Here is a 56,649-nt window from a genome sequence, read left to right on the forward strand (position 1 = left end):
AAAATAAAATTTTCTGTTGACAAACTTCATTAGCAAGATTTTTATAACATTAAATTTATTTAAGAAAGGAGCTACATATCATGTTAGAATCACAAAGCGCATTAACAGTAGAATTACGACGCCACCACCAAAATGATGGCCTATTTTGTAATCCTAAATTATGGTGTGCGGCGATTTTTGTTAAATAATTAATTAAACGATTATTAAGTGAAGACTCACGTCCCTAATTGGGATGAGGGTCTTTTTTTATTAAAAAAGAAAGAGTAAAGATTATGAAAGCATGAAGTTAGTCAGTTCCGCAAGTTTAAATGTTGGTGCAGCTTTAAGTGTAGCTGCTTGTGGTCAAAATAATAAGAGTGCAACTAAGAGCGCCAAGAAGTTCCCAGAACAACCCCCACAAAAAAAAGGGCGGGACTTTGTCCTATGCTATTGAAACTGATACTCCTTTTAAAGGGATTTTTGATAGTCAGTTATCAGTTGATCAAGTGGATTCAGACGTAATGCAATTTGGTAATGAGGCTTTGTTCGATACTGATAATCAATATAAGATTACTAATAAAGGCCCAGCTACTTTTAAATTAGACAAGAAAGCCAAGACAGTAACAATTACTGTTAAGAAAGGAGTTAAATGGTTGCTAAGGAATTGGAATATCCATATGAAATGACCGCTAATAAGGCTACTAACAGTCTACGGTACTCGGATCCTTTAGCTAATATCGTAGGAATGAAAGCCTATCATAATGGCAAAGCTAAAACTATTTCAGGCATAACTTATCCTGATGGTGAAAATGGTAGAACTATTGTCATTCACTTCTTAGCAATGAAGCCAGGGATGTTGCAATCTTGTAATGACTATTTTATTGAAACGGCAGCTCCATATCATCATTTAAAGGATGTACCTTTCAGTAAATTAGTTTCATCAGATCAAATCAGAAAAGATCCATTATTCTTTGGACCATATAAAGTTAGCAAAGTTGTCAGAGGTCAGTCAGTAACTTGGGTTCCCAATAAATATTATTGGAGAGGTAAACCAAAGTTGAATAAGATTGTGGCGCAAGTTGTTTCAACTAAAACAGCTAGTAAAGCGATTAAGAGTCACAAGTTTGATATTGCAGATGTAGTTAACCCTGATTGGCAAGCAGTCAAGAACGCTAAGAATACTAACTTTATTGCTAATATCCCTCTTGCATATAGTTACTTAGGCTTCAAAGTCGGGAAGTGGGAGAATGGCAAGAATGTCATGGATAAGAATGCCAAGATGAATAATAAATCTTTGCGTCAGGCAATTGCCTATGCCAAGAATATTAATCAAGTTGAAAAGAGATATACGCAGGGATTGATTTTCAGAGTGCCAACTTTGATTACTGCTCAATTTGGTGATTACTTCGATAAAAATGCAAAAGGCTTTCCATACAATTTAAAGAAAGCCAACCAATTATTGGATAAAGCTAGCTACAAGAAGAAAGGCAAATGGAGGGTTCAACCTAATGGCAAGCCTTTGAATATTCACTTGGCCGAAATGACAGGTTCTGCAGTGCAAGAGCCGATTATTCAGAATTATATTCAACAGTGGCATAAAATCGGCTTGCATGTCAGCTTAACTGGTGGCAGATTAATTGAGTTCAATTCCTTCTACGACAAACTGGACCACGATGATAAAAATGTCGATATGTTTATGGCAGCTTGGTCATTGTCATAAGAGCCTTCACCAAGAGGGATGTACAGCGAAACTAACCCAATGAATGACTCTAGATTCGTTACCAAGGAAAACAATAAATTGCTTGATGAAATTGATTCTACTAAGGCATTCAATCACAAGTACCGGGTAGCAGCTTTTCATAAATGGCAACAATATATGAATGATGAAGCTTATATTGTACCAATGACTAACTCTTATGCGATTCAAGCTGTTAATAATAAGATCGTGAACAACTCGTTAAAACCAACAGCTGCAAATAGTGTTTGGTATAAAGTAGGCTTTAGTAAGTAGTTAATTTCTTAACGTTAAAGATGGTGTTCGCTTGAATTATGAGACTGGTAATAGTCGAATAAAATAAAAGTAAAATGATCCACTACCAATTAAGGTAATGGATCATTTTTTAACTTGCAATTAAAATCTTCCCAAGAGGGCTGCTAGTGTACCAATTCTGCGGTTGCATAGCTGCTAAACTAGCGACAATAATAAAAATTCCACCAATGGAAATTGATAAGGCAAAAAGATAATTAAACATAATGAACAGAGAATTCCCATTAATAGCTTGACGTAAAATGTGAATAGCAAATGCTACTACAATCATCCCTATTGAGATACCGATTTGGTAAAAAACATACATCAACTTTTTCCCAGTCTTTTTAAATCTGTTAAATATTATATGATTTTTTTGAATAATAAACAAAAATTAAAATTAAATTTGACTTATATTAATAAGACTATTATTATTCACATTAAAGTAAGATGTTTTAATGAATGAGAGGTATGTAAATGGATTGGACCATTATACAGCAGGCATTGCCAGCATATGGGCATGCCTTCGTTTTTACTGTTTGGCTCTCATTGGTTGGGATTATTGGCTCAATCATTGTTGGAGTCATTGCAAGTTTGCTGCAATACTTTAAGACCCCGATCTTAAGTCAGATTGCAACAGCTTATGTCGAATTGGCACGCAATACACCGCTTTTAATTCAACTTTTCTTTTTGTATTATGCATTCCCGGTAATTGGTTGGCGAATGTCATCAATTACTGCAGGAATTATCGGTTTGATTTTCCTTGGGGGAGGCTACATGGCTGAAGGGTTCACCGGTGGCTTCCAAGGGGTAACGGATAGTCAAATCAATTCTGGTGAAGCTTTAGGAATGAATCGCTTTCAATTAGCAAGATACATTGTGTTCCCGCAAGGATTTGCCTTAAGTATGCCAGCTTTGGCAGCTAATGTGATTTTTCTTATTAAGGAAACATCTATTTTTACAGTGATTGCAATTCCTGAATTGACTAATACGGCATTGGATTTGATCGGAATGTATTACCGGTCTAATGAATATTTATTAATGTTGGTTATCGGGTATGCAATTATTATGATTCCAGTAATTTTACTTTTAAACTGGCTAGAAAGGAAAGTTCGTTATGGCGCATTCGGGGATTAATGTCTTATTCAGCGGTAGCAACTTTGATCGGCTATTAGTTGGTTTATGGACCTCTATTTGGATTGCTGCTTTGTCAATTATCATTGGATTGCTTATTGGAACTATATTCGGTGTTCTTCGGACAATGCCGAATAAAATAATTCGTTGCATTTTAAGAGTCTACATGGAGATCTTTAGGATTTTACCTAGTGTAGTTCTACTTTATTTGGTTTATTATATTTTGCCTCGTAGCTTGCATATTAATTGGCCGGGTTCTGGATGGCAGTCTTAGCTTTTTCGCTTTGGGTAGCAGCAGAGTTCAGCGATATTGTTCGTGGGGCTTTGCAATCCGTGCCATTAGCTCAAAAGGAAAGTGGCTTGGCATTGGGTTTGAGTAAGACGCAGCTTTTCTTGTATGTTTTGTTACCTCAAGCATTCAAGTTAGAGTTACCAGCTACGATCAACTTAGCAACAAGAGTAATTAAAACAACTTCTATTTTAATGTTGATCAGTGTAATGGATGTTATCAATGTGGGACAACAAATTATTGAAGCAAATAATCAAAAATTCCCAACAGGTGTTTTCTGGGTTTATGGTTTGATTTTCTTCTTTTACTTTATCCTGGATTATCCTTTATCAGTATGGGCAAAGAGTTTAATGGCAAAGCAAAAATAGGTGAGAAAAATGACTGAAGAAATTTTAAAAGTGGAACATCTAAACAAGTTTTATGGTGACTGGCAAGCACTTCACGATATTAGCTTTAATTTGAAAAAGGGTGAAGTTTTGGCGATTCTGGGTCCCTCAGGTTCAGGTAAATCAACACTCTTAAGAACACTGAATGGTTTGGAAAATTATAAAAATGGTGAGATTGTCTTTCATGGTAAAAAGGTCCAGTCCTCTCCAAAAGAATGGCAAGCTATTCGACAAAAGATTGGCATGGTTTTTCAATCATATGATCTTTTTCCAAACCTAACAGTAATGCAAAATATTCTTTTGGCACCTACGAAGGTCCAAAAACGGGATCGAGCAGAAGTAGAACAAGAAGCACATCATTTGTTAAAACGGGTAAATATGGATCAATATGCTGACACGTATCCTCGAGAATTATCTGGTGGTCAACAACAAAGAGTGGCAATTGTCCGTACTTTAGCTATGAAGCCTGAAGTTATTCTACTTGATGAAATTACTGCATCTCTTGACCCTGAAATGGTTCGTGGTATTGAAGATATTGTTAAAAAACTTTCAGAAAATGATCATATGACAATGATTTTAGTTACTCACCAAATGAACTTTGCTAAACGTGTCGCTGATCAAGTCCTCTTTTTGGAAAAAGGCAGGATTATTGAGAAAACTCCTTGTGAACAGTTCTTTATTGAACCACAATCTGAAAGAGCTCAGCAATTCCTCACTGATATGGACTTCTAGGGGGATGAAACTATGAGTGGACGAAAGATATTCAACACTATTATTAGTGTAATTGCCGCTGTCGTAGTGTTAGCTTCAGCTTATATGGGTTTAACTAAACCATATCTAGCTCGTTCTGCTGGTGGTGGCGGTTGGAGTAACAATAATAGTGTGACCCAAATTAAGCGTCGAGGTTATATTCGAATTGGTGTTTATGGTGACTTACCACCATATGGTTGGGTTAACTCTCAAGGTAAACGGGTTGGTTTTGATTTGCGACTTGCACGAGAATTAGCTAAAGAATTAGGTGTGAAACCACGATTTACCCAACTTAACGGAAATAACCGGGTTGACGCATTGAATTCTGATAAAGTAGATATGGTCTTAGCCAACTTTACCAAGACTCCAGAAAGAGCAGAAATAGTAGATTTTGCCCATCCTTACATGAAAGTATCAACTGGTGTCGTTTCACCTAAGAGTCACCCGATTACCAGTGAAAAGCAATTGCGAGGGAAACAATTGATTCTTTTGAAAGGATCAACGGGTGAAAATTACTTTGCTAAGCGTCCTGGAATAAAGCTTTTACGTTTTGATTCAGAAACCCAGCAATTTAATGCAATGAAAAATAAGCGAGGAGCTGCATTAGCTGATGATAACTCCTACTTATATGCCTGGATTAAAAAGAATCCGCAATATGTAGTTGGAATTAGATCAATTGGTCCTCACCAATTTATTGCACCTGCTGTTAAGAAGGGTAACAAATCTTTATTGAAGTGGACTAATAAACAAATCAATCGTTTGACTGCTGAAGGTTTCTTCAAGAAAGATTACCAAATTGAACTTAAACCATACTTTGGTAAAGGAATTGTGCCTAGCGACATTTTATTAAAGTAAATCAAAAATTAAAAGAGAAGTAATTCAAACTTGGAATTACTTCTCTTTATTCTATGCCAAAGTATTTTTTAGCTGCGTCGCTCATCTTATTTGGTGATCAAACAGGGTACCAGACGAATTCGACGTCTACATTTTTAACTTCTTCGACCTGTTCTACTTCTGCTTTGATTTTATTAAGGCCGATTGTAAAATTAAATTCATTATTGCAATTTACGACTCACTAATTAAATAAAAAGAATATAAAAAATGCTTAGTACCTAGTTGGTATTAGGCATTTTTGTTTAGCCTATAATGAGCATTCTCCAAAATTGACTACTGGTGTACCAGTTATGCGGCTGAATTGCGGCAAGGCTGGCGATAATGATTAAAACGCCAGCCGTTGAGATCGAAATGGAAAAGATGAAGTTAGTGAAATTGGCAGGGTAGCTGCTTTTGCGACATCCCCTGAAGATGTAAAGTGCAAGACCCACGAAAAAGAAACCTACAAAAATCCCGATTTGATACCAAATATCCATTACTACTCCCTTAATTAATCCTTCTTTTCATAACCAAAATACTTCTTTGCGGCGTCGCTCATACGGTCCGGCGACCAAACCGGATACCAGACAAATTCTACGTCCACGTTTTTTACTTCTTCAACTTTTTTAACTTCTTTAGTGATTGCATCGATTAAAAAGCCGGTCAAGGGACAGGCTGGAGTGGTCAAAGTCATGTTGATTAAGCAGATGCCATCTTCGTCCAAGTCGATACCATAGATTAAGCCTAAATTAACCACGTCGACGTTTAATTCAGGGTCGATCACCTGAGCGAGGTGGTTAATGATGTCGTTTTTGATTGTTTCGCCGTCTCTCATTATGCATCCTCACCAAAAATCTTTGCTTTGATTGCTTGTCCGGTTGGCGTACCAGCTAAGCCACCGATTCCTGTTTCGCGTAGGGATGCTGGCATTTGGTGGCCAACTTTTTTCATGGCATCGATACATTCGTCAGCCGGAATTACACTAGTGCATCCCGCCAGCGCCATATCTGCCGCAATCAAAGCGTTCCCAGCACCAATCGCATTTCTTTTCACGCAAGGCACTTCAACCAGTCCTGCAATAGGGTCACAAACAAGGCCAAGCAGATTCGACATTGCAATCGATAAAGCCTGTGCACTTTGTTCGGCGGTGCCGCCAGCTGCTTCAACTGCCGCAGCCGCACCCATGGCAGAGGCAGAGCCTACTTCAGCTTGGCAGCCGCCAGTAGCACCAGCGATTTCGGCATTGTTGGCGATCACCATGCCAAAGCCACCGGCAGTGAACAAGAAGCGAATCATTTGCTCCTCAGTTAAGTTGAGTCGCTTTTCTAATAAAAACAAGACACCAGGCAAGGTGCCGGATGAACCAGCTGTTGGCGTAGCACAAATGACACCCATTGCCGCATTAACTTCGTTAGTTGCAACAGCATTCTGTACGGCAGTCATGATCGTGTCGCCAGAAAGGGTGTGGCCTTTCTCAATATATTTCTTTATCTTCACGGCCTCACCGCCAGTTAAGCCAGTGCTGGAAAACACACCATTGCCGCTGCGACCTTTTTTCACCGCATCGCGCATGGTTTCCAGATTGTATTTCATTTTGTTCCAGACTTTTTCACGAGGTAAGCCTGACATTTGGCATTCTTGCTCGATGATCAATTCAGAGATAGGTTTGCCTGTTTTTTCAGAGTCGGCGACAATTTCTTTAATGTGGTTGTACATGATTTCTTCCTATCTATAAACAAATGATGTGAGGATATTTCTTCCGTAATTCACCAGTTAAGTCTGGTTTGAAGTAATTTTGGATATCGTACTCATAGATGTAACAAGCGTGCGACTTGTAGATTCTTTTTTCCTTAAAAGGGGCCTTGAGTTTCAAAAAGTCAGATAAGGATCTCTCGTGATTAAGTTTTCTCTCAAAATCAACTAAGATCACTATTGGTAGAGAACCGGCTGGCTTGATGTTGATGCCGTGTAAGACGATGTCGCGCACTTCGATGGCACCGCCACCGATAGAGCAGCCTGATAATTGGGCCTTCTTTTCACCATCTGACATGTCCAAAATCGCAGTGTTAGGGTGGCCGATGGGGCTTTGGCCTTCTTCTTCAACAAAGCGAATATCGATTCCGCGTTGGCGCGCAATCTCAGGTGCTCGCGGCACACGCAAATCGTCTGTAGTAAAGCCCAAGATTCCTGCAGCGATGGCATAGTCAGTACCATGTCCGCGGTGCGTTTGCGCAAAAGAGCCATAATAATGTACAGTAACTTTTTTAGGTACGCCGCCGAATAGTCGGTTGCCTTCACGGCCAATGGCTACGGCACCAGCAGTGTGTGAGCTTGACGGCCCGACCATGACCGGTCCGATGATGTCAAAGACACTCTTGTAACGATTCTCCATTGTAAGATCCCCTAATGTATAATTCTCGTTTCTCATTATAACGGATAATGGGGAATTGATAAGTAAAGATTGAGATCATTTTCAATCTTTTGAGAAATAGAATAAATAAGATTATAATAATTATGATTACAGTAATCGTAATTACTGTAATCGTAATTACTGTAATTATAATTACTGGAGCAAAAATGAACAAATTTATTGGCCGAGAAATTGAATTAAAAAATTTAAACCGAATGTATAATAGCTCTAATTTTGAAATGGCAGTTGTCTATGGGCGCCGCCGTGTAGGAAAGACTTCATTAATTAAACAATTTATTGTTGATAAACCTGCAATTTATGTTCAGGGAGTTGAAGCAACAGTCGAAACAAATTTACGTTTTCTTTCAAATGCAATTTTAAATTTTGAACAGCCAAATAGAATAAACAAAGGAAGAACTTTTCAAGATTTGGAAGAAGCATTTGAAGAAATTCAAGATATAGCTAATCGCCAACAAGAAAAACTAATTTTTGTAATGGATGAATATCCATATTTTGCGCAAGCTGCATCAGAAATTAGCTCAATATTGCAATACGTAATTGACCATATTTATAAGGAAAATAACAATATTATGTTGATCTTGTGTGGCTCATCGATGTCCTTTATGGAGCACCAAGTTTTGGGCTATCAAAGTCCACTTTATGGTCGAAAGACAGGTCAATTTAAGATTCGTCCATTTGATATCTTTGATACTAAAAAAATGTTGCCCAAAGTTAATGATGAAGATTTGATGGCTTACTATGGGATAACGGATGGTATTCCTCAGTATTTGAGTTTTGTTGATCAAAATTTAAGTGTTCCTGAGAATATTCAAAGAATGTTTTTGATGCAAAATGCACCACTTCAAGATGAACCGAATGTTTTATTACAAGAAGAGTTACGTAAACCAGCTACATATTTTTCTATTTTAAATGCGTTAGCTCATGGTAAAAATAAGAATTCTCAAATAAGTCAAGCAATTGGTTTAACTGGCACAAATAGTATTAGTTCTTACCTTAATAACTTAATTGAACTTGAAATTATTGAACGCAAACAACCAATTTTGGAACATAACTCTAGAAAATCTATTTATGCATTTAAGGATAATTTGTTTAAGTTTTGGTTTAAGTTTATTGCTGAAGCTCAAGATCAAATAGCACTTGAGAAAACTGATGGAATTTTAGCAGCCATTATGGATGAATTACCAAGATTTTTAGGACCAGTATTTGAACAAGCTTCTAAAGACTGGCTATGGCAACAAGATAATCTACCATTTTATCCTAAGAAGATTTCTGGCTGGTGGGGGAATAATCCGGTTCGTCATCGCCAAGAAGAAATTGATGTTGTGGCAATTAATTTCAATGAAACAGAAGCTATCGTTGGCGAATGTAAGTGGAGAAATGCCGATAAGCTTAATCATGAAATGATCGATACATTAATGATGCGGGCTACATTATTACCTAAAATTAAGAGGACGTATTTATATTTCTTTACCAAAGAATATTCAGATAATTTTATTAAGTATGCTAGAGAACATAATGTTAAAGTAGTTAAATACCAAGATTTTTTTAGAGAAGGATAAATTATGACTAACGAAAAAGACAAATTGAAGCAAAATTTAGAGAAGGTCGCTGAAGAACGCGGCGACCAGCAAGCAGTATCTTATCAAGATTTGTTCAGTCCAATGTTCATGCAAAAGAATACCAGCTTTGCTACGATTGATGTGTTTGTAAGAGAACTTGGCTTGAAGGACTTCCAAGAGATCGAAAAGATTGATGACAAAGTAATCGACGATTTTGTCAAAAAAGAGACGAAATTTAATAATTGGCAAGAAATGCAACAGCGTGCGGTAAGCGAATACATGACTAGCTTATTTTAATAAAAAGTAACCCCTAAAGTCGGTTATTAGCTGATAAGAATGGTATCATTAATATAATAGTAAATATATATTTTTGGCGTAAAAAGAAAAGGAAGAGAACGATGGAAGATAAAGAAATTGTTCAAAAGATTGAACAGGGCGTCAAAGAATCAGAAAATTGGAGTGTATATCACCACTTAAAGGATAAGTTAGGTTATCCAGCATTGATGTTGCGTCAAACTAACACAAGTGCAAATAGTTTCGGCGTAAACATCGATATCTTTAAAGGATATGCTTACTTGTTCTTGGACAATGGTACACCTGCAGAACCTGGCAAGCCTTTCTCAGTGCAAGAGATGTCAGATTGGGTAGCTTTGAGAGAACTTCTTGACATCATCAAGCCTTATATGAAAAAATAATCCATGAAAAATACGAATTTGCAGAGATTGCAGATTCGTTTTTGTTTATGGAGAAGGAATCAAAATGCAAAAATACACGAGATTGGCAACTAAGGATGACTTGGTTGAGATTATGGCTATTATTGGGGATGCCAAGGCATTTTTGAAAAAATCAGGCAGTACGCAATGGCAAAATGGCTATCCAAATGAAGAATCAATTTTAAATGATATTAATAATAAAAACGGCTATGTGTTGATGGTAGGCGATAAGGTAGCTGGGTATGCGGCAGTAATCGCCGGGATTGAACCAACTTATCAAGAGATCGATGGTGCATGGCAAAATGATAATGATCTTTATGCGACAATTCACCGTATTTGCTTGAGCGCAGATTATCAAGGCCAGGGGTTAGGCAAGATCTTTATGTCAAACATCGTCAGCTTGCAATATGCGAATGGTGTTAGAAATTTCCGTGTCGATACTCACCGTTTGAATAAACCAATGCAAAGATTAGCTATAGACTTTGGTTTTGAATATCGCGGCATTATCCAAGTACACGAAAACGACGATCCAGATCGCTTAGCCTTTGAACTAAATATGTAGAAAACAAAAAGCCCATGATTGTTGCAAATAGTAACAATCATGAGGCTTTTAAAATATGACTTATTTTTCATTATAAATAGCTTTAACAGCATCGATATCACATTGTTGGATGGTGCAAGCACGTTGATCAGTTACCGCAGAGTTCATAACTGATGGTTGACTGTCGTTGTGTTCCAAACCAATGGCGTGGCCCAATTTGTGTTCAGCTACAGACAACGCGATCTCTGGATTTACTTGATCCAAGAAGTAATTGCGTATTGAGCTTATGGTTGAACAAATCAGTGATCAAAACGTTTGAAACACCGAGCAGGTGAGAATTCCAAAGACCAGCTGGAATATAAGTTTACTGAAGATGGGCTTCAAGCTAAAAGTCCTAATACAATACCGATAATTGGCAAAGTCCAGTAGGCATTGATTGGGAAGTAGCCGCGAACTGGCAAGTATAAACATGGCTTGTTACCAAAGAACAGAATAGTCATGAAATCAGCTGAGAAGCTGGCGGCTAAAATTGAGACCACCTTTTTGGGTTTAAAGCTGAAGGAGATTTCTTCAACTAAGAACATTGCGCCGGCAATTGGTGCACTAAAGACAGCTGCAAGTTCTGCCGCAACACCACATTCTTGCAGTTCCTTAATTTGATCTTTGTCTGATTCAAAGACGCTTTCGGCTAACCCTTGTCCAGCATGGTATCTTGTTTTCACCTGAGAAAACAGCTTCAATTTGTGGTAGACCAGAACCGACTAATTGATTCAAATATGGTTTAGTGATGTGACCTAGTACAAGGCAGATAACGATCATCAAGATAACAGAGGACACAAGCCACATTGGTTGTGCCGCCATCTTCGGGTAAATGAAGTTGAGGATCTGCATCGTATGGTCAAATGACCCAGCGGATATTGAATAAAAATTATCTATTTTCTTGAACTACCTTAACAATTTGAATGATGATAGTAGGCATTAATGCTAACCCGATAATCCAAAGAAGTTGAGTGCTAGTCAATGGAGTTACGGCAAACAAGCTGTGAAGGCTGGCACGAATAAAATCAATGCTAACAATAATGTACCAACTGCGAAGGCAGCTAAGCTGTACCAGTTGTTCTTAAAGCCAATCTTGAAAATGCTGTGCTGTGAGCGGCAGTTGAAACCGTGAAGCAAACGAGCAAATGTCAAAGTTGAGAATGCCATTGTACATGCGACAGTAGCACTAGTTTGACGGCCAATCATAAAGGCAGCAATAACACCAACCGAGATGATGATACCTTGAAGAGTTACCTTAGTTACTAAGCTCTTATCAAGAATACCAACCTTAGGATCACGTGGTTTTCTATCAAGAATATCTGGTGCACCTGGTTCCATTCCGATTGCCAAAGCTGGAAGGGAGTCGGTTACCAAGTTGATAAACAGAAGTTGAACTGCGATAAATGGTACTGAGAAACCACCAATTGAGGCAAAAAGTACAGTGATGATCGCAGACAAGTTACCAGAAAGTAGGTACATGATTGCGTTTTTGATATTTTCAAAAACGGTACGGCCATTGGCAACTGCTTGATAATAGTAGCGAAGTTGTCATCAGCTAAGATCATGCTAGCTGCGTCTTTTGATACTTCGGTACCGGTAATACCCATGGCTACACCGATGTCAGCCTTCTTTAATGCAGGAGCATCGTTGACACCGTCACCAGTCATTGAAACGATCTTATCTTTCTTTTGCCATGCGTTAACAATGCGGATCTTATTTTCTGGCGATACACGAGCGTAAACAGAGATCTTTTCAATCTTTTGTTCAAGTTCTTCATCACTCATCTTATCGAGCTCTAAACCGGTAACGGCGATGTCGCCGTCATTGAAAATACCGATCTTTTTGGCAATGGCAGCGGCAGTAACCTTGTGGTCACCAGTGATCATGACGGTACGGATGCCGGCTTTTTTAGCACGAGCAACTGCTTCAACACTTTCTTCACGAGGTGGGTCCATTTCGGAAACCAAACCAATGAAGGTAAAGCCGTGTTCTGTCTCAGGAGTAAGATCTTCGTCTTTTTCCTTGTAAGCAAAGGTTAAAACACGCAAACCATTTTCTGAGAAGTGTTCGTTTTGAGCTAAAATCTTCTTTCTATCTTCATCAGTTAATGGGCGAACTTCATCGCCGATACGGATGTTGTCACAGCGGTCAAGCAAGACGTCGATGGCACCTTTAACGAAGATAGTAGGTACGGTGTGGATCAAGTGCTTGGTACTCATCAACTTACGGTCAGAGTCGAATGGCACTTCTTGCTGACGAGTTAAAAGACCACGAAGATCGCTTTCAGACAAGCCAAGTTGATTGTTACCTAAATCAATGCCTGGCACCTTGCGGTACATTTCAAGCAAGGCTGACTCGGTGGGGTCACCGATGCTCTTGCCATCCTTTAAACTTGAGTCGTTGTTTAATACTGCGTCGTATAAAAGGTAGCGATGTAATTGATTGCCTAAGTCTAATTGTTCTGGCTTTAAAACTTCGCCACCAATGTAGATGTCTTCAACGGTCATCTTGTTTTGGGTTAGAGTACCGGTTTTATCGGAACAAATAACGGAAACGGAACCTAAAGATTCAACAGCAGCCAAGTTCTTGATAATGGCATTTTCTTTGGCCATCTTTTGTGTACCCATAGCTTGCACGATGGTTACGATTGAACTCAAGGCTTCAGGAATTGCGGCTACAGCTAAGGCAACTGCAAAAAGAAGTGCATCCATAATCGGTTGACCGCGCCAGATTTGCAAGCCAAGTACGATAGCACAAATGATCAAAATTACCGTGGACAGTTTGGATGAGAACTTATCAAGTGAGACTTGAAGTGGGGTACGACGTTCCTTAGTTTCATTCATCAAGGAAGCGATCTTACCGATTTCAGTGTTCATCCCTGTACCAGTAACTAAGACATTAGCACGTCCATAGGTAACAAGAGAACTTGAGTAAACCATGTTGAGACGGTCACCCAATGGAATTTCATGATCAAAGTCAACGTCAGCTTTGTCGATGTTGGTTGATTCACCGGTTAAAGAACTTTCGTTAACTTGAAGAGAATAGTTGTCCAAAATACGACCATCAGCGGTAACCATGTCACCGGCTTCTAAGAGCATAATGTCGCCAGGAACAACGTCTTTGGAATCAATTTCGATTTTTTCACCATTGCGCAGAACTTTGGCACTAGGTGAAGATAGCGACTTGAGTGATTCAAGCGATTTCTCTGCTTTAACGTGTTGTACCGTCCCCAAAATAGCGTTTAGGATCAATACGGCGATGATTACTAGTGTACTTTCTAAATCACCGGTAAAAGCAGAAATGACTGCAGCGGTGATTAGGATGATAACCATCAAATCTTTGAACTGCTCTAAGAAAACCTGAAAGGCGGTTTTCTTTTTGCCTTCAACTAAGGCATTCTTACCGTATTTGGCTAAGTTTTCTTCAGCTTGCTTAGTCGATAAACCGGCGATACTGGTTTTAAATTCTTTTAAAACCTCGTCCTTGGTTTGTAAATAATACTGTTTCATAAAATCCTCCAGAATTGGGCGTGTCTAGACAAAAAAAGAGACCATGCCCAAACTTAAAAAAGTTTATGCATAGTCTCACCATTTAAATTTACAGCGGAAATTGCTTTCGTGATATGACGCCGTAAATACAATTATTTGTCGGTTACTCCCTATATGTATATTAAAATTAAATCATACGGGATTGTTTTTGGCAATAAAAAATTAAAAATAAAGTTCGCTTTACCTCCGATTGCACTATAATTAAAAATCATAAATTGGAGGGATAAATATGAATGCTGTGATTCTGCCACGCAAACGCTGGCAACAGATCTTTAACGCGCAAATGCTCATTACACTAATCGTAACAATTTTAGAGATGATTCCTAAGCGAGGGCACACTGCAGGTAATATTTTTCAGTTAGTATTCTTATGCTTAGTCATTGGTTTAAATTTTTACGTTCAATTTAAGTGTAAAAATCCTAGCAAGCTTAATCATGAGATTACTCGCTGGATAAATCTCTGGCTGTTTAGCGGTTATTTCATTGATGTCTGGTTAGCAACGGGTAATTATTTATTACTTAATTACAAACAACTGGAGATACTATGGGTCCTTTTGCTCTGGGCTGCCTATCTGGTTTTGTTATTACCACTAGCAGTTCTTTATGCCGGTGATCTAAAGAAATGGTATCTTCGAATACTAGCTGTTTATTTACTTGATCAGCAATATGGACCTGATCAATCATTATGGGTAAGCAAAAACTTGCGGATTATGCATTCCATTACCTGGCAAGGCGTAATTGCAGCGTTGGCTTTATTAATTTTAGCCTGCTTTTTAGGCTATGCCTGGGGCTATCGTTTCAATCCAAATTTAAAATTTGTCAAAAGTCGCAATTTTCAAATGTCGGTTTTCATTATTATCATAGTTTTCGCAACAATCGACTTGTTTTACAATGCTTTTAGTGATTATGACAAACAGATTTATACAGCTTTCTTTAGCTACTCAATTGATATTCATTCAAAATATCTAACTATTCCAAATCTTACGTCCGCCATTGAGCCAGGGATTTTGGAAGAAACAGAACGCTATTTGATGGTTCTGATCTTTATTGCCGCCTTTAATCGTTTCCCTAAATGGCGTGTACCAATCGCAGTTTATGCGTCTGGTATTCTTTTTGGCTTGTCCCATGCTGGTAACGTTGGCTGGAACGGTGAAACCTTGTCTGCAACAATTGCACAAGTTATTGGCGTAATGGGTAGCGGCTTCTTGTGGTCTGTTCTCTATCTTTACAGCGGTAAACTTTGGCTGCCAATGATTTTCCACTTCTTAATGGATTATCTAGCTGATCTTCAGTTGGGTTGGAATTCAGCTGGGTGGTAATTTAGTGGATGGGCTACCGACTATATTTCAGAAATATTAATGGTAGCAGTGCCTTTGGCTTTTACGATCTGGATAATGTTTGGCCAAAGACGTGCTGTTTTAGAGGAAAATGCCAATCGTTTGCTTAACTTAAATTAAAAAAATACCGACATCTTATCATTAGGTAAGTGTCGATATTTTAGTATCTAATTATTTATTACTTTTCAAATTTCTTGCCCCATGCCCATGGATCCTCGTGCCAGGTCTTTAGTACATCGTTGTTTCAAAATATTGGCAATTTAACACAAAGTCGATTATGGTACTATGTTTTGTAAGGAGATGATTAAATGGAGTTCAAAGATAAATATCATCTAACAACAGAGCAAAATAAAAGGTATGCTAAATCAAATTTAGCACGTTTAGTTTTCGCAAATACTAGATTTGAAGGACTTTCTACTACATTACCTCAGACAGAGACAATAGTTTCTGGATTAGGAGTAGATGGAGTACCAGTTGATGATATAAATACAATCGTTCAATTAAAAAGAGGCTGGCAATATATTATTAACGAAACCAAGCCACTTTCTCTACGAATCGAAAAAAATATAAATCTAATTGTTGCTAGAGACGATGCAGTATTTCCTGGAGAATTAAGAACGGGTAGTGGTTTGGTAGCTACCTATAAAGGGGATTTTGTTCCACCAGAAAATATTAGTGAAGATGAAGAAAAAAAATATCTAAATGACTTAATTAACAGCGATCGCTCTGCAACAGATAAAGCATTAACTTTAATGTTTCATAACATGAGACAGCAAATATTTTGGGATGGAAATAAACGATCAGCTATTTTGGCCGCAAATAAATTGATGATTGAAAATGGTGCCGGTCTGATTGCCGTGCCCGAAGATAAATATCCAACTTTTCTAAGAAAAATTTCCGATTACTATCTTTCTAATGACATGAAAGAAGTAAAAGAATGGACCTATAAAAATGGAATTCAGGGCATCGAGTTAAGAAATAAAAAGTCTAAAGATACTAAGATTGATCCTAACTTACAGAAATATTTAAATTAAAAAAACACCGGCATCTTATCATTTAGATAAGTGTCGGTATTTTAGTATCTAATTATTTATTACTTTTCAAACTTCTTGCCCCAAGCCCATGGGTCTTCGTGCCAAGTCTTCAATGCATCGTATTGTTCACTAGAGATATGACCTGATTCATTTTCCTTCTTAAGAAGTTCTGGGTAAGAAAGAAGTGGAGCATATTTAACGCCGCTCTTGGCAAAGTTTTCTTTTGCGTCTGGCAAGTAGTAGGTGAAGATTGAAGATACGCCGATTACGTTGCCACCGTCTTTTTCAGTTGCCTTAACAGCGTTCAAAACTGAACCACCAGTAGTGATCAAGTCGTCGATTAAAACAATCTTATCATCCTTTGAGAAACGACCTTCAATTTGACGACCCTTACCGTGGTCCTTTGGCTTTGGACGAACATAAATCATTGGAAGGTGTAACTTGTCAGCAACCCAAGCTGCGTGAGGGATGCCGGCAGTTGCAACACCACCGATAATGGTTGCTTCAGGGAATTCCTTGGCAATCAAGTTGGCTAAGTCGCTGGCAATCATGTCGCGTAATTCTGGGTAAGATACAGTCAAACGCAAGTCAGTGTAGATTGGTGAAAGCATCCCACTAGCATAAGTAAATGGCTTGTCAGGTGAGATAGTGATGATTTTTTCTTGGATAAGTTGAAAAATAATTTGATCTTTATGCATTTTAGTTAAACTCCTTCTTGATTGCTTCATATGCGGCTTCTGGATCACTGGCTAAAGTGATAGGGCGGCCAACGACGATTGCGCTTGAACCCCATGCCTTGGCATCGGCTGGTGTTGCGACCCTTGATTGGTCATCCTTGGCGTTGCCCTTTGGACGAATACCAGGAGTGACGTACAGGAAGTCATCACCGATTGCTTCGTGCAATTCTTTTACTTCAAGTGGTGAGCAGATAACACCATCAGCACCAGAATTTTTAGCCATCTTTGCAAGGCTGAGTACTTGTTTATCCATTGGTAAAGAACAGTTTTGTTCGTGAGCTAAAACTTCGTCTGAAATTGAAGTCAATTCAGTTACGGCTAAAAGTTCTGGTACGCTGTGACCAGCAGGTGTTCCTGCAATTAAACCATCTTTAGCGGCCTTGATCATTTGGCTGCCGCCAAGTGCGTGAACCGTAGTAAAGGTGATGCCGAGTTTTGCCAAAGCCTTTGCACCGTTATAAACAGTGTTTGGAATATCATGCATCTTAAGGTCTAAGAAGATCTTGTAGCCTTGATCAGCTAATTTTTTAACTACATCAATGCCAGCATTATAGAACAATTCCATGCCAACTTTGATAAAGACGTTTTCCGGTTTGCCTAGTTTTGACAAAATTTCGTGTAATTTTTCTTCATTGTCCAAATCGAGGGCAACGATAACAGGTCTAGTCATTTTTCCTCCACAAAAAAAGTCTATACGTGGCGCAGAGAGACACCAGGTATAGACTTTCCCCAGATAATTTAAGTCAATATTTTGAACTTGCGGTCTCTCTGTACCGTTTAAAGTTTGATCAAAACGAAGTTTAACACCATCGAAAATAAAATACAAATAAAATTTTAGACTTTTAAAAATCAAAAAAGGCGTGTACAATCTGTTCTAAAAAATAAGCGAATGTCCGTGAGCATTCATTTTTGGAGGAAAATTATGACAAATACACGCGTAAAGTTACCAGGATTAGATTTGAAGAACCCAGTGATGCCAGCAAGTGGTACCTTTGGTTTTGGAGATGTGCCAGCAGCTAAGAAGTTCGATTTGAATGACTTAGGTGCAATGGTAATTAAGACAACCACGCCACACGCAACAACAGGTAATCCGCAACCTCAGATCGCTGTTTTAGACGATGGGGTACTTAACTCAGTTGGTTTAACTAATCCTGGTGTTGACGCAGTAATTAGTGAAAAATTAACACCGCTTAGAAAGCAATATCCAGACTTGCCAATTATGGCTAGTGTTGGTGGCGATAGCGTTGATGACTATGTTGAAGTTGCAAAGAAGTTATCTGATTCAGAATTAGTCAACGCACTAGAGATCAACGTTTCTTGCCCTAACGTTGATCGCGGCGGCATGAGTTTTGGTGTGCATCCCGACGTAGTTGAAGAATTAACCAAAAAAATCAAAAACGTGGTTAACGTTCCAATCTACGTCAAATTAACGCCAAACGTAACTGATGTCGTTACTATCGCAAAAGCTGCCGAAAAGGGCGGTGCCGATGGTATTTCCATGATCAACACTTTGCTTGGCATGGAAATCGATGTGAAAACTAGAAAGCCAGTCCTTGGTCACAACATGGGCGGCCTTTCCGGTGAAGCTGTGAGACCGATTGCTCTTCGCATGATTGCGCAGGTTCACCAAGCAGTCGATTTACCAATCATTGGTATGGGTGGAATTAACTCAGCTGAAGACGTCGTTAAATTCATGCTTGCCGGTGCAAGTGCCGTAGCAGTAGGTACTGCACACTTCCACGACAGCATCGCATCCAAGCATATCGCTGATGGTTTACCTGCAAAACTTGAAGAATTAGGCGTCGATGATATCAATGATTTAGTTGGCCAAGTTAGACTCAATTAATCCCTTGACAAATGCTGTCATTTACAGTAACTTTAAAGCAATGAATGTCCTTTAAAATTAGTCCCGTGAGGCTAGCAAGGCAGGCTTAAATTAAGTTTCGACTTTACAGAAAGCTCCTAGTCTCAGAGAAGAATGGGAGCTTTTTTCATGGGCAAAAATTAGGAGGCTATTAAATTGGCAAAAGAAATTTGGGATGCACTTGCAATGAAGCGTGCGCTTACGCGTATTACTTACGAAATCATCGAACAAAATAAGGGTACCGATGATCTAGTATTAGTTGGAATTAAGACGCGTGGCGTTTACTTGGCTAACCGCATCCATGACAGAATTCAAAAACTTGAAGGTGTTGATGTTCCAGTTGGTCAACTTGACATCACCCTTTACCGTGATGATCGTCATGATGCATCCTTAAAGCAAGATCCAGTTGTTAACTCTGATCAAATTGATGTTAACATCGATGACAAGCACGTTGTCTTGATCGACGATGTTATTTACACTGGTAGAACGATTAGAGCTGCGATGGATGCTTTGATGCACGTTGGTCGACCAAGTTCGATCAGAGTGGCAGTTTTGGTTGACCGTGGTCACCGTGAATTGCCAATCCGTGCCGACTTTGTTGGTAAAAACATTCCAACTTCTGCCGACGAACAAGTCGCTGTTAATGTAGTTGAAAAGGACGGCAAAGATTCAGTTGAATTGAAGGCTTTGCCAAAATAAAAAATAGAAAAAGTAAATAATTCAACCATTTAATTGACTCCAGAGAGGGCCAGAAGGGTTGCTTAGTTTTTCGTATACAAAAGTACGAAGAAAAAGCCTGGAGCAATTAAATGCTTCAGGCTTTTTTTGATAGAAAGAATAGAAAATGGAAAATTTAAATCTTGTTAGTTTACCACATTTTGTTAGTGTTGAAAATTTGCATGTCGATGAAGTTGAAGCTTTGATCAAACGAGCTGAATACTTCAAAAAGGGCGGCGCAACACCTCGCTTAACTAAGCCGGTTTACGTAACCAACATGTTTTTCGAAGACTCAAGCAGAACGCATACGAGTTTTGAAATGGCTGAAAGAAAATTAGGCTTAACAGTTATCCCATTTGATCCAGCTCACTCATCTGTTAACAAAGGTGAAACTTTATACGACACTTCATTAATCATGAACGCTTTGGGCGTCGATCTTGAAGTGATCCGCCACTCACAAAATGAATACTACAACGATTTGATCAACTTGAAAGAACACCAACACCTAAATATCGGTGTGATCAACGCAGGTGACGGCAGCGGGCAACACCCAAGTCAATGTATGCTCGACATGATGACTATTCACGAACACTTCGGCCACTTTAAGAGCTTGAAGGTAGCATCGTCGGCGACATCACTAATTCAAGAGTAGCTAAGAGTAACATGGAACTTCTTACTAGATTAGGTGCAGAAGTTTACTTCTCAGGTCCAAGCTACTGGTACGACAAAAAATTTGATAAATACGGCAAGTATGAAGAATTAGATAAATTAATCCCTGACATGGATGTATGATGCTTTTAAGAGTACAACATGAACGTCACGCAGGTGATCCTAATGAAAAGAAATTTGATGCTAAAGCTTACCATGAAAAATACGGCATCAACCATAAACGCTACAACGAATTAAAGCCTGACACAATCATCATGCATCCAGGCCCAATCAACCACGACGTTGAACTTAGCGGTGACTTGGTAGAAAGCGACAAGTGCATGTTTGTCCGTCAAATGCAAAATGGTGTATTTATGAGAATGGCCATGATTGAAGCAGTATTACGCGGAAGAAAGCTCGGAGGTCTCGAATAATGACAACAGTAATTAAGAACGGTACCGTTTATCAAAATGGTCGCTTAGTTAAAGCAGACGTTTTAATTGAAAATGACAAAATTAAGGCAATCGGCACTGATTTAACAGGCGATAAAGTAATTGATGCCAAAGGCAAGTTGGTCAGCCCAGGTTTAGTTGATGTCCACGTTCACTACCGTGATCCTGGTCAAACATATAAGGAAGATATTAGAACAGGTAGTGCAGCAGCTGCTCGCGGCGGCTTTACCACAGTAGGTGCTATGCCTAACGTAACTCCTGTGCCTAACACTCCAGAATTAATGGAGAAAATGGTTGAGGAAAACAAGGAAAAAGGCGTAGTTCACATTTTCCAATATGGTCCAATCACCAATGATGAGACAACCGATGTCATTCCTGACTATGCAGCCTTGAAAAAAGCTGGTGCCTTTGCTTTGAGTAACGATGGCCACGGTGTACAAACAGCTCAAACCATGTACTTGGCTATGCAAAAAGCTAAGGAAAATAACTTGATCGTTGCGACCCACGCACAAGACGATTCACTCTTTAACCACGGTATCGTTAACGCAGGTAAGACTGCAGAAAGATTGAACTTACCACCTGTCACTGAACTTGCTGAAACCACGCAAATTGCTCGTGACTTGCTCTTGGCTCAAAAGATTGGCGTTCACTACCACATCTGCCACGTTTCAACTAAGACTAGCGTTGAACTTGTCCGCATGGCAAAGGCTCGCGGAATCAATGTTACTTGTGAAGTTGCTCCTCACCACATTCTTTTAACTGGTGACGATATTCCAAAAGACAACGGCTACTTCAAGATGAACCCACCACTAAGAACTAAGGAAGATCAAGCAGCACTTTTAGTAGGTCTTCTTGATGGCACAATTGATCTGATTGCTACTGACCATGCGCCTCATGCTAAGGAAGAAAAGCAAGGCGGAATGAAAGGTGCAGCTTTTGGTATCACAGGTAGTGAAACCGCTTTTAGTACGCTATATACTAAGTTTGTAAAGAACGAAAAGGTCTTTACTCTCGAACAATTATTGTCATGGCTTAGCGATAAACCAGCTAAGACCTTTGGTCTTAAAGACGCCGGCGTTCTTGAACCAGGCAAGCCGGCTGATATCGCAATCTTTGATTTGAAACATGAAAAAGAAATCAAGGAAGCAGACTTCAAGTCTAAGGGAGTTAACACTCCATTTACTGGTCATAAGGTTTATGGCTCAACTGTGATAACAATGGTTGATGGTAAGGTTGTATACCAGGAAGGAGCAGAGTAAATGTCAATACGCTATTTAATTTTAGAAGACGGCAGTGTTTATGCCGGTGAAGGCTTTGGCGCCGATCGTGAAACAACCGGTGAAGTTGTATTCACAACAGGGATGACCGGCTATCAAGAAGCAATTACTGATCAAAGTTATGCAGACCAAATTTTGGTTTTCACTAACCCATTGATTGGTAACTACGGTATTACCTTAGCCGACTATGAATCACTTGAACCAAAGATCAAGGGTGTGATTTGCCACCAAGTAGCACGTCACCCAGATAACTGGAGAATGCAAACTACTTTGCCTAAATTCTTAGAGCACTTGGATATCCCAGGTATTCAAGGCATCGATACACGTGCTTTAGTTAAAAAACTCCGTGTTCACGGCACTTTAAGAGGTAAGATTGCGAATTCTAAGGAAGATGCAGAAAAGATCGCCAAGATTTTACAAACTGAAAATGTAACTCAAGACATAATCAGCCGCGTATCAACTAAGAGTCCATATCCGGTTCCAGGTTCAAAGCGCAACATCGTAGTGATCGACTTTGGTATCAAGCACAGTATTTTACGTGAACTTGCCGAACGTGACTGTAACTGTATCGTCTTGCCATATACTGCAACTGCTGAAGAAGTCTTAAACCTTCATCCAGATGGTGTTCTTCTTTCAAACGGCCCTGGTGACCCAGAAGAAATGGCCGCCAATGGTGCTACAGACATGGTTCGTGAAGTAGAAAAATATGTGCCATTGATGGGTATTTGTATGGGACACCAAGTCTTTGCTTTAGCCAACGGTGCTAAGACCTACAAGATGAAGTTCGGTCACCGTGGTTTCAACCACCCAGTTCGTGAAATTGCTACGGGCAACATCGGCTTTACTTCACAAAACCACGGCTATGCTGTAGATGCTGACTCAGTTGATAAAGATAACTTAATGATTACTCACGTTGAAGTAAACGACGGTACTGTTGAAGGTCTTCGCCACAAAAAGTATCCAGCATTTTCAGTGCAGTTCCACCCAGATGCAACTCCAGGACCACACGATGAGGTTTCACTATTTGATGACTTTATGTCAATGATTGACCAAAGAAAGGAAGAAGAGCGTCATGCCTAAGAGAAAAGATATTCATAAGATTATGGTGATTGGTTCTGGTCCAATTATTATTGGTCAGGCCGCAGAATTTGACTATTCTGGTACTCAGGCTTGTTTGGCTCTTCGCGAAGAAGGTTACGAAGTTGTTTTGGTTAACTCCAACCCAGCAACTATCATGACTGATACGACAATCGCTGACAAAGTCTACATTGAACCTTTGACTGTTGAATCAATTTCAAGAATCATCCGTCAAGAATACCCAGATGCTATTTTGCCAACCTTGGGTGGTCAAGTAGGTTTGAATATGGCATTAGCTCTTGCAAAAACTGGTATCTTGGATGAACTTCACATTGAACTTTTGGGTACTAAGCTTGATTCAATTGAACAAGCTGAAGACCGTGAAAAGTTCAAGGAATTATGTAAGAAGTTAGGCGAACCTGTGCCACCATCAAAGACTGTTAATACAGTTGAAGATGCTTTGGCATTTGGTGACGAAATCGGCTACCCAATCATTGTACGTCCTGCCTTCACAATGGGTGGTACTGGTGGTGGTATTTGTCACAACCGTGAAGAATTAGCTGAAATTGCAAAGAACGGTTTGGAACTTTCACCAGTAACTGAATGTTTGATTGAAAAATCCATTGCTGGTTACAAGGAAATCGAATTTGAAGTAATGCGTGACCACGATGACAATGCGATGATCGTCTGCTGTATGGAAAACTTCGATCCAGTTGGTATTCACACCGGTGACTCAATTGTCTTCTCACCAAGTCAAACCTTGTCAGACAAGGAATACCAAATGCTTCGTGATTGTTCACTCCGTTTGATTCGTGCGCTTAAGATTGAAGGGGGATGTAACGTACAGCTTGCCCTTGATCCAAACAGCTTTAACTATGACGTTATCGAAGTTAATCCAAGAGTTTCTAGATCAAGTGCCTTGGCTTCAAAGGCTACTGGTTATCCAATTGCTAAGATGGCTGCCAAGATTGCCGTTGGTATGACTTTGGACGAAATCAAGAACCCTGTAACTGGTACTACTTATGCTGAATTTGAACCAGCTCTTGATTACGTTGTCTGCAAGATCCCTCGCTGGCCATTCGATAAGTTCCCTAAGGCTGACAGAGTTTTAGGTACTCAAATGAAGGCTACCGGTGAAGTTATGGCCATCGGTAGAACTGCAGAAGAAGCGATGCAAAAGGCTGTTAGATCTCTTGAAATCGATGAAAAAGATCTTTACTCTGAAGAAGCTCATGAAGCTAGCGATGATAAGCTTGAACAAAAGTTAGTTAAGGCGCAAGACGACCGTTTATTCTATCTAGCTGAAGCATTCAGACGTGGATACAGCTTAGAAGATGTTCATGAATTAACTAAGATCAACTTCTACTTCTTGGATATCGTCAAGCACATGGTTGAAATGGAAAAGACACTTGAAGAAAACAAGGACGATGTCGACACATTGCGCCTTGCTAAGAAATATGGTTTCAGTGATCCAACTATTGCTCACCTATGGTGCGAAAGCGAAGATGATGTAAGAAGCTTTAGAAAAGAACATGGCATCATCCCAGTCTACAAGATGGTTGATACCTGTGCCGCAGAATTTGAATCAAAGACCCCATACTTCTACTCAACTTATGATGCAGAAAATGAATCACATAAGTCAGGTAAGAAATCAGTTGTCGTAATTGGTTCAGGCCCAATCAGAATCGGTCAAGGTGTAGAATTTGACTACGCAACTGTTCACTGTGTTAAGGCTTTACAAAAGATGGGTTATGAAGCTATTGTTATTAACTCAAACCCTGAAACTGTTTCAACTGACTTCTCAGTCTCTGACAAGCTTTACTTTGAACCATTGACTCTTGAAGATGTTTTGAACGTCTGTGACTTGGAAAAGCCAGTAGGTGCAATCGTTCAATTCGGTGGTCAAACTTCAATCAACTTGGCAGCCGGTCTTGAAAAGCATGGCGTTAAGATCTTGGGTACCAAGGTTAAGGACGTTAACCGTGCAGAAGACCGTGAGTTGTTCGATGAAATTATCAAGGACTTGAAGCTTAACCAACCAAAGGGCTTAACTGCAACTACTCACGAAGGCGTTATCGAAGCTGCAGAAAAATTAGGCTACCCAGTTTTGGTTCGTCCAAGTTATGTCTTGGGTGGTAAGGCAATGGAAATTGTCTACAGCAAGGATGAACTTGAAGAATACTTGCAAGACCACGTAGATATTGCGGCTGATCACCCAATCTTGGTCGATGACTACTTGGATGGTCGTGAATGTGATGTTGATGCGATCTGTGACGGTAAGGATGTGCTTTTACCAGGTATTATGGAACACATCGAACACGCTGGTGTTCACTCAGGTGACTCAATGGCAGTTTACCCACCACAAACCTTCACTGAAGAAGTTAAGGAAAAGATTACCGACGTAACTAGAAAATTGGCTTTGACTCTGAACTGTGTCGGTATCATGAACATTCAGTTCATCGTGCGCGACGGCGAAGTTTATGTAATCGAAGTAAACCCACGTGCAAGTAGAACTGTTCCATTCTTGAGTAAGATTACTGGTATTGAAATGGCTCAAGTTGCTACGCGTGTAATTATGGGTGAAACCTTGGCTGAACAAGGCTACAGCGATGGCTTGGCACCAGAACCTGATATGATCTCAGTTAAGGCACCAGTCTTCAGCTTTAGTAAGTTAGCTGATGTTGACTCATACTTGGGACCAGAAATGAAATCAACTGGTGAAGTAATGGGCAGTGATCACACCTTTGCTAAGGCATTGTACAAGGCCTTTGCTGGAGCTAAGATGCAATTACCAGAAAACGGTAATGTCTTGCTCACTATTGAAGATAGAGATAAGGAAAAGATCTTACCAATTGCTAAGAGATTCGCAAGAATTGGTTACCGCATCTTTGCGACGAAGGGTACGGCAGACTTCTTGAAGAAGCATGACTTGCACGTTGACCTGGTAACTAAGGTTCATGAAGATGAAGCAGCTGATGACAACATCTTGAACGAATTGCGTGATAGCAAGATTGACCTGGTAATCAACACCATGGGTCATGATATTGAAAAGAATTCTGATGGATTCATCATTAGACAGATGGCTATTCAGCAAAATGTGCCACTTCTTACTGCACTTGATACTGCAGATGCATTGCTTACTGCACTTGAGAATAGATCATTTGCGACTGATGCTTTGAAGTAGAAAATATTAGTAATTAAAAATGAGCTAGTTTTAAGCTAGCTCATTTTTGTATTATGCGAGGGAAATATTATTCTTTTTTCTTGGAAAAGGCTTTATTTTATTGAAACTTTTTTAATTCATACGTTTGGCCTTTCTCATATCAATATCATTCTGAATATTAAAGAAAATATCATCTGAGACACCGAAGTATTTACCTAATTTAATTGATAATTCAGCACTAACTTCTTTTTTACCATCTAGTACGTGCTGAATTTCTGTCTCGGGCACGTCTATATCATGTGCCATCTTTTTAACGGAAATATTTAGTGGCTCCATGAATTCGCTCCAGATAAATTTTTTTATGGTTGGGAGAAGCATTAATTTTTCCATACTAATCTACTTTAATGATAATCTACAATTTCAGCTTTATAAAAGATTCTTCAAGAACGAGGACTAAACAATTCATTTTTCAGGATCGTTTGATCCTTTTTCTTAAGCTCATGAAAGCATTTTAAATTTTCCTTATTTTTTGTTTGCGTCGAAAACGATTTCATTGATAGAATGCTTTTTGTAACTTTTTTACAGAAAATAGGGGAGAAAAATTTAATGAGATATCTATTTCTATTCTTGCCAGCAATCGGCTGGGGACTTATGCCGATGTTCGTTGCTGGTGTTAAGAAGAGTAACATCTACCACCAAATCGTAGGTTCAGTGCTCGGAGCATTTATCTTTGGTGCGGTTGTTACTTTAATCAAGCGTCCTGCCTTTAACACGACAACATTCTTACTTGCCATGATGGCAGGTGCCGCTTGGGTAATCGGTCAATGTGGTCAATACTACAGTTATTCTAAGGTCGGCGTTTCCGAAACAATGCCAATCTCAACTGGTTTGCAACTGATCGGTGTGCCACTTGTTGGGGTTTTGATCTTCGGTGAATGGGCAAGTACTCAAGCAAAGCTTTTCGGTTTTATCGGTATTTTAGCTTGATCATTGGTGTTGCTTGCACTTCTTTGACTGACAAGGGTACCGCTGAAGGTAACAAGAAGAACCAAACTACAACTATGATCGTCTTGGCTTTGACCACTCTTGGTTATATCACTTCAAGCTCAATTCCTAAGGCTTTGAAGGGTGATGGTGTGATGATCTTCCTTGGTGAAACCATCGGAATGATGATTGCAACTTTGATTTACTTGATCGGCAGTAAGCAAATTAAAGTTTTGAAGGAAAAACAAAGTTACCAAGTTATTCCAGCTGGAATTATTTATGCGATTGCCGCACTTTCATACATCATTTCAGTCCAAATGAACGGTGTTAACTTGGCCTTCGTTATGTCACAACTTTGTGTTGTTATCTCAACTCTTGGTGGTATCGTATTTTTACACGAACAAAAGACCAAGAAGGGCTACATCTACACTGTAATCGGTTTGGTATTAATCGTTGCTGGTGCAGTTTTAACCTCAGTATTTTAATGGGGAACGTCGGATGAATTTCATCCGACGTTTTTGTTTTTTAAGCAAAAGAAATATGTTCTAGACTATTTTGGATTAAAATATAGGTAGGAAGAGTTTATCAAAGGAGCAGAGACGACTTATGAATGATAATACAGTATATGTAATTGATGCACGAAGATATTCTCGTAATGGCGAAATTATAGAGCATAATGTACACGCTTATAGTTCTTATCAAAATATCATTGCAGCATTTAAGCCATTTTTTGAAGTGCCCAATAAAGAAGTGCATATGAATGGCAAGAATGAGATGTTGCAGGTTAGAATTTTCGATCCAGCAAATGAATTTGTGACAAAATATAAATTCGATATCTATGAAAAGCAGATCGATAGTTTCTTTCCAAAGACGACAGAACATGTTTAGATTGAGGCGGCAGATGAGATCTGTCACTTTTTTTAGGATGTGAGAATATGGTTTTAGGCGAAAATAATAAAAAAGAAGCTTTAAAGAAACTAACTAAGGAAGAATACGATGTCACGCAGAATGCGGCAACGGAATATCCTTTTACTGGTAAGTATGACGATTTTTATGAAAAGGGCATCTACGTTGATGTGGTGTCAGGTGAGCCGCTATTTTCTAGCCAGGATAAGTATGATGCGGGATGCGGCTGGCCTAGTTTTACCAGCCGATTGCGAAACTGAAGTATCATCGTGATCAGTCGCATGGCATGGAGCGCACCGAAGTGGTAAGTCCAGAAGCGCAGTCACATTTAGGACATGTTTTTACTGATGGACCAGTCGATCGTGGCGGATTACGCTATTGCATTAACTCTGCTGCGTTACGTTTTGTTCCTTATGAGAAGTTAGATGAAGCTGGTTATGGGGAATATAAGAAATTGTTTGAGTAAAAGAAAAGGCTACTAAGTTTTCGCTTAGTAGCCTTTTTTGATGACGTTTTATTCAAACTTTATTTTTCGTAAAACTTAATTTCAGTATTAGCCAAATCAACAGTGTAGGTTTCTTCCTCAAGTGGACGCTTAGTCATGCCTTCATCAGTTGAATAAATGATCAAGGCTAACTTGCTACCTGTTGGAATTGTGTAGTAGGTAGGTTGAAGCAAGAAGTCCAAATCGTAGAACTTGTCAGCTTCAATTACCTCAGGTTTCTTCATGTCCTTATAGTTTTGCATGTTCATGTGAGCCTTTGTAATCAATTTGGCCTTGGTCTTTTTATCAGGAACGAATTCTTGCAAAGTGTCAGTGCCGAATCTGTAACCTAATTCTTGACCACCACGCATCAAAAACTTAGGTGTAGCACTTAAACGTTGTCTTTCGCCAAGTTCAACCAAAGCAACAGAGATTTGTCCCTTTGGAAGTGATCCCTTAACTCTGACTTTAACTTCAGGACGACCAACAATGGTAGTTGGGTGAATGAATTCATCAGTTTCAAAACGTAAACTTGGTTTTGCCCACTTTTCATCACCACAGATAAACTTGTATTGCCAGTCACTTTCGGAAATGCCGGCCTTCTTGAATTCGATACCGCCCATGTCAGTGAAGGACTTCTTAGCTTGACCATTGCCATCTGCGTAAAGATCGCCTTCATCAGTTGGGTAGTAAATCTTTTCTTGACCGAGTTCGTCGTTCCAGTCCCTTTCTTCATGCCACTTGTCAGCTTGTAAGTTGTCTTGAATCATGACAGTTGGCCATTGGTTATAAGCATTGTTTTCGATACCAAGTAATTCATGAACAAACCAAAGGTTCATCAAGTCAGTGAAGTCAATGGAAACAAAGTTGTTCATGTTGTAGTGAGGACCTTGGTGCAAGAAGAGGTGGTGCTTCATTGGCATCTTAGAAACGAGTTGCCAAATCTTGTAGACGTTCTTTGGCTTAACGTTCCAGTCGTTTAAACCGTGAACTGAAATCCATGAGCACTTAATGCCATCTGCATGGTGACGGTAGTTTCTTGCTTCCCAGAAGTTAGAGTATTGACCAGTTGTCCGGTCTTCTTTTTCAAGCAATTCTTTTTGCATCTTGTCATATTCTGGCTTGATCTTAAGGTAGGAACCTGCATCCCACAAGTTAGATTGGCAAGTTTCAGCCAAAAGATCGAGGTCTTCGCCTTGGCAAGCTTCAGGAGCGATGACTAAACCGTGTTCACGGTAGTAGTCGTACCATGATGAAATAGCAGCTTCGGAAACAACAGTCTTGAGGCCCTTAACACCAGTAGTTGCGATGGCAATTTGCAAAGTACCCAAGTATGAACGACCGGTCATACCGACGTTGCCGTTGCACCAATCAGCTTTGGTTTGCACAGTTCTAGTGCGGTCAGTGTAGGCAATGCGGTCGCCGTGAAGCCATTCGATGACAGCAGCTGCTGATTCAGTTTCTTCAGGCGCACCAGTGATTCTGACACCGTCACTGCCGCGGGTACCAATTGCACCAGCAAAGACACTAGCAAAACCACGTGCAAGCATGTATTCATTTAATGGGTAAGATGACTTGTGAACGGCTTCCTCAGTTGCTGGGTGGCTTGAGCCGTCTGGCTTTTCTGCCTTAACGATTGGAGAGTGTTCATATTGTGGGTCATTCCAAGTGCTTGCGTCAGATAAGTTTTCGTCGACGTTGTGGTTGCGCTTTTCGTTGGCGATAATTCCACCGAAGTATGGGGATGCAGTGTAAAGAGCTGGTACTTTCAAGCCTTTGTTAGTTTCGGCAGGACGGAAAACAGTAACTTGAATCAAGTCGCTCTTGCCGTCGTGATCGGTGTCAAGGTCAGTTTCTACGTAAACGACTTCGCGGATTACCTTATTGGTGTCAAAGACAGGAATGGATTTACCGTTGAAGAACTTGAATTCGTTTTGGCCCCAGAATTGAGTGAAGTAACCTTTACCAGCCATTACATCAAGCAAGATTTGACCGTTCTTACTACGAGTATTGAGTAAACGGTAGAAGGCTGAGACCAATTTGTGAGTGTCACTGATATCTTGCACAAATGGCAAAGCATTCTTTTGCATAAAGCCAGTTGGATCATCGAATTGGTAATCGTAGTGAACGTGGTAGCCAAGCAATTGCAAAGCAACGTTGTAGAATTGTTCGGTGCCGATGGATTCAGGCTTTTCTTTTAAGAAATCTGCTAAAGTTTCATGATCTGAAACAGCGAATTCGTTCAACTTGGCCGTTTTAGCAGCATCAGTCTTGGCTTCAGCGATTGCATTTTTAACGAGTTTTTCAAGCAGGTCGCTGAAAGACCAGTCTTCGTAGTTTCTAGGCAGGAAGTTGATGTCGATTAATTCTTTGACTTGTTGGTTGAAGCCAGTTTTGACGTAGGCATATTGATTGTATTTCATTTATTTCGCTCCTTTTTTCTTATTAATTATAGTTTACCTGTTTAAGGTGACAGCGCAATCAAAAAAGACGAGATCAAGTTAATTTTAGAGTTCTCTTATATAAATATCAGAACACTTTTATTTTTAATTTGAAGAAAGAGTACTAATATAAAAATAGGAAAACATAATGAAAGGAATTGGAATTAATGAAGAAAGAGACTTTCAAGAAGACTACGGCTGCATTATTGGTCGCGACGGCGGTTAGTAGCGGAATTTTTAGCGTAAAGACTACTGAAGTTAAGGCCAGCACTGGTGCACAAACGGCTTTGAAGAAATTAGATAAGGCAAAAGCAGATAAAATTAAAGCTGATCAAAATTTGGTTAAGGCAGAAACACAATATTCAATTGCGGAAGCTAAGAGGACTGCAGTTTTGCGTGGCAAGAAGTCAATAAGATTTGTCACGATTAATAAAAAGGGGAAGTTGGTTAAGAATTCACACAAAGCTAAGCCAGGTGTTAAGTATCATGTAAATCGTTTGTTTAAGATGGGCAAGCGTAGTTACGTGGAAATTAAATTGGGTCGTAAAAATTTGTTGCTTAATGCGAAGTACGTTGAATTTAAGTAATTTTTTAATGAATGGAGTCGGCGATTGTGTCGACTTTTTTTATGAAGCAAAAGACATAGTTAATAGTCATTAAGGAGCAAATATCATTGCCAATTACACAAACACTTATGATATCCGTGGGCATGAAATCGAGATCACTGCGCCCGCACGTTTTGATGATCAAACGCATGAAGTAATTCCTGATTTAAAATTGGATGATCAGGCCGCAAAGCTAGCGCTAGAGAAATTTCGTCAGATTTATGGTGTGGTATCACCTGAAAAAATGAAACTTGAGCCAACGTAAATTTGCCAAGGTCTTAGGTTGGAGTCCTTCGACTGTTGCATTGTATGAAACTGGGGCAATACCTAATGTTAGCAACAATCGTTTGCTTAAGATTTTGATCAAGGACGATAAAGTAATGAAGGAATTTATCGAAGATAGTCAAAAGAATGAAATGTAACAAGAAAGCCACCTTTTTCGGTGGCTTTCTTGTTAAAAAATAAAAATCTTAAATGGCGTATAAACGTAAAGCAATGCTAGAACAACGACTACGATTAATTCAATCGTGTTTCGCTTAGTTAGACGATCGTAATTTTCTTCCTTAATTTTATTTTGGTGAAATGCCTGGGTGAGCTGAATACGTCTGACCGCCAGAACGGCTGCAATAATCAGATAAATGCTGATACCGATAATATTTAGAGCTCTCATTCTTATCCCTCTTAGTTGTATTTGTGCTAGTTTTTTATTAAAATTATATCAAACAAATGTTCAAATTACGATATATTTTAGAAAGGAAAACTGATGGCAGATTATAACTCTAAACGTGAGTATTACCGTAACGTGGCTCGCAAGCACGAAGCGATGGTTGAGCAAAAGTATCAGCGACAAATTCAAGCTTCAATTAAAGGTACCAAGGTTTATAGTGTTGATGCTTTTGTAGATAAAGAAGCTGATCAATTTACTAAAAAAGCTACGCAAATTGTCTGGCCGCTTGCTACTAATCAGGCCGTGATTAAGGCCTGCAAGAATTATCCGCAGCAAAAAGTTGCTGCGTTGAATTTTGCTTCATATATTAATCCTGGTGGTGGTTTCTTGAATGGTGCAATGGCGCAAGAAGAGGCGATTTGTACGCAATCAGACCTTTATCCAGTTATTGCCAGTCAGATTGTTTTTTATGCTTGGAATAAACAGCATAGAAATCGCGGCTTGTATATAAACCGCGGACTTTATTCGCCAGATATTATTTGGGATGGGGATGCTCAAAGCGGTGTGATTACTTGTGCTGCACCCAATAAGACTGCTGGTCGTCGCACTTTGCGTGAGCCAGAAGAGCAGATGAAGTTCTACAGCGATGCCGACAGTGCAATGCTTAGCCGCATGAATTTTGTTAAAAGAATAGCTGAAGATCAGCAAGTCGATGTGTTGATCCTCGGTGCATGGGGTGCTGGCGTTTTCGGCTTTAAGCCAGACGAAGTTGCCAAGATGTGGCAAAGGACGTTTGAGCAGCCAACTAGTATTTCAACGGTCGTTTATGCAGTGATCCCAGATGAGCGGCGACAAAATCGCGCAGTGAATGAATTTAAGAAAGTTTTCGAATGAGTTAGATAGATGTTTTTTAGGTAAATTTAGTTCATAATATAAGTAAATATTTATGTACTAAGGAAAATATCTATGCGACTTTTTGATTTATTTAGTAAAAAACAAAGAAGGGCGAATCAAGCGTTTTTGGCCGACCAGCGCAGTCAACAAGTTATTGCTAAGATTAAAAAACTAGATTTGCCCACTGAACTTAAACAACAACTGATTAATGCTAAAGTTTATGACATTTGGTTTAACAGCAAGGATTTAGCACCGCTTAGTAATCTACTGAGTGATCATGAAAGAATCGAGTATGCAGCACTCGGAATTACTGATCAGGGCGAAGATGTAATGCTGACATGTACTAATCAAAATTTGATTATTTTGAGCAAAAAACATCCTAGTGAAAATAGCCGTGTGATCCCGTTAACAGAGATTATGAGCGTGCTTTTGCAGCAGCAGATCATATCTGAAGAATTAACATTAATAGTAAATAATGAACAAGTTAACATTAGCTTACTTAATAAAACAACAGCGGCACTTTTGACAGAAGCAATCAAGAAATGGTCGCAAAATAATGATAATCTTGATGAGCAAGTAGAGCAGATCAAGAAGCTAAAAGATTTGCTTGATCAAGGGATTTTGACTGAAGAAGAATTCCAAGCTAAGAAAAAGCAAATTTTAAAAATTTAGAGCAAACGAAAAGCCATGTGTTCTTTGTGACACATGACTTTTTTCTTTTTATTGCAATTCCATTTTCATAATGGCTTTGACTGAGATAATGACTGGTTGCCCCGTCGTATGGTCTTTAACTGGCAACATCTTATTAACCATCGTCTTTTCAGCGGCAGCCATGATATCGGCTATTGCCTTCTTGGCATCATCTGTAGTGTAATCAAATTTTTCATCGGCAAAAGTAGAAATGATGATGGTTGAATTTGCAGTTGCTGGAATAGGTTCTTCAACTTTAGGTTGAGGTTCCGTTGGTTGAGTCTTAGGCTCGGCTCTCTTAATGAACTTGATCACTGGCTTTTTTGGCTCTGTTACTTCAGGTTCAGTCTTTGGCGTAGTTTCTTGTTTTTGAACTTGCTTTTCTTTATCTTCAGCCTCAGCTTTTTCAATTACTTCATGCAGCGACTTGTTAACTGGAATTTCACGCTTAGTTACCACACCAGTCTTATTTGGTAAAAGATCTTGGACGGTTTTACGTGCTTTAAACAGATCAAACACCTTTGGACCATAAATATTGATCGAACAATGCAGTCCGTTTAATGGGAAAAATTCTTCTTGACGGATCCGAGTGTCGACTTCGCTACGATCCACGCCAGTCTTTTTCACGATATCATTCGTGGTATAAATTGGATAAATCTGCTTTAAGTGCTCAATTGTCGTACTATCTTGAGCACCGATAACTTGTCTAAGCAGATTCCAAGCATCACTATCGTATCGTCTGGTTAATCCATTGCTGCTAACTGGTTTAATCAAGCCTTGCTTTCTTGCATTTCCAACCAACTTTTGATCAATATACAAATTATTGGCTAATTCCAGTTCAGTTAAATTAGAAGTAGGGCGGATCGAATCGATCTCGTGATTAATTTCTTCAGTATGGATTTGGTTAGCCAAAGCCCAGTTTTGATAGTTGGCGATGTAAGTTGATTCGCCTTCTTCTGGGTGGCGCCACATAATGTAGCCTAAAAAGGCATTAGGGTTAGAGGGAAGTGGAATAAAATCATGTTCCGTTAACAATTCAAAGTTGGTTACCATATTGAAGGAATTACTGCTACTTGGTGCAGCTTCGCTAAAGAAGCTGATTTGATCATTAGTCTGCAATTCACCCAGCTTCTTAATATCGCCCACATAAGGAAGTGAATATCTAGCGAAAACTAAACGACCACTGTCTGCAACTTTGACGTCTTTAACTTCCAGCTGAGGCATCTTGTGTGCGATATTTGGAATCTTTACCGCATGACTGCGAACCACCGTGGCAGTGTATTTCTTCTTGCTTTTATCAATTAGTGGCAGAACATCGTCTGATTCACCTTGTTGCAATTTCTGCAAGCGTTGTTGGAATTTTTCGTAGCGACTTGGTTGGAATTTGGCATCAACGTGCGCACCAGTTGAGGCGAATTCGTTTAAGTCTTTGTTTAAAAAGTTCTCAGTATAATTTTTCTTAGTTAAATTATTATTGTTTAATTCGACTACCCAAGAATCTTGTCTATCATATGTGCTGACCAATGTTTCGGCTTTGTTGGTGCCGATAAACATGCCAGCTTTTTTAATATAGGTAGCAGCCAAGCCATATTTGCCTTGACCATATTGCTTAACTTGACTGATACCTTCGATATAGTCGCCGATTGCTAGCTGCTGGTTATGATGTTCAATGTATTTAATGTTTTCGATATTGAGCCAAGCATGGTAATCGAGGATTTCGACTTTATCTGAGTAACAAGAAATCTTGTCAATTAATAGTGAACCGTTGAGATTGGTTTTATTTGGTAAAGTTACATCCCCCAAGACACCGATCCATTTGATCCAAGTGCCAGAGTCAAAGTAGGGCTTTAAGCGAATGTGAACGGAGTTGGGATGCATATATTTATTTAACTGCTCATCGATAACTTTATTTCTTTCTATATTAAATGCCGAAGCCTTATTAGTTGTCTTGAGATCGTTTATTTTGATATAGCGAATATTTAATTGATCTTCTTTAACGTGATTCTTCGACAGCTTATGCCTGTTTTGGTGCAGGAGCTTTTTTAAATTTTCTGGTTTCATAATAATGCCTTCAATCTACATCTATATTAATAATGCTATCTTTTATTAGTACAAGCCAATCGCCTTCTTTTCCCTTTAATCCTATTATAGTTGAATAAAAAATGTATAGAAAAGATGACACCTTTTGGAAAATCTTAATTACGGTTTTACCAAAGTTTTAAAAATGTTGGACATAATAATCTCAAAAAAATGGAGGGATAGATATGGGCTTTTGGCTATTTTATGTTTTGCCATTATGCATTTCGTTTGTGTTGATGCTCATTGGCATTCATTTAATTAAAGATCGAGCAAAAATTGGCGCATATTTGGTGTACTTTTTAGCAGGAATTAATTGTGTGATTGCTGGCATTTTTGGTGTGTCTTATATTTACGCCTTCGTGCTTGAATTAGTGACGCCAAGTTCGCTTACTAAGTATGGTTGGATGGAATTTTGGAATGATAATGTGATCTTTGTCATTGCCACGGTGGTTTTGATTGCGATTAATGTGCTAATTTGGCGTCGGAGCAGGAAAATGCAGTTGAAAATTAGATAAAATATTTGCCATGAGAGCGGCTTTAGATGATAAGATAAAACCTGTTGAAAAAATTTTTTGAGGTGAAGAGAATGACATTACCATTTAAAGCAGTCGCAGTTGACATGGATGGTACCTTTTTGGATGATCGTAAGCAATTTGATCATGAACAATTCGACCAACTTTTAACTGAATTTGAAAAGCGTGGAGTACACTTTATCGTTGCTTCAGGTAGACCTTACGTTAGATTAAAGCAAGACTTCAAGGGCTTTGCTGATAGAATGGACTTTGTAACTTTAAACGGTTCCCGCTTGATCATTAAGGGTAAGGATGCCGCAAGCTACCCAATAGACAGACAAGATGTCTTAGAATTGATCGATGATGTGCAAGCTGAGTATGGCAAGATGGCTACCATGGTCTTTGAAAAAAATATTGCTTACTTACATAGCGAAGTTGCCAAGGATGAACGTGACTTCTTAGCATATTTTGCCGGTAACAGTGATTTAGTTGATAACTGGAATGACATGCCAGACGGCGATATTTACCAAATTACTTTTGGTATGGACAGTAAGCACGCGGCTGATGTTGAAGAAGCGTTTAATAAGAATCACGATAACAAGATTTCTGCCTTTGCTTCTGCTACTTTTGCCATCGACGTTAATGTAAAAGGTGTAAGTAAGGGCAGTGGTCTTGAACGTTTGCTTGCAAAAATGGGCATGACCGGCGATGACTTAATTGCCTTTGGTGATGGCGGTAATGATATCCCAATGCTTGATTTTGCTAAGTATTCATATGCAATGGCTAACGGTATGGATAATGTCAAGAAACATGCTAAGTTTATTGCTCCAGCCAACACCGAAAATGGTGTGTTTAGAGTATTGCAAAAGTACTTGGATGAAGAAAAATAAAAATTATCTTGTAAAATTAAAAATACATGCTATAGTTTAATTAACTTATAGAAAAAGAGGAAAATTGCTTTATGATTCGCTTATTGAATCTCTAATACTTGATTTGTTAATTAGAAAATGAACTAGTGACACTTTATTTAGTGTACCCATTTTTTGCAATCAGCATTAGCAGTAGGCGAATCTAAGGCGATTTTTTATAAAATCGACCTTTATTTGTTGCACTGTTAATTCGAATGCGAATGACAGTGCTTTTTCTTTGCGGCAAATCAGATTAGGGATGTAAAACAGTTCGTCAATTTGTTGTAAAAGTAATAACGAGGAAAAATAATGGGTCTAAAAGATTATCTTAAAACAAACTATCAGCGTGCATTTTTAGTACTGTTTTTAATCACGCTCACACAAGCTACGACTACTTTTTATACGTACTTGACTAGTCCAGAACTTAATGCAATTTCACAAAGAAAATTTGCTTTATTTATTGAATTAATTGCTGTGCAATTTGTCTTTGGTCAAATTTGCAATTCAAGTTTCAATATTGCTAATGTTCAAAATACTAAGCAAACGCAGAATTTATTTCATCAGGTGCGGCAAAATATTTCTAAACATTATTATCAGAAACCAGATAAAGTGGCAGATATGGAAAATCATTTGGGCAACGATTTACAAATGATCCAGACAAACTACTATGATGTTTATTTTTATTTTGCTTGTGATTTGATCTATGTCATTTTAACGATTGGGACTTTGTTTACCTTCCATTGGATATTGGTGGCATATAGTCTGGTGATTTCGTTTTTCGCAATTGCAGTGCCAAAGTTGCTGGAAAAATATACCAACAAAGCAACTAAAAGAGTTTCTACTAAGAATGCGCAATTTCTGAATCTAATTGAAAATTGGTTCAATGGTTTGGAAGAACTTCGAAGATATAAAAATAAATCAATTTTGAAAAAGAAAATTGGTGAATCAAGTCATCAGCTTGAACAAAGCGAATATCAACGTGATAAGTCAATGATTTATGTAGGGATGGTTGCAGCCATTTTTGATGTTATGGGGCGTGTTGGTGTACCAGTCATTGCGGGAATTTTGTTTTTTAATCATCAAGTAAGCTTAGGTGCAATTCTAACTGCTGGCTATTTTGCCAATGGGATTTTTTACAGTGTAAACAGCTGTGTGACTAAGTATATTCAGCTTAAATCAACTAAGACTTTGAGAGATCAACTGGCCGAATTGCAAAAAGTTGAAGCAGAAAAGAAATATGATTCGATTGATAAAGTTGCTTCAATTGAAGTAAGAGGTTTGTCTGTTCAATATGAGCATGGTGAACGGATTAATTATCCTAATTTCGTCATCAAATGCGGTGAAAAAGTCTTACTTGTAGGCGATAGCGGTACTGGTAAGTCTACTTTATTGAAAGTGTTGTTAGGACAAATTAAGCTAAGCAGTGGTGAGGTAATTTATAAGAATAAAAATGATGAGCTTATTCATCCAGATTTTAATCAAATAGGCTATCTAGCACAGGATTTAACGATGTTTGACGCATCGATTTTGGAGAATATTACAATGTTTAATTCAAAGTTGAACGATCGTGTTAATTCTGCAGTTGAAGCAAATGCTTTTGTTCGTGATGAAGAAAAACTAAAGGATGGATTAGCTACTGAAATTGAAGTAAAGCATAATTTGCTTTCAGGCGGACAGCAACAAAAAGTCGTCTTAATGCGGGCAATGGTTCATGAAAAGTCAATTTTATATTTAGATGAAGCAACTAGTGCGATTGATCAAAAGGGTGCGACGAAGATTTTACGTAATTTAACGCAGGGCAAAGAAACACTTTTGATGATTGCGCACAACTTGAGTGAAGAGCAAAGGGTGTTGTTTGATCGTGAAATTCACTTGGAGGGTAAATAATGAGCTGGAAAGAATTGTTCAAATTAAATCCGTGGAGTTTTAGCATTGCACTTTTACTTCAAATGACCGGTGCAGCAGGTGAAATTGGGGTAGCTTACTTTTTAACGCTGCAATTTAATGCAGTACGTAATCGCAACTTACAGATGTTCATCTTTTGGACCGTTTTGCAGATTATCTGTTACGTTTTCGTCTATCTTTTTTATAATGTTGCGGGAATTATCTGGCAAAAGCACGTGCAAAGGTATCTTCATTTGATTAGGCAAGAATTGACGGATCATTATTTTGAAGATGGTAAGAGTCATCATGCGGGTAGCGTGCAGAACAGAATGACTAATGATTTAACGTTGCTGCATAACGATTATTTGAATTCATTTCGTTATGTGGCAGGGATGCTTGTTAGCGTGTTTAGCGTAGCCCTTACACTGTTTACATTTCAATGGAGCTTACTTCTTGCGTGTTTAATTTTTGCGGCAGTGCAGATTTATTTGCCTAAACTGATGGACAAGCAATTACAGAAGGTCACTAGTCTAGTATCTGATGCAAATAAAAAGTATTTAAAGACGTTAGGTGATTGGCTCATTGGTCTGTCAGAGCTTCGCCGATATTTAGCAGGACAAAAGTTGTTTGACGTGATTGCTAAGAGTTCAGGTAAATTGGAAAATGCTAATGTTGAAAAACAGAAGGTAGATCAGAAGCTGGATTATTTGAATCAATTAGCTTATTCAGTTGGGGATGCATTGATTTTCCTGTTAACTGGATTTTTGGTGGTTAATAATTGGGCTGCTTTTGGTTTAATTGCAAGTATTGGTAACTTTAGTTCAGCGATGTTTGCTTCGCTTCAAGGAATAGCTGATTATGGCGGTCGAATGAAGCAACTAAGGATTTGCGTAAGCAAATTTTACAGGCCAGGAAAAAGATCATTGATGAAAAATCGGTTGATTTGAAACAGCCAGTGGCGTTTTCAACTAAAGGTTTAGCTATCAAATTTAAGAACGGTGAAGAAGTAGCTTTCCCTGATATTCAAGTTAATGCTGGTGAAAAGGTCTTACTTACTGGTGACTCTGGTTCTGGCAAGAGTACTTTATTTAAGTTGATTTTAGGCGAAGAAAAAGCCACTCGTGGTGAAATTGAATACTTTGATGAGAGTGGGAAAGTAGTTAAGCCAGATTTAGCCGAAATTGGTTATTTGCCACAATCTCCAGTGCTGTTCCCAGCGACGATTGCCGAGAATATTACGATGTTTTATGATAAACTAGAACAATTTGTTTCTGGAGCAATTAACGATGTGCAGCTAGCTAGTGACATATCGAAGTTTCCAGATGGAATTGAAACAGAAATTGATTTGAATAAATTAAACGTTTCAGGTGGTCAAAGGCAAAAAATAGTTTTAGCTCGTAGTAAGGTTCATGATAGTAAGCTAATCTTGATTGATGAAGGAACAAGTGCAATTGACCAAGCTGCAACAATGAGAATTTTGAAACGATTAGTTAAAACCGATGCCACGATTGTGTTTATCGCACATAATTTTAATGATGAGATGCAGAAGATCTTTGATCATGAAATCTGTTTAACTAGATAAAAAAATGCCAACAATCAATGCGTAAAGCAAAGATTATCGGCATTTTTCTTTGGCCTATTTTTTACAACAAAAAAGCAACGCCCACAAGCGTTGCTACTTTGGTGATCCGGGTGAGATTCGAACCCACGACCCACAGTTTAGAAGACTGTTGCTCTATCCAGCTGAGCTACCAGACCATTTGTATGTTTTGCATGTCCTCAACAGAACATAAACTATTATAGGGAATACCTATTTAAAATGCAAGGAATTTTTTGAAAAAATTTATTTTTTTGTTTTCAAAGCAAGTATAATGGATTTGTGATCAATAATAATAGAAAAGAGAAGCAATATGGAACTTTCACAGAGACTTGAAAAATTTGTCGCAGAATATCGAGCGGGATGCAAGAAGAGCGACGATGAACGTGATAAAGACTTGCCCCATGATATTCCCAAAGTTGAACGAATTGATGATTTGTCTTACGGTCCGGATAAGTGGCATACATTAGATGTTTATCTACCTAAAAAAGCTAACAAGCCTTTCCCTGTAATTATTAATATCCACGGTGGTGGCTGGGTTTATGGTACTAAAGAAACCTATCAATATTATGGTATGGGCTTAGCTAAACGTGGTTTTGCCTTTATTAACCCTAATTATCGTCTTGCTCCAGAAAATGCTGAATTTCCTGATGAGTTGGACGATGTCGACCGCTACATGCACTGGGTCGATGACCATGCAGAAGAATATCATTTAGATAGAAATAATGTCTTTATTGTTGGCGACAGTGCCGGTGGTCAAATGGCTGAACAATATGTAACGATTTTAACTAATCCAGATTATGCTAAATTGTTCCCATATAAGCCACTTAACTTAAAATTTAGAGCAGTCGGGCTTAACTGTGCTGCTTCATTCGTTTTAACGCCAGAAAGCCTTGAAGGTCTCGAAAGTCTTTACTTTACTCCAGAGTCAGTAAATAAGCACCTCGAGCAACTTGACGTTGAAAAGTACATTGATTCTAATTTCTTGCCAACATTTTTAATTACTTCGAATGAAGATTTCTTGCATGATATGCAATTTACTTTATTTGGCTTCTTATTAGGTCGCGGCGTACATGCAATTTGTAAATCATACGGTGATAAAGATCATCCTCGCCACCACGTCTTTTTCGTAAATCAAAAAGACGAAATTGCTGATATTGCTAATGATGAAGAAATTGAATTCTTTAGAGAACATATGAAGAAGGATTAATATGATTAAATTTTATGGCTATAAACGTTGTTCTACTTCAAAGAAAGCTCAAAAATGGTTAGACGATCATGGTGTAAAATATGAATTCCAAGATTTAGTTGAAGAGCCACCTAAAAAAGAAGACTTGATTAAGTGGATGACTAAGTACCAAGATCGCGGTTTGAGATACTTTTTCAATACATCCGGTCAACATTACCGCCAGCAAAAATTGAAGGATAAGATTCCTGATATGACGATTGAAGAAGCTGCAGACATGATGTCTAAAGATGGTAAGTTGATTAAGCGTCCACTTGTTGTCGATGATGATCATTTGACTTGTGGCTTTAGAGAAAATATTTATGAGCAAACCTGGTTGTAATAGTTTGATGTTGTATAATACAAATTCGTGACAAAAATTAAGCTAACCTTACATCTAAAGCGAATCTATTGACTAAAATCTCAAACGAGCTTATTCTAAATTTGATTTCGTATTATTAAGAAGATCAACAAGTGTGAATTTGGATTTTTTCACATAGTGGAGGAAAAGAAGATTGACTACAACCAAAAAATTAATTATTAAATTGGCATGTGCAACCGTATTAGGAACTGCAGGAGTAGCAGTAACTCAAATTAATCGACCACAAATTACTGCTCAAGCATCAACTACATCTGTTGCCGCACGTTCACTTGGTGTGGACGTTGCCAGTTACCAAAATGCTGACTTATCAAGTCATGCTCAAGCAGGTGCACAATTTGCTATCGTTAAGGTAAGTGAAGGTACTTCTTACCGTAATCCCAAGCTTCAAGCCAAATTTCTACAGCTATTTCTAATAACATGATGCCAATGGCATATCACTTTGCTACTTTCAGTTCTAACTCAAGTGCTGCTGTAGCAGAAGCAAACTATGCTATTAAGGCAGCGCAAGCATTTGGTTTGCCAAAGGGTTCTTACATTGCTTGTGACTACGAAACTGGTCAAGGCAACAATATTTATGGTGGTAAGACGCCAACTGCTAACGCAATCATTGCATTCATGGACACAATTAAGGCAGCGGGTTACCAACCACTTCTTTACGCAAGTTCATCTGTTTTGCAAAACAACATTGATACCAGCAGCGTAATTGCTAAGTACCCTAACTCATTATGGGTAGCTTCATATGCTATTTCAGGTAGAATTGATAACCCTAACTTTAATTACTTCCCATCAATGGACGGTGTATCAATTTGGCAATTTACTGATAACTGGCGCGGACTAAGTGTCGATGGTAACGTTGCGGTTCTTCCATTATCAATCAACGGTAATGTAACTTCTAACAACGGTGCTATTTCACAAGCTCCTTCAAACGGTAATAGTTCAAGCACTACTAATAATTCAAATTCTTCATCTACTACTGATGACAAGAAGATTGATTCAACTCCGACTGAACCAGCAACTTCTGGTTATGTAATGAAGAAAGCTTATATTTACAACAAGAAGGGCGAACGTCAAAGCGGCTACTACGCAGCTTACTACGGCATTCAATACTATGGTTCAACTGTAACTTTGGATAATGGTAAGACTGCTCTTAAGGTTGGCGATGACCGTTACGTAATGGCAAGCAACGTTTTAGGTAACTCACGTGTAATGAGACGCAATGCTTACATTTACAATCATGCAGGTAAACGTGCAAACTGGAGAGTTTTGAGAAAGGGTACTCCTGTTAAGACTTACGGTTCACGCTTCAACATCAATGGCAAGTCATACTATCGTATTGGTAAAGGCTTGTACGTTAAGACTGCTAATTTCTAAAAAAAGCTAAATATCTATTTAGCGCGAGTGAATATGCTCGCGCTTTTTTTGTATAATTAAAGTACCTAAGAAACGCTTAGGTATTTTTTATTAATAAGGTGAATTAAATTTTGAAAAAATTAGCAACAGTAATTTTGCTTAGTCTGGCATTTGCTTTGACGGGATGCACGATGAATAAGCCTGCAACCAAGCCATATTCATCAGTCAAAACAGTGAAGGTTAAGCATAATAAGACAAAAGAAAATAAGGTTCAAAAGAAATATCAAGTAACAGAGCAAGATTGGAATATTAATCAAGATGGCGTAAATATTTATGGCCGTTTGTATTTGCCACAGAATTTGCCAGATAAGAAGAAAGCAGTAGTATTATCGCATGGCTTGGCTGGAAATTATCGTGATATGGCTAAATATGCGCAAAATTTGGCTAGTCAAGGATATGTGGCTTATGCGTTTGATTATCCTGGTGGCGCTAAAAATGGTCGCAGTACCGGTGTTGATCAATTGAATATGTCGATTTTTACTGAAGAACAAAACTTGAAGACGGTTTTGAATGCAGTAAGAAATAGAAGCGATGTTGATCGCAACAATGTTTCACTATTAGGTGAAAGCCAAGGAGGGGCTGTTTCTGCCATGCTTGCTTCCAAATATCCAAAAGAAGTTAAGTCATTGATCTTGCTTTATCCAGCATTTTCAATCACTGATTACGCTCAGGTTGCCTTTAAGTCAATCAATCGTGTGCCTGATACATTGAATTTATTTGGTTTTACAGTTGGCAAGAATTATTTTACCAAGCTATTTAACTATGACTTGTTAAAATCAGCCACTAAATATAATGGCCCGGTACTGATCATGCATGGTACAGACGACATTATTGTGCCTGAAACGTATTCAGAAAAGGCTAATAAGAAATTCAAGCATTCGAAATTATACATTTTTAAGCATGCTGGCCATGACTTTAAGGGCAAATATATGACGCGTGCCAATCGTTTGATTGCTAGCTTTTTGGAGAAAAACTGAGGATAGATATGAAAAAGAAGGTTTTAAGTTTACTAGCTTTTCTCGGTCTAATAAGTTACTTTGCTGTTTTTACACAAGAGGCTAAAGCAGACGTTGACTATGACATCACAAATATGGACGTCACAGCGAAAGTCAATCGTGATGGTTCTTTAACGATGCACCGCAGAATCGATTATGACTTTGATAGCGATGCTCATGGGTTTTTTTACAAACAAAATTTAGCTAAAAAACAGAATTTGACTAGGGTTAAAGTCAAGGTTGATGGACAGAATGTTGTGCAATCTAATAGTGGTAAAAATAATACTTATCAATTAACAAGAAATGGTAAGTCATATCGCTTTAAGGTTTTTCATCGCATTGATGAGGATGACAATGTTAAAGTTGAATATTCCTACAGAATTTTGAACGCTATTACCAATTATAAAGATACGGCAGAGCTTAATTTCAAGATTATCGGTAATGGTTGGGATACTGATATTGACCATGCCAAAGCTACAGTAATGTTCCCAGGCAAAGTAAAAGATCTTAAAGCATGGGCACATGGACCTTTAAGCGGTCAGACGCAGGTTTTGCCTAACCAAGGGAAGATTATTATGACCGTCGATAATCTGCCTGGTGATAGCGGAGTAGAAGTGCACTCAATTTTTCCTACATCTGTGACCTCTGCCAATATGAATTTTGTTAATCAAAACAAAAAGAAGGCTATTGAAAAGCAAGAAGCTGATTTAGCAGTTGAAGCAAACAGAAGAAGACAAAGAAATAATTATATTAATTGGGGGTTGCTTGCATTAGCAGCTATCAGTAGTTTAGGTGTGATTGTTACTGGCTTCTTTAGTAAAAAAGTGGGTTACTGGCCACGTAAATGGCGTGATTTGGCCCATAATTATGAAATTCCAGATGTTGGTCCAGTGGCAGCTCAGATTTTGGATAAAGCTGATGAGCCTGATACCAAGGCATTTACTGCTTATTTGATGCGGCTTGCTGGTAAGCACAAGATCAAAATTGAAGATTATCAAGCAGGGATGCGCAAAAAGACAAATTACCGTATTTCTTTGGTTGACGATAGTATATTGCAGGATGATTTGCTTAACTTTTTATTTAAAAAAGTGGGTGATGGTGAGTCCTTTACTACCAAAGATTTAAGAAAATATACTTCACGCAAATTGGGCAAGAAGTATGAAAAATGGCGTGATCGTCAGTTTGCATTAGTTGAAGATGCTGGCTATATTGATGCTAAAGTTGAAAATCAAAAAAGCAGTCGTCGCACCTTCATGGTTGTTGGAATCGTTATAAGTATTGTTCTGTGGGGCATTGCCTTATTCAGATTCGACGATGTGATTTCGGCTGGTAGCTTTATTTTGGCAGGTGCTATTTTACTTGTTCTTGAATTTGTTGCTTTCTTTGTAAGTAGCAAGCGAATGAGCATTTATAGTGAAAAAGGTGCCTTAGAAACCGACAAAGTACGCGGCTTTGAAAAAATGTTGGACGATATCGGCAACTTTAAGATGAGGGATGTTGGTGACCTAATTTTATGGGAAGATATCATGCCCTATGCCGTAGCCTTTGGCTTATCCAAGAAGGTTTTGAAAGAGCTGAAGATTGAATTTAGCGATGCCGAACTTGCAAGCACACCATTTATTGCTTATGGGCCTTTTTATAGCATTGGTAGCGATAGTTTTGAAAGAAGTTTCGAGCATAGTTTCACCAGCGGCGTTTCTGCTGGCTCTTCATCAATCTCTGGTGGAAGTGGTGGCTTTTCAGGCGGCTCATCCGGCGGCTTTGGTGGCGGAAGCGGCGGTGGAGCCTTTTAAGGAAAAATAAAATGAAGAAAACACTAATCAACCAAATCCCAGAAGAAATTCCATCAAATATTCAACGCTTTATTTCAGATGCAAAAATTTATGATAGTTCTTCATCACCAAGTGCAAGAGTGTATTTCATTGATAAAGAAAATGGCTTTTATTTGAAGAGCTCTAAACTAGGAAAGCTTGAAAAAGAAGCTGAGATGACTGAATATTTTTATTCAAAAGGCTTGGGTGCAGAAGTACTAGATTATGTTTCTAGTGATCGTGATTGGCTTTTAACTGCGGCTGTTAATGGAGAAGATTGCGTATATCCAGAGTACCTTAGAAATCCTGAGCGTTTATGTGACACAATCGCCTGCGAGTTAAGAAAGTTGCATGAAACGGATTATACTGACTGTCCAGTAATGGATAGAACAGCAGAATATTTTGCAAGAGCTGAAAAGAATTACCGTACAGGACATTATGATAATTCCTTCCCTAGTTTTGGCTATAGTTCAGCTAAAGAAGCTCATGCTGCTTTAGTTGCGGGAAAGGATGCTTTACAAGATAAAGTCTTACTTCACGGCGATTATTGCTTGCCAAACATTATTCTAAAAGATTGGAAACTCTCAGGTTTTATTGATGTTGGCGCTGGCGGTGTCGGTGATCGACACATCGATCTTTTTTGGGGTGCTTGGACGCTTAATTTTAATTTGAAAACTGATAAGTATCGTAATCGCTTCTTTGATGCGTATGGCAGGGATAAAGTAGATGAATCAAAGCTTGAAATTCTGGCTGCGGCCGAAGTTTTTGGTTAGTTTTCTGCTATAATTGAAGAAAATTCATAAAGATAGGGAGTTGAATATCATGCCATTTGTACATATTGAATTAATTAAAGGTCGTTCAGACGAACAACTTACTAATTTGATGAAGGATGTTACTGAAGCAGTTCACAAGAATACTGGTGCTCCTAAGGAACACATCCACGTTATCATCAATGAATTGGGCAAGCATTCATACGGTCAAGGCGGCGAATGGAGAGCCTAAACAAAAAAGAGATCTTCTGTGGAAGATCTCTTTTAATTTGCTTGTTTTTTTGTTAGCTTACTTTAACAATCCAACCATATTTGTCTTCTAGATCGCCAAATTGAATGCCTGTTAAAGTAACATACAACTTTTGTGTAATTGGTCCTGCATCTTTTCCATTTCCGAAGACATGCTTTTTACCTTTATAAGTAAGTGAACCAACAGGGTATTTATGTTCTTTAGGATCAAGGTAAAGGGCATCGGCGAAACCATTCTTCTTTGTAATCAAAGATGGTAATAAGCTGCTGGCGTAGTTACCAGCAGTTTTTGCTTGACCAGTACCAACTGGAGCAGCACGGTCGTAATCGCTGACTTCATATGGCATTGGCTTAAGGCCCTTAATATAAGCACCTACTGGTGTAGCATAAATTCTAAATTGATAAGTTTCAGAAGGTGAAACGCCGACAATTGGCTGGGTTTCGATCATAAATGAACGAAGGTAAAGCGTACCACTTGAACCATAAGGAGGAACAAAATCTTGGTTGGCTAAAACGACTTCTTTAACGGCCTTAATAAATTCATCTTCTGGATAAGGCTCCATCAATAGACGTTTTGCGGAATTAGCCATTCTTTTGGCATTTTGGTCAGGTCTAAATAAATTAATGCCACCATCTTTTCGACGGTAAGCCTTTAAACCTTCAAAAATTTCCTGACCATAGTGCAATTCTTCGGCTGCTTCATTAAAAGTAATGGTAGAATCTTGGGTTAAATGACCGCCTTGCCATTAGCCATTTTTAAATTCGTCTATCCAGCGATAGGGTAAGTCATGATATTTGAAGCCAAGCTGATTCCAGTCCAAGTCTTCAGGGCGAGTTTTAGTCATAAAATAACCTCCTTATATTTTTTAACACTTTTCGATTAAATTATAGTTAAATTAAGCTTAAAATAAAACTGAAAACTTGACGTTTTATTTTTATTATTAAAAGTAAGCAATATAATAGACAAGATGAAAATTTTTAAAAAGTGGTGAAACTATGTACGATTATCGAAATAATATCAAAATAATTTTAAATAAAACCGATGCAGATGATAAAAGCTTAGAAAATAGTCTAAATGCAATTAAAGCAATTCTTGCCATGGCAGAAGGTGGCACAGCTGAAAAAGCTGCACCTAAAAAAGAGGCGCCAAAACCTAAAAAGAAGATGGCTAATACCCAATCAATTGCGCAAAGAAATGCGGACTTAAAGCAATTTAAACAATTATTGATGGGGCTTACTGAATTAATTGAGACTCCAGGTGATGAATCAGCTAAGAAGAAGTCACTTGAAGCATTGCACAAGATTACTTTTGTACCAGGTGTAGGTAAACGTTACGGCAATGTGCTTGGCAAGCTTGATCAGGCAATTCAAAAGTCTAAAACTACGACGGATGCCGTTAATAAGAAGATCTTTGAGGATGCATTAAAACCTAAGGAAGAACCTAAACGTGATTATCGTAAGGGCAAACGCTACACAGTTATTCGGACTCTTTCAGGCTGTAATTTGATTAATGATAATGGTCAAATTGTTTTCCGAATCAAGGAATCACAAATTCATTCATTGAATTTAAAGAGTGGAGACATTGTTGAAGCCTTAGAAGAAAAAGATAATCCAAACTATGAAGTAGAAGTTCTTCGTGTTGTAGGTTATCGCAAGTTGCGGACACGTGATTATGATCCGATTGAAGAATTTCGTTATGCAGTAGTCCAAGGTCGTGCAGGCCAATTAGCTATTACTCGTAATATTAGGGGTGAAAAGCTGCGTATTCGCGGCAAAGCTGTAACTATTCCAGTTGATTCTAGTTATTACCAAGGTGAAAACATTCATCTAGAAGATGGCTCAATTGTAGATCTTGCTTGGTATACGGGGGATATCAGACTTAAGAAGAATCCGAGTGATGCGGTACAAATTCGCTGGATTTATCAAGTAGATCCACCTAAAAAGCCTGATTTATCTTACAAGAAGAAAGATAAGTCTAAGAAGGATAACTCAGAAGAATTTACTAAGTTGGATATGAATTTGCACTATCAAAGAGTTGGTATTGCGATTGGTGATAATCAAAATGAAGGCATTCTTGAAGGAATCGTTACTAGATATAACGGTATTCCTATTCCAATCGATGCCTTTGAAGGTAAAAAGAAGATCATGGAGCGACAAATCAAAGATTTGGATATCGTAGTCTTGATGACCGCGTATGCTGCTCATGACGCAACTTGGAATATTCAAGAATTTGCTTCAAAATATGGCGTAAAATTTGCTGTTTCTTCATCCAAAGGCTACCGCTCATTTGAACGTGCACTATATCGTGCAGAAAATGGCTTGCCAGCATATGAAGGTACGCAAGCAATTGAATATAAAGAAGTTAAGTAAGTATTAATATTGTTTTAGTCGGTTGAGACCATAAATCCATTCAGGTAGAATGAAGCTAATAACTACTAACTAAAAGAAAGGACGCTTATAGATGCGAAACATTAAACAACGTTCCTGGACAAAGGTTCTAGTATTTTTAGCAGCACTTGAAATTATGGCTATAGCGATTAACTTCTTTTATGGACCATTTAATATTGCAGGTGGTGGCTCAACCGGTATTTCAATTTTAATTGAAGCGGTATGGGGTATTGACCGTTCAATATCTGTTTTTGTAATAAATACAGCGATGCTGATTTTAGCCGCAATCTTTTTAGGTAAAAAAGTTACCAAAAATATTTTAGCTGGTAGCTTGCTTTTGCCAATTTTAATGGAAATTACTCCTAGCTTCAAAATCACTGATGACAAATTAATGGCAGTGATGCTGGGTGGAGCTTTAATGGGTTTCGGTATTTCACTTCTTTACCGAATCGATGCTTCAAGCGGTGGTACAACAATTCCACCGATGATTTTAAAGAAGTATTTTTACTTAAGTCCAACAATCACTCTTACAATCATTGATACGATTGTGATTGTTGCCAACATTTTTGTCGATGGTATGGATGCTTTTCTTTTAGCAATCGTATCGCAAGTAGTTGCGACTATTACGATGCATTATACAGAGACAGGTCCTGATAAAAAATATCAAATACGTGTTATGTCGAATAAATATCTAGGTCAGATTCAAGATATGTTAAAAGATGAGTATCAAGGTTTAACTATTTACAATGTTACTGGCGGCTACAGTAATGAGGAAAGAAAGCAACTATTAACTATTGTGGATCCGCGTGAATATGGTCCATTGATTTCTAAAATTCATAAGATTGATAAGGATGCTTTTATCATTACTGAGAATGTGGCAAAAGTTCATGGCGGTCGCTGGGGAATTTAATTTATTCAAATTATTGATATCCACTAAAAACCGTTGTATTATATAAGAGTTGTATTTGTGGGTACCTCCACATCTGCAACCGCACGGCTTGAGGTTAGAAGTCTTCTTGAGTAAGAAGCACCCCAGTTCGGCGAGTCTAAGTATTTTTTCGGAGGTGTACAAATGTACGCAATTATTAAGACCGGTGGTAAGCAATACAAAGTTGCAGAAGGCGACAGCGTATTTGTAGAAAAGCTTGATGCTAAAGAAGGTAGCGAAGTAACTTTTGACGAAGTTATCCTTGTAGCTAATGGTGACGACGTTAAGGTTGGTACTCCATTAGTAGATGGTGCTAAGGTAACTGCTAAAGTTGAAAAGCAAGGTAAGGAAAAGAAAGTTGTAACTTTCAAGTACAAGCCTAAGAAGCACTCACACAGCAAGTATGGTCACCGTCAACCTTACACTAAGGTTACAGTTGAAAAGATTGAAGCTTAATTTTCAGAGGTGAAATGATTATGAATATTTTAGGTATGAAATTATTTGCCCACCACAAGGGTGGCGGTTCTACTGCCAACGGTCGTAACTCAGCTGGTCGTCGTTTAGGCGCTAAGGCTGGTGACGGTCAATCAATCCACGCAGGTTCAATTATTTACCGTCAACGTGGTACTAAGATTCACCCAGGCAAGAACGTAGGTCAAGGTGGAGACGACACTTTATTTGCACTTGTTAACGGCGTTGTTAAGTTTGAACGTCTTGGCAAGTTCAAGAAGCAAGTTTCTGTATACCCAGCTGAAGAAGCTAAGTAATTCAGGATATAATTAAGAAAGACGAATGGTAATTTGCCATTCGTCTTTTTTGGTGCTCTTTTTCAAGTAATAAAACTTAAATTTTAGTATAATAGATTAAAATTATTTTAAGCAAAGAAGGTTCTGATTATGGAAGAAAAGCAAGAATTATTGTCATTGATTAATAACCGAATTAACCATGTCGCAGACTTAATTAAAGAGCACGATGCAGATGCGTTGATTATTTTTAATCAAGCAAATTATCGTTATCTAACTAACTTTACAGGTGAAGAAGCCCAACTTATTTTAACTGCTGATGGTGAACGTACCCTTTTATCAGATTCACGCTTTGCAGGACAAATTAAAGCCCAAGCTCCGGGTGAAATGGATGTCATTATGAAACACGCTAGTGACTATGAAGAACTCACTAAGTCCCTTAAAAAGCTCAATGTAAAAAAGGTTTTAGTTGAAGGCGAATTTGTTTCAGCTAGTGAATATGCTAAATTAAAAGAACTTAATCCTGATATTGATTTTGAAATGGTTGAAGAATTGGTTGAACGCGTCCGCAATGTTAAGGATGAATTAGAAATTGCAGCATTGCGCAAGGCAATTGACATTTCAATGGAAAGCTTTAAGGCAATTTTGCCAATGATTAAACCAGGGGTTAAAGAACGTGCAGTTGGGGCAAAACTTGATTATTTATTCAAAATTAATGGCGGAGATGGCCCAGATTTTGATACAATTATAGCTTCTGGTGTTCGTTCAGCTTGGGCTCATGGTGTTGCCAGCGATAAAGAAATCGAAGAAGGCGACATGATCGTCATTGACTTTGGTAGTTTTTACCATGGTTATGCTGCCGATATTACGCGAACAGTTGCATTAGGTGAAGTAGATCCTGAGATGCATAAGATTTATGACATTGTTCATGAAGCACAACGTCGTGGTATTGAAGCTGCCGTTATTGGCAATACTGGTCATGACGTTGATAAGGCGGCTCGTGATTACATTACTGAACAAGGCTATGGTGAGTACTTTGGCCATGGTATTGGTCACGGAATCGGCCTTGAAATTCATGAACTTTGCCAACCAGCTTTGCCATTTAGAACAACTAAATTAGTCAACAATATGGTTCATACCGTTGAACCAGGTATTTACTTGCCTGATAAAGGCGGAGTTAGAATCGAAGATGATATTTTAGTCCACGATCAGACACCTGAAACGCTATCAACTTTGCCTAAGGATGAATTAATTTCTTTATAGTTGTAATTTTAATAGGTTGAAGTTATAGCCAAAACCGTTTAAGATTGGTAAGATATTAATGTAGAAATGAGGGACTTAAAATGACAATGATTTCAGTAAACGAATTCAAGAATGGCCTTACTATTCAATACAACAACGATTTATGGCGCATTGTTGAATTCCAACACGTAAAACCAGGTAAGGGTAGTGCCTTTGTACGTTCAAAGCTTAAGAGCTTGAGAACTGGTGCTGTCCAAGAATATACTTTCCGTTCAACTGCTAAGGTTGAAACTGCAGATATTCAAACCAAGTCAATGCAATACTTATACAACGATGGTACAAGTTACGTATTTATGGATACTTCAACTTATGACCAATTGGCAATTCCAAACGAACAAATTGGTGATGAATCTAAGTACTTACTTGAAAACATGGTTGTTAGTGTAATTATGCACGATGGTGAAACTTTAGGTATTCAATTGCCTAACACTGTTGATTTGAAGGTTGCTAAGACTGAACCTAACATCAAGGGTGATACTTCATCAGGTGGTGGTAAACCAGCTACTATGGAAACTGGATTGGTAGTTAACGTACCATTCTTCATTAACGAAGGCGATATTTTAACTATTAACACTTCTGACGGTACATACGTATCACGTGCAAATAAGTAGTTTTTTGAGGTAGCGAAATGGCAGATAGTTCAAAAATTCTCTTAAGTGGCGAAGAAAACAGCGAACAAATTAAAATTGATCCTAGCGTTTTAGAAGTTATTTTGGGTATTGCTGCTGAAAAAGTTGATGGCGTTGCAGGTATGCGCGGCAGTTTAAGATCAGGCCTTAACTGGGTTCTTGGTCGTGAAGATCACGGTAAGGGCGTTAATGTTAAAGTTGATGATGATAACAAGTTAGTTGCCGATGTTTATGTATATCTTGAAAGCGGCGTAAATGTTCCTAAGGTTGGAATGGAAATTCAAAAACAACTAAAGGCACAATTACTGCAAATGACTGACCTTGAACTAAAGTCAATTAATGTACATGTTGTAGGTTTAGTTTTCCCAGAAGATGAAAAAGATACTGAGCAAACTACCTCAGAGCTGTTTCCGGAGGATGAAGTAGAGAAATAATGAACCAACACGAAAGTCGCAAAGTTGCTATGCAAGCCATTTATTTGGCTAATCAAGAGCCAGATTTAAATGCTGAAGAAGTTGAAGCAAAAGTCGTTGCAACGCTTAATTTAAAACAGCTTTCTGCCTATTCGAAGAAGTTAATCGAAGGTGTGATTGAAAATCGTGCAGATTTACAATCTGCTTTGTCTGAGCACCTAAAAAAGGGCTGGCGTCTTGAGCGCGTAAGTCAAATTGTCGTTGCTATTATGGAAGTTGCTCTTTTTGAAATTAAGAATAGCGATGAAATCGATCCTAAAGCAGCAGTAAATGAAGCTTTGAATTTATGTGACGAATTTGCTGAGCCAAAAGAAAAGCCATTTATTAATGGTATGTTAGCAAACTTTGTTTAATGGATGAATAGCCGGCAGTTTTGCCGGCTATTTTTTTAACAGTAAGGAGAAATTTAATGGGAAAAATTCTTGATGGTAAGGCTTTAGCCAATTTATTAGGGGAAAATCTTAAAGAAAAGGTTAAGAATTTAAAAGCTGAAGGAATAACGCCACATTTTTGCGTAATAAATATTGGTGACGATACTGCTAGCAAGATCTATGTTCGTTCAAAAAAACGCAAAGCTGAAAAATTAGGCATTATTCAAGATATTTATCAAATGCCAGCTGACACTAAGCAACAAGAAGTATTAGATTTAATTGATAAATTAAATACTGATCCCGAAATAAATGGCCTTATGGTTCAAATGCCAACTCCTGAACAAATTAGTGCAGATGAATTGCTAGCAAGAATTGATCCCAATAAAGACGTTGATAGTTTAACTCCTGCTAATGTTGGTCGCCTTTGGCTAAAGGATCACTTTGTAGAACCAGCAACTGCAGAAGGTATTATGGCTCTTTTAAAGCATTATGAAATTCCACTTAATGGTAAAAATGTTGTTATCATTGGCAGAAGCAATATTGTAGGTAAGCCCCTCGCCGCATTAATGCTAGAAAAAAATGCTACTATAACGATTGCCCATTCAAAGACACAAAATTTAGCCAGCCTTACCAAAAGAGCCGATGTCATTGTTTCAGCGACAGGAGAACCATGTTTAATTAAAGCTGATATGGTAAAAGACAGTGTCATTGTTGTTGACGTAGGAATAAATCGCGTTAATGGCAAGCTAGTTGGTGATGTTGATTTTGATGCAGTAAAAGAAAAAGCTAGCTATATTACTCCTGTCCCTGGTGGTGTAGGTCCTCTTACTGTACAATTCTTAATGGAAGCAGTAGTTAATTTAACTAGGAGACAAAATGGCCGAAAATAAGTATTTAACGGTTACTGATTTAAATTATTATATTACGCAGAAATTTAAAAACGATCCATACTTGCACAAGGTCTTTTTGCAAGGGGAATTGTCAAACTTCAGATATCGGCGTAATTCACACCAGTATTTCTCACTAAAAGATGAAAAATCTAAAATCAATGTGGTGATGTTTCGTTCATACTTTGATAAGGTTAAATTTAAACCTGAAGAAGGAATGAAGGTATACGTTACTGGTTACGTCAGTGTGTATGGCCCTCAAGGTTCATATCAGTTTTACGCTGAAGGCATGGAACCAGCGGGACTTGGTGCTCTTTATGAACAGTTAAAGCAGTTGCAAGCAAAACTTGCTAAAGAAGGCTTGTTCAATCAAGATCATAAGAGAAAATTACCTCGTTTTCCTGACCGAATAGCAGTTGTAACGAGTGCTTCAGGTGCGGTTATTCACGATATCATGGTAACTGCTAACCGTCGTTTCCCTCATGCAGAGATCGATTTGTATCCTGCACAAGTACAGGGTGATACTGCGGCAGATTCTTTGGTACGTGCGATGCGTCAAATAGCAGAACAAGGCGACAAATACGATGTGATGATCATTGGTCGTGGTGGTGGTTCTCTTGAAGATTTGTGGCCTTTCAATGAAGAAGAAGTGGTACGACAGATTTATGCAATGCCAATGCCAGTCATTTCTTCAGTTGGTCACGAAACGGACACCACTTTGTGTGACTTGGTAGCCGATGCTAGAGCTGCTACGCCAACTGCTGCGGCTGAATATGCTACGCCTAATTTGGTTGATGAACTAGCTGGTATTCAACAATTACGCAGTCGTTTGTTTTCAAGCATGCAGGCGATCATTCGTGAA

Annotated in this window: 53 protein-coding genes, 1 tRNA gene, 9 pseudogenes and 1 other annotated feature (1 of these 64 only partly in view); of the genes and pseudogenes, 45 read left to right on the plus strand and 18 right to left on the minus strand. The window is 38.5% G+C overall.

Annotated features, from left to right (window positions below):
• The first annotated feature begins 280 nt into the window (after nucleotides 1–280).
• Nucleotides 281–1,990, plus strand: a pseudogene (locus JCM1039_RS10640) (oligopeptide ABC transporter substrate-binding protein).
• 109 nt (nucleotides 1,991–2,099) lie between these two features.
• Here the strand turns inward: JCM1039_RS10640 and JCM1039_RS04355 are convergent.
• The gene (locus tag JCM1039_RS04355) at nucleotides 2,100–2,333 is read right to left on the minus strand and encodes a hypothetical protein (RefSeq protein ID WP_025014801.1); all 234 of its coding nucleotides are present in this window, start codon (nucleotides 2,331–2,333) and stop codon (nucleotides 2,100–2,102) included.
• A gap of 149 nt (nucleotides 2,334–2,482) precedes the next feature.
• On the opposite strand from JCM1039_RS04355, the gene JCM1039_RS04360 reads away from it, so the two are divergent.
• The 4 genes and pseudogenes from JCM1039_RS04360 (at nucleotide 2,483) to JCM1039_RS04375 (ending at nucleotide 5,419) form a co-directional block, all read left to right on the plus strand.
• On the plus strand, nucleotides 2,483–3,142 hold the full coding sequence (locus tag JCM1039_RS04360) for an amino acid ABC transporter permease (RefSeq protein WP_025014802.1): 660 nt from the start codon (nucleotides 2,483–2,485) through the stop codon (nucleotides 3,140–3,142).
• A pseudogene (locus tag JCM1039_RS10645) lies at nucleotides 3,123–3,796 on the plus strand (amino acid ABC transporter permease). The gene JCM1039_RS04360 and the pseudogene JCM1039_RS10645 overlap by 20 nt, the downstream one beginning before the upstream one ends.
• Nucleotides 3,797–3,805: 9 nt before the next feature.
• Nucleotides 3,806–4,546, plus strand: coding sequence for an amino acid ABC transporter ATP-binding protein (locus JCM1039_RS04370; protein WP_025014803.1), 741 nt, complete (start codon nucleotides 3,806–3,808; stop codon nucleotides 4,544–4,546).
• A gap of 12 nt (nucleotides 4,547–4,558) precedes the next feature.
• Nucleotides 4,559–5,419: a transporter substrate-binding domain-containing protein gene (locus JCM1039_RS04375; RefSeq protein ID WP_025014804.1), complete on the plus strand. Its 861-nt coding sequence runs from the start codon at nucleotides 4,559–4,561 to the stop codon at nucleotides 5,417–5,419.
• 46 nt (nucleotides 5,420–5,465) lie between these two features.
• On the opposite strand, the pseudogene JCM1039_RS12915 reads toward JCM1039_RS04375, so the two are convergent.
• The 5 genes and pseudogenes from JCM1039_RS12915 to JCM1039_RS04390 form a co-directional block, all read right to left on the minus strand.
• A pseudogene (locus tag JCM1039_RS12915) lies at nucleotides 5,466–5,576 on the minus strand (DNA methyltransferase); the annotation flags it as partial.
• 124 nt (nucleotides 5,577–5,700) lie between these two features.
• A complete protein-coding gene (locus tag JCM1039_RS11955) occupies nucleotides 5,701–5,934 on the minus strand; it encodes a hypothetical protein (protein ID WP_013642221.1) in 234 nt (77 codons plus the stop codon).
• Nucleotides 5,935–5,948: 14 nt separating this feature from the next.
• Nucleotides 5,949–6,272: a metal-sulfur cluster assembly factor gene (locus JCM1039_RS04380; protein ID WP_013642220.1), complete on the minus strand. Its 324-nt coding sequence runs from the start codon at nucleotides 6,270–6,272 to the stop codon at nucleotides 5,949–5,951.
• Nucleotides 6,272–7,153, minus strand: a complete 882-nt coding sequence (sdaAA, locus tag JCM1039_RS04385; RefSeq protein WP_025014805.1) for an L-serine ammonia-lyase, iron-sulfur-dependent, subunit alpha — start codon at nucleotides 7,151–7,153, stop codon at nucleotides 6,272–6,274. Before sdaAA ends, JCM1039_RS04380 begins: the two co-directional genes overlap by 1 nt.
• Nucleotides 7,154–7,166: 13 nt before the next feature.
• Entirely contained in the window at nucleotides 7,167–7,829 is a 663-nt protein-coding gene (locus JCM1039_RS04390) for a serine dehydratase beta chain (RefSeq protein WP_025014806.1), read from the minus strand.
• A gap of 185 nt (nucleotides 7,830–8,014) precedes the next feature.
• Here JCM1039_RS04390 and JCM1039_RS04395 point away from each other — a divergent pair, with 185 nt between their 5' ends.
• The 4 genes from JCM1039_RS04395 (at nucleotide 8,015) to JCM1039_RS04410 (ending at nucleotide 10,702) form a co-directional block, all read left to right on the plus strand.
• On the plus strand, nucleotides 8,015–9,427 hold the full coding sequence (locus tag JCM1039_RS04395; protein ID WP_025014807.1) for an ATP-binding protein: 1,413 nt from the start codon (nucleotides 8,015–8,017) through the stop codon (nucleotides 9,425–9,427).
• Nucleotides 9,428–9,430: 3 nt separating this feature from the next.
• Nucleotides 9,431–9,724 (plus strand): hypothetical protein, encoded by a 294-nt coding sequence (locus tag JCM1039_RS04400; protein ID WP_013438308.1) that lies wholly within the window; start codon nucleotides 9,431–9,433, stop codon nucleotides 9,722–9,724.
• A gap of 101 nt (nucleotides 9,725–9,825) precedes the next feature.
• Nucleotides 9,826–10,122 (plus strand): hypothetical protein, encoded by a 297-nt coding sequence (locus JCM1039_RS04405; RefSeq protein ID WP_025014808.1) that lies wholly within the window; start codon nucleotides 9,826–9,828, stop codon nucleotides 10,120–10,122.
• Between the two features lie 64 nt (nucleotides 10,123–10,186).
• A complete protein-coding gene (locus JCM1039_RS04410; RefSeq protein ID WP_025014809.1) occupies nucleotides 10,187–10,702 on the plus strand; it encodes a GNAT family N-acetyltransferase in 516 nt (171 codons plus the stop codon).
• Between the two features lie 60 nt (nucleotides 10,703–10,762).
• On the opposite strand, the gene JCM1039_RS11960 is transcribed toward JCM1039_RS04410, so the two are convergent.
• From JCM1039_RS11960 to JCM1039_RS10660, 4 genes are all read right to left on the minus strand, one after another.
• A complete protein-coding gene (locus JCM1039_RS11960) occupies nucleotides 10,763–10,945 on the minus strand; it encodes a matrixin family metalloprotease (protein ID WP_236692596.1) in 183 nt (60 codons plus the stop codon).
• A 116-nt stretch (nucleotides 10,946–11,061) separates the two neighbouring features.
• Nucleotides 11,062–11,403 (minus strand): chloride channel protein, encoded by a 342-nt coding sequence (locus JCM1039_RS12575; RefSeq protein WP_025014810.1) that lies wholly within the window; start codon nucleotides 11,401–11,403, stop codon nucleotides 11,062–11,064.
• Nucleotides 11,404–11,707: 304 nt separating this feature from the next.
• Nucleotides 11,708–12,199 carry a cation transporting ATPase C-terminal domain-containing protein gene (locus tag JCM1039_RS12580; RefSeq protein WP_244438037.1) on the minus strand — a complete coding sequence of 164 codons (492 nt, stop codon included), beginning with the start codon at nucleotides 12,197–12,199 and terminating at the stop codon, nucleotides 11,708–11,710.
• The gene (locus JCM1039_RS10660) at nucleotides 12,088–14,229 is read right to left on the minus strand and encodes an HAD-IC family P-type ATPase (protein WP_244438038.1); all 2,142 of its coding nucleotides are present in this window, start codon (nucleotides 14,227–14,229) and stop codon (nucleotides 12,088–12,090) included. Before JCM1039_RS10660 ends, JCM1039_RS12580 begins: the two co-directional genes overlap by 112 nt.
• A 268-nt stretch (nucleotides 14,230–14,497) precedes the next feature.
• On the opposite strand from JCM1039_RS10660, the gene JCM1039_RS10665 reads away from it, so the two are divergent.
• Nucleotides 14,498–15,586: a CPBP family intramembrane glutamic endopeptidase gene (locus tag JCM1039_RS10665; protein ID WP_236692599.1), complete on the plus strand. Its 1,089-nt coding sequence runs from the start codon at nucleotides 14,498–14,500 to the stop codon at nucleotides 15,584–15,586.
• 326 nt (nucleotides 15,587–15,912) lie between these two features.
• Nucleotides 15,913–16,638: a Fic family protein gene (locus JCM1039_RS04440; RefSeq protein ID WP_025014811.1), complete on the plus strand. Its 726-nt coding sequence runs from the start codon at nucleotides 15,913–15,915 to the stop codon at nucleotides 16,636–16,638.
• 59 nt (nucleotides 16,639–16,697) lie between these two features.
• Here JCM1039_RS04440 and pyrE read toward each other — a convergent pair whose 3' ends face one another.
• Together pyrE and pyrF are read right to left on the minus strand one after the other, a co-directional pair.
• The gene (pyrE, locus tag JCM1039_RS04445; protein ID WP_025014812.1) at nucleotides 16,698–17,336 is read right to left on the minus strand and encodes an orotate phosphoribosyltransferase; all 639 of its coding nucleotides are present in this window, start codon (nucleotides 17,334–17,336) and stop codon (nucleotides 16,698–16,700) included.
• Nucleotide 17,337: 1 nt separating this feature from the next.
• Complete coding sequence (pyrF, locus tag JCM1039_RS04450; protein ID WP_025006324.1) at nucleotides 17,338–18,045, minus strand: orotidine-5'-phosphate decarboxylase; 708 nt, start codon at nucleotides 18,043–18,045, stop codon at nucleotides 17,338–17,340.
• Between the two features lie 252 nt (nucleotides 18,046–18,297).
• Between pyrF and JCM1039_RS04455 the strand changes: the two genes are divergently transcribed.
• The 6 genes and pseudogenes from JCM1039_RS04455 (at nucleotide 18,298) to carB (ending at nucleotide 26,594) form a co-directional block, all read left to right on the plus strand.
• On the plus strand, nucleotides 18,298–19,221 hold the full coding sequence (locus tag JCM1039_RS04455) for a dihydroorotate dehydrogenase (RefSeq protein WP_025014813.1): 924 nt from the start codon (nucleotides 18,298–18,300) through the stop codon (nucleotides 19,219–19,221).
• A 174-nt stretch (nucleotides 19,222–19,395) separates the two neighbouring features.
• The gene (pyrR, locus tag JCM1039_RS04460) at nucleotides 19,396–19,938 is read left to right on the plus strand and encodes a bifunctional pyr operon transcriptional regulator/uracil phosphoribosyltransferase PyrR (protein ID WP_025014814.1); all 543 of its coding nucleotides are present in this window, start codon (nucleotides 19,396–19,398) and stop codon (nucleotides 19,936–19,938) included.
• Between the two features lie 145 nt (nucleotides 19,939–20,083).
• Nucleotides 20,084–21,038, plus strand: a pseudogene (locus tag JCM1039_RS10670) (aspartate carbamoyltransferase catalytic subunit).
• Nucleotides 21,038–22,315, plus strand: coding sequence for a dihydroorotase (pyrC, locus tag JCM1039_RS04470; RefSeq protein ID WP_025014815.1), 1,278 nt, complete (start codon nucleotides 21,038–21,040; stop codon nucleotides 22,313–22,315). Before JCM1039_RS10670 ends, pyrC begins: the two are co-directional and overlap by 1 nt.
• A complete protein-coding gene (carA, locus tag JCM1039_RS04475) occupies nucleotides 22,316–23,413 on the plus strand; it encodes a glutamine-hydrolyzing carbamoyl-phosphate synthase small subunit (protein ID WP_034532984.1) in 1,098 nt (365 codons plus the stop codon). It abuts the gene before it with no gap.
• Entirely contained in the window at nucleotides 23,406–26,594 is a 3,189-nt protein-coding gene (gene carB, locus JCM1039_RS04480) for a carbamoyl-phosphate synthase large subunit (protein WP_025014817.1), read from the plus strand. The genes carA and carB overlap by 8 nt, the downstream gene beginning before the upstream one ends.
• A gap of 111 nt (nucleotides 26,595–26,705) precedes the next feature.
• Here carB and JCM1039_RS10675 read toward each other — a convergent pair whose 3' ends face one another.
• Entirely contained in the window at nucleotides 26,706–26,963 is a 258-nt protein-coding gene (locus JCM1039_RS10675; protein WP_034532985.1) for a HigA family addiction module antitoxin, read from the minus strand.
• 216 nt (nucleotides 26,964–27,179) lie between these two features.
• Between JCM1039_RS10675 and JCM1039_RS10680 the strand changes: the two are divergent.
• From JCM1039_RS10680 to msrB, 3 genes and pseudogenes are all read left to right on the plus strand, one after another.
• Nucleotides 27,180–28,042, plus strand: a pseudogene (locus tag JCM1039_RS10680) (GRP family sugar transporter).
• Between the two features lie 121 nt (nucleotides 28,043–28,163).
• Nucleotides 28,164–28,445 (plus strand): hypothetical protein, encoded by a 282-nt coding sequence (locus tag JCM1039_RS04495; protein WP_025014818.1) that lies wholly within the window; start codon nucleotides 28,164–28,166, stop codon nucleotides 28,443–28,445.
• 47 nt (nucleotides 28,446–28,492) lie between these two features.
• Nucleotides 28,493–28,929 (plus strand): annotated as a pseudogene (msrB, locus tag JCM1039_RS10685) (peptide-methionine (R)-S-oxide reductase MsrB).
• Nucleotides 28,930–28,988: 59 nt separating this feature from the next.
• On the opposite strand, the gene JCM1039_RS04505 reads toward msrB, so the two are convergent.
• Entirely contained in the window at nucleotides 28,989–31,370 is a 2,382-nt protein-coding gene (locus JCM1039_RS04505) for a Xaa-Pro dipeptidyl-peptidase (protein ID WP_025014819.1), read from the minus strand.
• 185 nt (nucleotides 31,371–31,555) lie between these two features.
• Between JCM1039_RS04505 and JCM1039_RS04510 the strand changes: the two genes are divergently transcribed.
• Both JCM1039_RS04510 and JCM1039_RS12585 read left to right on the plus strand, forming a co-directional pair.
• A complete protein-coding gene (locus JCM1039_RS04510; protein ID WP_025014820.1) occupies nucleotides 31,556–31,975 on the plus strand; it encodes a hypothetical protein in 420 nt (139 codons plus the stop codon).
• Nucleotides 31,976–32,244: 269 nt separating this feature from the next.
• Nucleotides 32,245–32,415, plus strand: coding sequence for a helix-turn-helix domain-containing protein (locus JCM1039_RS12585; protein WP_236692600.1), 171 nt, complete (start codon nucleotides 32,245–32,247; stop codon nucleotides 32,413–32,415).
• Between the two features lie 32 nt (nucleotides 32,416–32,447).
• On the opposite strand, the gene JCM1039_RS04520 is transcribed toward JCM1039_RS12585, so the two are convergent.
• Nucleotides 32,448–32,663, minus strand: coding sequence for a hypothetical protein (locus JCM1039_RS04520; protein ID WP_025014821.1), 216 nt, complete (start codon nucleotides 32,661–32,663; stop codon nucleotides 32,448–32,450).
• Nucleotides 32,664–32,756: 93 nt separating this feature from the next.
• Here JCM1039_RS04520 and JCM1039_RS04525 point away from each other — a divergent pair, with 93 nt between their 5' ends.
• Together JCM1039_RS04525 and JCM1039_RS04530 are read left to right on the plus strand one after the other, a co-directional pair.
• Nucleotides 32,757–33,554: a TIGR02452 family protein gene (locus JCM1039_RS04525; RefSeq protein WP_025014822.1), complete on the plus strand. Its 798-nt coding sequence runs from the start codon at nucleotides 32,757–32,759 to the stop codon at nucleotides 33,552–33,554.
• Between the two features lie 72 nt (nucleotides 33,555–33,626).
• On the plus strand, nucleotides 33,627–34,226 hold the full coding sequence (locus JCM1039_RS04530; protein ID WP_025014823.1) for an SHOCT domain-containing protein: 600 nt from the start codon (nucleotides 33,627–33,629) through the stop codon (nucleotides 34,224–34,226).
• Nucleotides 34,227–34,274: 48 nt separating this feature from the next.
• Here the strand turns inward: JCM1039_RS04530 and JCM1039_RS04535 are convergent, their stop codons facing one another.
• Nucleotides 34,275–36,305: a molybdenum ABC transporter ATP-binding protein gene (locus JCM1039_RS04535; protein WP_025014824.1), complete on the minus strand. Its 2,031-nt coding sequence runs from the start codon at nucleotides 36,303–36,305 to the stop codon at nucleotides 34,275–34,277.
• Nucleotides 36,306–36,508: 203 nt separating this feature from the next.
• Between JCM1039_RS04535 and JCM1039_RS04540 the strand changes: the two genes are divergently transcribed.
• The 4 genes and pseudogenes from JCM1039_RS04540 to JCM1039_RS10695 all read left to right on the plus strand — a co-directional run bounded on the left by JCM1039_RS04540 (nucleotide 36,509) and on the right by JCM1039_RS10695 (nucleotide 41,209).
• On the plus strand, nucleotides 36,509–36,838 hold the full coding sequence (locus JCM1039_RS04540) for a hypothetical protein (RefSeq protein ID WP_025014825.1): 330 nt from the start codon (nucleotides 36,509–36,511) through the stop codon (nucleotides 36,836–36,838).
• Nucleotides 36,839–36,909: 71 nt separating this feature from the next.
• Nucleotides 36,910–37,725 carry a Cof-type HAD-IIB family hydrolase gene (locus JCM1039_RS04545; RefSeq protein ID WP_025014826.1) on the plus strand — a complete coding sequence of 272 codons (816 nt, stop codon included), beginning with the start codon at nucleotides 36,910–36,912 and terminating at the stop codon, nucleotides 37,723–37,725.
• Nucleotides 37,726–38,052: 327 nt separating this feature from the next.
• Nucleotides 38,053–39,630, plus strand: a complete 1,578-nt coding sequence (locus tag JCM1039_RS04550) for an ATP-binding cassette domain-containing protein (RefSeq protein WP_025014827.1) — start codon at nucleotides 38,053–38,055, stop codon at nucleotides 39,628–39,630.
• Nucleotides 39,630–41,209 (plus strand): annotated as a pseudogene (locus JCM1039_RS10695) (ATP-binding cassette domain-containing protein). The gene JCM1039_RS04550 and the pseudogene JCM1039_RS10695 overlap by 1 nt, the downstream one beginning before the upstream one ends.
• 99 nt (nucleotides 41,210–41,308) lie before the next feature.
• Here JCM1039_RS10695 and JCM1039_RS04560 read toward each other — a convergent pair.
• Nucleotides 41,309–41,385, minus strand: a tRNA-Arg gene (locus JCM1039_RS04560).
• Between the two features lie 152 nt (nucleotides 41,386–41,537).
• Here JCM1039_RS04560 and JCM1039_RS04565 point away from each other — a divergent pair.
• From JCM1039_RS04565 to thmT, 7 genes and pseudogenes are all read left to right on the plus strand, one after another.
• Nucleotides 41,538–42,434: an alpha/beta hydrolase gene (locus tag JCM1039_RS04565; protein ID WP_025014828.1), complete on the plus strand. Its 897-nt coding sequence runs from the start codon at nucleotides 41,538–41,540 to the stop codon at nucleotides 42,432–42,434.
• Between the two features lies 1 nt (nucleotide 42,435).
• Nucleotides 42,436–42,792 carry an arsenate reductase family protein gene (locus tag JCM1039_RS04570; protein ID WP_025014829.1) on the plus strand — a complete coding sequence of 119 codons (357 nt, stop codon included), beginning with the start codon at nucleotides 42,436–42,438 and terminating at the stop codon, nucleotides 42,790–42,792.
• A 172-nt stretch (nucleotides 42,793–42,964) separates the two neighbouring features.
• Nucleotides 42,965–44,202: pseudogene (locus JCM1039_RS10700) on the plus strand (GH25 family lysozyme).
• Between the two features lie 110 nt (nucleotides 44,203–44,312).
• A complete protein-coding gene (locus tag JCM1039_RS04580; protein ID WP_444979742.1) occupies nucleotides 44,313–45,218 on the plus strand; it encodes an alpha/beta hydrolase in 906 nt (301 codons plus the stop codon).
• Between the two features lie 8 nt (nucleotides 45,219–45,226).
• The gene (locus JCM1039_RS04585; RefSeq protein ID WP_025014831.1) at nucleotides 45,227–47,029 is read left to right on the plus strand and encodes a DUF2207 domain-containing protein; all 1,803 of its coding nucleotides are present in this window, start codon (nucleotides 45,227–45,229) and stop codon (nucleotides 47,027–47,029) included.
• An 11-nt stretch (nucleotides 47,030–47,040) separates the two neighbouring features.
• A complete protein-coding gene (locus JCM1039_RS04590; protein ID WP_025014832.1) occupies nucleotides 47,041–47,820 on the plus strand; it encodes an aminoglycoside 3'-phosphotransferase in 780 nt (259 codons plus the stop codon).
• A gap of 49 nt (nucleotides 47,821–47,869) precedes the next feature.
• The gene (gene thmT / locus JCM1039_RS04595; RefSeq protein WP_025014833.1) at nucleotides 47,870–48,049 is read left to right on the plus strand and encodes a 2-hydroxymuconate tautomerase; all 180 of its coding nucleotides are present in this window, start codon (nucleotides 47,870–47,872) and stop codon (nucleotides 48,047–48,049) included.
• Nucleotides 48,050–48,101: 52 nt separating this feature from the next.
• On the opposite strand, the pseudogene JCM1039_RS10705 reads toward thmT, so the two are convergent.
• Nucleotides 48,102–48,911: pseudogene (locus JCM1039_RS10705) on the minus strand (aminotransferase class IV).
• A 151-nt stretch (nucleotides 48,912–49,062) separates the two neighbouring features.
• Here JCM1039_RS10705 and JCM1039_RS04605 point away from each other — a divergent pair.
• From JCM1039_RS04605 to xseA, 10 genes are all read left to right on the plus strand, one after another.
• Nucleotides 49,063–50,436, plus strand: a complete 1,374-nt coding sequence (locus tag JCM1039_RS04605; RefSeq protein ID WP_025014834.1) for a DUF2325 domain-containing protein — start codon at nucleotides 49,063–49,065, stop codon at nucleotides 50,434–50,436.
• Nucleotides 50,437–50,527: 91 nt separating this feature from the next.
• Nucleotides 50,528–51,364, plus strand: coding sequence for a YitT family protein (locus JCM1039_RS04610; protein WP_025014835.1), 837 nt, complete (start codon nucleotides 50,528–50,530; stop codon nucleotides 51,362–51,364).
• A 67-nt stretch (nucleotides 51,365–51,431) separates the two neighbouring features.
• Nucleotides 51,432–51,512, plus strand: a sequence feature (ribosomal protein L21 leader region).
• 14 nt (nucleotides 51,513–51,526) lie between these two features.
• The gene (gene rplU, locus JCM1039_RS04615) at nucleotides 51,527–51,838 is read left to right on the plus strand and encodes a 50S ribosomal protein L21 (RefSeq protein WP_025014836.1); all 312 of its coding nucleotides are present in this window, start codon (nucleotides 51,527–51,529) and stop codon (nucleotides 51,836–51,838) included.
• 20 nt (nucleotides 51,839–51,858) lie between these two features.
• Nucleotides 51,859–52,149 carry a 50S ribosomal protein L27 gene (rpmA, locus tag JCM1039_RS04620; RefSeq protein ID WP_013438206.1) on the plus strand — a complete coding sequence of 97 codons (291 nt, stop codon included), beginning with the start codon at nucleotides 51,859–51,861 and terminating at the stop codon, nucleotides 52,147–52,149.
• A gap of 129 nt (nucleotides 52,150–52,278) precedes the next feature.
• Nucleotides 52,279–53,388 carry a M24 family metallopeptidase gene (locus JCM1039_RS04625; protein ID WP_025014837.1) on the plus strand — a complete coding sequence of 370 codons (1,110 nt, stop codon included), beginning with the start codon at nucleotides 52,279–52,281 and terminating at the stop codon, nucleotides 53,386–53,388.
• A gap of 80 nt (nucleotides 53,389–53,468) precedes the next feature.
• Nucleotides 53,469–54,038: an elongation factor P gene (gene efp, locus JCM1039_RS04630; RefSeq protein WP_025014838.1), complete on the plus strand. Its 570-nt coding sequence runs from the start codon at nucleotides 53,469–53,471 to the stop codon at nucleotides 54,036–54,038.
• 17 nt (nucleotides 54,039–54,055) lie between these two features.
• Complete coding sequence (locus JCM1039_RS04635) at nucleotides 54,056–54,490, plus strand: Asp23/Gls24 family envelope stress response protein (RefSeq protein ID WP_025014839.1); 435 nt, start codon at nucleotides 54,056–54,058, stop codon at nucleotides 54,488–54,490.
• Nucleotides 54,490–54,882 (plus strand): transcription antitermination factor NusB, encoded by a 393-nt coding sequence (nusB, locus tag JCM1039_RS04640; protein ID WP_025014840.1) that lies wholly within the window; start codon nucleotides 54,490–54,492, stop codon nucleotides 54,880–54,882. The genes JCM1039_RS04635 and nusB overlap by 1 nt, the downstream gene beginning before the upstream one ends.
• Before the next feature lie 56 nt (nucleotides 54,883–54,938).
• Nucleotides 54,939–55,790 carry a bifunctional methylenetetrahydrofolate dehydrogenase/methenyltetrahydrofolate cyclohydrolase gene (locus JCM1039_RS04645; RefSeq protein WP_025014841.1) on the plus strand — a complete coding sequence of 284 codons (852 nt, stop codon included), beginning with the start codon at nucleotides 54,939–54,941 and terminating at the stop codon, nucleotides 55,788–55,790.
• Nucleotides 55,777–56,649: the 5' portion of an exodeoxyribonuclease VII large subunit gene (gene xseA / locus JCM1039_RS04650; protein ID WP_025014842.1), read on the plus strand. Its footprint extends 486 nt past the window's final position; 873 of the gene's 1,359 nt are visible here — the first part of the coding sequence; its start codon is at nucleotides 55,777–55,779; the stop codon falls past the right edge of the window. Before JCM1039_RS04645 ends, xseA begins: the two co-directional genes overlap by 14 nt.

Source organism: Lactobacillus kitasatonis DSM 16761 = JCM 1039, assembly GCF_000615285.1.
Taxonomy (GTDB): domain Bacteria; phylum Bacillota; class Bacilli; order Lactobacillales; family Lactobacillaceae; genus Lactobacillus; species Lactobacillus kitasatonis.

What these genes read in the sequence shown, in the direction of transcription:
- JCM1039_RS04535 (WP_025014824.1), bottom strand. Translation starts at nt 36,305, where the DNA reads ATGAAACCAGAAAATTTAAAAAAGCTCCTGCACCAAAACAGGCATAAG.
- rplU (WP_025014836.1), top strand. Translation starts at nt 51,527, where the DNA reads ATGTACGCAATTATTAAGACCGGTGGTAAGCAATACAAAGTTGCAGAA.
- JCM1039_RS12580 (WP_244438037.1), bottom strand. Translation starts at nt 12,199, where the DNA reads ATGTACCTACTTTCTGGTAACTTGTCTGCGATCATCACTGTACTTTTT.
- efp (WP_025014838.1), top strand. Translation starts at nt 53,469, where the DNA reads ATGACAATGATTTCAGTAAACGAATTCAAGAATGGCCTTACTATTCAA.
- JCM1039_RS04440 (WP_025014811.1), top strand. Translation starts at nt 15,913, where the DNA reads ATGGAGTTCAAAGATAAATATCATCTAACAACAGAGCAAAATAAAAGG.
- JCM1039_RS04390 (WP_025014806.1), bottom strand. Translation starts at nt 7,829, where the DNA reads ATGGAGAATCGTTACAAGAGTGTCTTTGACATCATCGGACCGGTCATG.
- JCM1039_RS10675 (WP_034532985.1), bottom strand. Translation starts at nt 26,963, where the DNA reads ATGGAAAAATTAATGCTTCTCCCAACCATAAAAAAATTTATCTGGAGC.
- JCM1039_RS04635 (WP_025014839.1), top strand. Translation starts at nt 54,056, where the DNA reads ATGGCAGATAGTTCAAAAATTCTCTTAAGTGGCGAAGAAAACAGCGAA.
- JCM1039_RS04375 (WP_025014804.1), top strand. Translation starts at nt 4,559, where the DNA reads ATGAGTGGACGAAAGATATTCAACACTATTATTAGTGTAATTGCCGCT.
- JCM1039_RS04410 (WP_025014809.1), top strand. Translation starts at nt 10,187, where the DNA reads ATGCAAAAATACACGAGATTGGCAACTAAGGATGACTTGGTTGAGATT.
- JCM1039_RS10660 (WP_244438038.1), bottom strand. Translation starts at nt 14,229, where the DNA reads ATGAAACAGTATTATTTACAAACCAAGGACGAGGTTTTAAAAGAATTT.
- JCM1039_RS04360 (WP_025014802.1), top strand. Translation starts at nt 2,483, where the DNA reads ATGGATTGGACCATTATACAGCAGGCATTGCCAGCATATGGGCATGCC.
- JCM1039_RS04455 (WP_025014813.1), top strand. Translation starts at nt 18,298, where the DNA reads ATGACAAATACACGCGTAAAGTTACCAGGATTAGATTTGAAGAACCCA.
- JCM1039_RS04355 (WP_025014801.1), bottom strand. Translation starts at nt 2,333, where the DNA reads ATGTATGTTTTTTACCAAATCGGTATCTCAATAGGGATGATTGTAGTA.
- JCM1039_RS04520 (WP_025014821.1), bottom strand. Translation starts at nt 32,663, where the DNA reads ATGAGAGCTCTAAATATTATCGGTATCAGCATTTATCTGATTATTGCA.
- pyrE (WP_025014812.1), bottom strand. Translation starts at nt 17,336, where the DNA reads ATGCATAAAGATCAAATTATTTTTCAACTTATCCAAGAAAAAATCATC.
- JCM1039_RS04510 (WP_025014820.1), top strand. Translation starts at nt 31,556, where the DNA reads ATGAAGAAAGAGACTTTCAAGAAGACTACGGCTGCATTATTGGTCGCG.
- JCM1039_RS04505 (WP_025014819.1), bottom strand. Translation starts at nt 31,370, where the DNA reads ATGAAATACAATCAATATGCCTACGTCAAAACTGGCTTCAACCAACAA.
- pyrC (WP_025014815.1), top strand. Translation starts at nt 21,038, where the DNA reads ATGACAACAGTAATTAAGAACGGTACCGTTTATCAAAATGGTCGCTTA.
- JCM1039_RS04530 (WP_025014823.1), top strand. Translation starts at nt 33,627, where the DNA reads ATGCGACTTTTTGATTTATTTAGTAAAAAACAAAGAAGGGCGAATCAA.
- JCM1039_RS04395 (WP_025014807.1), top strand. Translation starts at nt 8,015, where the DNA reads ATGAACAAATTTATTGGCCGAGAAATTGAATTAAAAAATTTAAACCGA.
- carA (WP_034532984.1), top strand. Translation starts at nt 22,316, where the DNA reads ATGTCAATACGCTATTTAATTTTAGAAGACGGCAGTGTTTATGCCGGT.
- thmT (WP_025014833.1), top strand. Translation starts at nt 47,870, where the DNA reads ATGCCATTTGTACATATTGAATTAATTAAAGGTCGTTCAGACGAACAA.
- JCM1039_RS04610 (WP_025014835.1), top strand. Translation starts at nt 50,528, where the DNA reads ATGCGAAACATTAAACAACGTTCCTGGACAAAGGTTCTAGTATTTTTA.
- JCM1039_RS11955 (WP_013642221.1), bottom strand. Translation starts at nt 5,934, where the DNA reads ATGGATATTTGGTATCAAATCGGGATTTTTGTAGGTTTCTTTTTCGTG.
- nusB (WP_025014840.1), top strand. Translation starts at nt 54,490, where the DNA reads ATGAACCAACACGAAAGTCGCAAAGTTGCTATGCAAGCCATTTATTTG.
- JCM1039_RS04645 (WP_025014841.1), top strand. Translation starts at nt 54,939, where the DNA reads ATGGGAAAAATTCTTGATGGTAAGGCTTTAGCCAATTTATTAGGGGAA.
- JCM1039_RS04495 (WP_025014818.1), top strand. Translation starts at nt 28,164, where the DNA reads ATGAATGATAATACAGTATATGTAATTGATGCACGAAGATATTCTCGT.
- rpmA (WP_013438206.1), top strand. Translation starts at nt 51,859, where the DNA reads ATGAATATTTTAGGTATGAAATTATTTGCCCACCACAAGGGTGGCGGT.
- JCM1039_RS04565 (WP_025014828.1), top strand. Translation starts at nt 41,538, where the DNA reads ATGGAACTTTCACAGAGACTTGAAAAATTTGTCGCAGAATATCGAGCG.
- JCM1039_RS04625 (WP_025014837.1), top strand. Translation starts at nt 52,279, where the DNA reads ATGGAAGAAAAGCAAGAATTATTGTCATTGATTAATAACCGAATTAAC.
- pyrF (WP_025006324.1), bottom strand. Translation starts at nt 18,045, where the DNA reads ATGACTAGACCTGTTATCGTTGCCCTCGATTTGGACAATGAAGAAAAA.
- JCM1039_RS04380 (WP_013642220.1), bottom strand. Translation starts at nt 6,272, where the DNA reads ATGAGAGACGGCGAAACAATCAAAAACGACATCATTAACCACCTCGCT.
- carB (WP_025014817.1), top strand. Translation starts at nt 23,406, where the DNA reads ATGCCTAAGAGAAAAGATATTCATAAGATTATGGTGATTGGTTCTGGT.
- JCM1039_RS04545 (WP_025014826.1), top strand. Translation starts at nt 36,910, where the DNA reads ATGACATTACCATTTAAAGCAGTCGCAGTTGACATGGATGGTACCTTT.
- JCM1039_RS04585 (WP_025014831.1), top strand. Translation starts at nt 45,227, where the DNA reads ATGAAAAAGAAGGTTTTAAGTTTACTAGCTTTTCTCGGTCTAATAAGT.
- JCM1039_RS04370 (WP_025014803.1), top strand. Translation starts at nt 3,806, where the DNA reads ATGACTGAAGAAATTTTAAAAGTGGAACATCTAAACAAGTTTTATGGT.
- JCM1039_RS04590 (WP_025014832.1), top strand. Translation starts at nt 47,041, where the DNA reads ATGAAGAAAACACTAATCAACCAAATCCCAGAAGAAATTCCATCAAAT.
- JCM1039_RS04570 (WP_025014829.1), top strand. Translation starts at nt 42,436, where the DNA reads ATGATTAAATTTTATGGCTATAAACGTTGTTCTACTTCAAAGAAAGCT.
- JCM1039_RS04540 (WP_025014825.1), top strand. Translation starts at nt 36,509, where the DNA reads ATGGGCTTTTGGCTATTTTATGTTTTGCCATTATGCATTTCGTTTGTG.
- JCM1039_RS04405 (WP_025014808.1), top strand. Translation starts at nt 9,826, where the DNA reads ATGGAAGATAAAGAAATTGTTCAAAAGATTGAACAGGGCGTCAAAGAA.
- JCM1039_RS04550 (WP_025014827.1), top strand. Translation starts at nt 38,053, where the DNA reads ATGGGTCTAAAAGATTATCTTAAAACAAACTATCAGCGTGCATTTTTA.
- JCM1039_RS04400 (WP_013438308.1), top strand. Translation starts at nt 9,431, where the DNA reads ATGACTAACGAAAAAGACAAATTGAAGCAAAATTTAGAGAAGGTCGCT.
- sdaAA (WP_025014805.1), bottom strand. Translation starts at nt 7,153, where the DNA reads ATGTACAACCACATTAAAGAAATTGTCGCCGACTCTGAAAAAACAGGC.
- JCM1039_RS04605 (WP_025014834.1), top strand. Translation starts at nt 49,063, where the DNA reads ATGTACGATTATCGAAATAATATCAAAATAATTTTAAATAAAACCGAT.
- JCM1039_RS04525 (WP_025014822.1), top strand. Translation starts at nt 32,757, where the DNA reads ATGGCAGATTATAACTCTAAACGTGAGTATTACCGTAACGTGGCTCGC.
- JCM1039_RS10665 (WP_236692599.1), top strand. Translation starts at nt 14,498, where the DNA reads ATGAATGCTGTGATTCTGCCACGCAAACGCTGGCAACAGATCTTTAAC.